This is a genomic window from Streptomyces sp. NPDC089799, assembly GCF_040684755.1.
In the GTDB taxonomy this organism is placed as follows: domain Bacteria; phylum Actinomycetota; class Actinomycetes; order Streptomycetales; family Streptomycetaceae; genus Streptomyces.
Map to the genome: position 1 here is coordinate 1 of NZ_JBFBGR010000048.1, position 51,558 is coordinate 51,558.

Here is a 51,558-nt window from a genome sequence, read left to right on the forward strand (position 1 = left end):
GAGGGGAGGCGGGTGGTCGTCCGCTCGTCGGGCTGCCGACGGCGCGGGTGGGCCGCCCCCCCCCCCCCCCCCCCCCCCCCCCCGCCGCGGGTGCCGCCTAGGCCGAGGGCTCGGCCGGGGCCTTCGGCGCCTCCGGGAGGGCCGCGTCGCCCGGCGCCTGGTCCGGCCCGTTCTCCGGGTGGTGGCAGGCCACCTGGTGACCGGTCTTCAGCGCCAGCAGCGGCGGCTCCTGCGTCTTGCAGATCTGCGTCGCCTTCCAGCACCGCGTGTGGAAGCGGCAGCCGCTGGGCGGGGCGATCGGCGAGGGGACGTCGCCCTTCAGCAGGATCCGGCCGGTCTTCGCACCGCGCCGGCGCGGGTCCGGTACCGGCACCGCCGACAGCAGGGCGTTGGTGTACGGGTGCATCGGGGACTCGTAGAGCGAGTTGCGGTCCGCCAGCTCCACGATCTTGCCCAGGTACATCACCGCGATGCGGTCCGAGACGTGCCGGATGACCGAGAGGTCATGGGCGATGATCACGTAGGTGAGGCCCAGCTCCTCCTGGAGGTCGTCCAGCAGGTTGACCACCTGCGCCTGGATCGACACGTCCAGCGCGGACACCGGCTCGTCGGCGACGACCAGCTTCGGCTTGAGCGCGAGCGCGCGGGCGATGCCGATGCGCTGGCGCTGGCCGCCGGAGAACTCGTGCGGGTAGCGGTTGTAGTGCTCCGGGTTCAGGCCCACCAGTGACAGCAGCCGCTGGACCTCCGCCTTGATCCCGCCCTCCGGGGTGACCCCCTGGAGCTTGAAGGGGGCGGAGACGATCGCACCGACCGTGTGCCGCGGGTTCAGCGAGCCGTACGGGTCCTGGAAGATCATCTGCACGTCGCGGCGGAGCGGGCGCATGCCCGAGACGCCGAGGTGCGTGATGTCCTTGCCCTCGAACTCGATCTTTCCGCTCGTGGGCTCCAGCAGCCGGGTGATCAGCCGGCCCATCGTCGACTTGCCGCAGCCGGACTCGCCGACCACGCCGAGGGTCTCACCGCGGCGCACGTCGAAGTCGATGCCGTCGACGGCCTTGACGGCGCCCACCTGGCGGCGCAGCAGCCCCTTGTTGATGGGGAAGTGCTTGACCAGGCCGGTCACCCTGAGCAGGGGCTCCGGGGAGGCCGCGGACTGCGCGGGAAGCGTCACGGCGGCCGTCTTCCCGTCGCCGGCGCCCGTCTTGCCGTCCTCGGCGCCCGTCTTCTTGATGTCGGTCACAGCTTCGGCGCAATCTCTTCGGTCCAGATCCGGGTCCGCTCCTCCTGCGACATGTGGCAGGCGGACCAGTGCCGCTCGCCGTCCGGGCTCACCAGCTCCGGACGCACCGTCCGGGTCAGGTTGTCCTTGGGCACGTCGGCGTACGGGCAGCGCGGGTTGAAGGCGCAGCCGCTCGGGATGTTGATCAGGCTGGGCGGGGAGCCCTTCACCGGGATCAGCCGCTCGGTCTGGTCGCGGTCGATGCGCGGCATCGAGCCGAGCAGGCCCCAGGTGTAGGGGTGCCGGGGCTCGTGGAACACCTTCTCGGCCGAGCCGCGCTCCACGCACCGGCCGCCGTACATCACCAGGATGTCGTCGGCCATCTCGGCGACCACGCCGAGATCGTGGGTGATCATGATGACGGCGGAGCCGAACTCCTTCTGCAGGTCCCGGATGAGGTCCAGGATCTGCGCCTGGACGGTGACGTCCAGGGCGGTGGTCGGCTCGTCGGCGATGAGCAGCTCCGGGTTGTTGACCAGGGCCATCGCGATCATCGCGCGCTGGCGCATGCCGCCGGAGAACTCGTGCGGGTAGGCGTCGACGCGCTTGCCCGGCTCGGGGATGCCGACCCGGTCGAGCATCTCGACCGCCCGCTTCTTCGCCGTCTTCTTGTCGACGGCGTGGTGTGTCCGGTACGCCTCGACGATCTGGTGGCCGACCGTGTAGTAGGGGTGCATGGCGCTCAGCGGGTCCTGGAAGACCATCGCCATCTTGCGGCCGCGCAGCCGGCGGACCTCGTCGTCGTCGGCGCGGAGCAGCTCCTCGCCGTCGAGCCAGACCTCGCCGCCGATGACGGGGCGGCTGCGCGCGTTGCCGGTGCGGTGCAGGCCCATGACGGCCAGCGAGGTCACCGACTTGCCGGAGCCGGACTCGCCGACGATGCCGAGGGTCTTCCCGCGCTCCAGGTCGAAGGAGAGCCCGTCGACGGACTTGACCAGGCCGTCGTCGGTCGGGAAGTGGACCTTGAGGTCACGGACGGAGAGGAACGCGTCCGTGCGGGGTCCCGCCTGCTCGGGGACCAGGGGGGTGGTGCGGTTCTCGGTCACGTCAGCCTCACGCGCGGGTCGATGACGGCGTACAGCATGTCCACGATCAGGTTCGCCATCACGACGAAGAGCGCCGCGAGCAGGGTGACACCCATGATCACCGGGAGGTCGCCGTCCCTGATCGCGCCGACCGCCGCCGTGCCCAGGCCCTGGAAGTTGAAGGTGGTCTCGGTGAGGACGGCGCCGCCGAGGAGTCCGCCGAAGTCCAGGCCGAACATGGTGACCAGCGGGGTGAGGGTGGAGCGCAGGGCGTGCTTGCGGATGACCACCCGCTCGGTGAGCCCCTTCGCGCGGGCGGTACGGATGTAGTCCTCGCCGAGCACCTCCAGCATGGTGGCGCGGGTGATGCGGGCGTAGGTGGCGGCGAAGAGGAAGGCCAGGGTGATCCAGGGGAGGATCATGCTGTTGAGCCAGGCCGCCGGGTCCTCGGTGATCGGCCGGTAGTTGGAGACGTCCAGCCAGCCCAGGCCGTAGACGAGGATCGCCGGGGCGAGCATGCCGGTGAAGAAGATCGGCAGCGAGACGCCGGCGAGGGCGCCGACCATCACTGTCCGGTCGATGGCTGTCCTGCGTTTGAGTGCCGAGATGACGCCGGTCAGCACACCCGCGAGGACCCAGATCACGGCCGCGCCCAGGGCGAGCGAGACGGTGACGGGGATACGGTCGAGCATCATGTCCCACACCGGCGTCTCGCTCTTGAACGAGTAGCCGAAGCAGGGGGCCGGGCAGTGCGTCGTGTCGACGCCGTTGTCGTAGTCGCGGCCCGCGACGATGCCCTTCACGAAGAGCAAGTACTGCTCGGAAATGGGCTTGTCGAAGCCCATCTTCACGCGGATGCCCGCCAGGGCGGTCTCATTGGTCTCGCGGCCGGCGTACATCAGCGCGGGATCGGACCCGGTGATCTTCGGCACCGCGAAGAAGATGCCGAAGGTGACCACGGAGACCACCAGCAGCGTGGCGACGACGTTGAAGAGTCGCCGGATGAGGTAGACGAGCACTGCAGTCGGCCGCCAGGGCCGGCGGCCGCCGCCCCTTGTGGGGACGGCAGCCGCCGCCTGCGGCCTTCACCTGCCCTTCGGACTAGCGCATGTGCGGTGAAGGCACGTGCCTGACAGTTACTTGACGACGCCCACCGTGGCGAGGTCGATCTTTCCGTACGACTCGTTGAAGAAGACGTTCGTCAGACGCGGGTTGTGGTAGACGAAGGCCTTGTCGAAGTTGATGGGCAGGTACAGGGCCTTCTCCATCACCTTCTTGTTGATGTCCGTGTAGAACGGCGCGGCCTCTTCGGGGGTCTTGGCGGCAGCGGCGTCGTCGAACAGCTTGTTGATCTCCGGGTCGTTGATCTCGGTGTAGTTGTTGTTGCCGTTCGGCAGGATGAAGGAGCCGTCGACCAGCGGCTGCAGGAAGCCCGCGCCGGAGTTGTAGTCGGCGCCCCAGCCCATGACGATGATTCCGTAGCCCTTCTTGGCCACGTTCTCGGGCGAGCCGATCGTGGAGGAGGAGAGCTTGCCGTCGTACTGGTCGATCTTGGCCTTGATGCCGACCTTGTCGAGCGCGGCCTGCAGGGACTCGGCGGTCTTGACCTCGGCGGCACGGTTGTTGCGGACCGCGATGGTGGTCTCGAAGCCGTCCGGCTTGCCGCACGCCTTCAGGGCCTCCTTGGCCTTGTCGGCCTGCGGCTGGCCCTTGGTCAGACCCCACGGGTCGTAGGACTTGTCGGAGCCGGGGATGCCGGGCGGCAGCATGTTGGCGCCGAGGTCACCGGAGGTCGGGCCGCCGCGGGCGGTCTGCAGGGACTTCGGGTCGGCCGCGTAGATGACGGCCTTGCGGCACTCGATGTTGTCGAACGGCGCGACCTTCTGCGCGAAGGCCATGTAGCGGATGTAGCCCGTGAACGGGTTGTCCGCGTGCTCCTTGAGCTTCGCGTCCTTGAGGACCTTGTTCTTGGCCGCGGTGAGCAGGCCGGTGCCGTCGACCGCGAGGTCGATGTCGCCGTTGAGCAGGCGCTGGTCCATGTCCTCGGCGTTGGTGGTCACCGTGAAGGAGACCTTGTCCGGCAGACCCTTGCGGATCGGGTCGGTCTTCGGGTCCCAGTGCTCGTTGCGCACGAAGGTCGCGCCCTTGCCGGCGGTGAAGCTCTCGACCTTGTACGGGCCCGTGGAGACCGGCTGGTTGGTGTACTTGGCGCCGGTGTCCTTGGCCGCCGGGACCGGCGAGGAGCCCGGCATGGCCAGCAGGTAGCTGAAGTCCGAGTTGGCGGCCGCCAGGTTGAAGACGATGGTCTTGTCGTCCGGCGTCTGGACCGACTTCAGACCCATCTTCGCCGGGTCGGCGTCCTTGTACGGGCCGGGGTACTTCTGGCCCTGGTCGAGGACGTCGATCAGGTACGTCGGGCCGCCGGACAGCACGTCCTGCGCGAAGACGCGCTCGATGCCGTACTTGATGTCCTTCGAGGTGATCGGCGAGCCGTCCTCGAACTTCACGCCGTCCTTGAGCTTCAGCGTGTAGGTCTTGCCGTCGTTGCTGATCTCGGGCAGCGACTGCGCGAGGTCCGGGACCAGCTTGGTGCCGTCCTTGCCGGGCTTGGCGTCGTACGCGAGCAGCTGGCGCACGAAGAGGCGCTGCATGTTCCACACGAAGCCGTAGTAGGCACGCGCCGGGTCGAGGTAGTCGACGTCCTGCGGCGACCAGAGCTTGAGCTCGCCGCCCTTCTTGTCGGACGCGTTCACGACACCCTTGGTCGCGGCGTCGAAGGCGGCACCGGAAGCGCCGGCCTTGCCGTCCTTGGCGTCATCGCCGTCGCCACCGCACGCGGCGGTCAGCGACAGAGCGGCGATCACTGCGGTGATCGCGAGTGCCTGCTTTCTGCGGATCACGATGGGTCCAACCTCCATGAGTGGGTGAATCGTTGAAGCGGTTCAGCTGCCCTTGGGGTCGAGTGCGTCACGCAGCCCGTCCCCGAAGAGGTTGAACGCCAGGACGGTGATGAAGATCGCGAGACCGGGGACGACCATGAACATGGGGGCGTCCTGGTAGATGGGGACGGCGTCGGAGAGCATCTTTCCCCAGGAGGCGGTGGGCGGCTTGACGCCGGCGCCGAGGAAGCTGAGGGCCGCCTCCGTCAGGATGTTGGTCGGGATGATCAGCGTGGTGTACACGAGGATCGGCGCGACCAGGTTGGGCAGCAGCTCCTTGATCAGGATGTAGCCGCGTCCGGCGCCGAGGCTGCGGGCCGCCTCGACGTACTCGCGTTCGCGCATCGAGATGGTCTGGCCGCGGACGATGCGTCCGATGTACGGCCAGCCGAAGAAGCCGATGACGATGACCAGGACGCCCATCCGGACGCCGGTGCCCTCGAAGCCCCAGACGGAGTTGGGGACCACGGAGACCAGGGCGATGGTGAACAGCAGCTGCGGGAAGGCCAGCAGCAGGTCCATCACCCGGCTGATCAGTGCGTCGACCCAGCCGCCGAGGAAGCCCGCGAGGGCGCCCAGCAGGCTGCCGATGATCACCGAGACGAAGGCGGCCAGGAAGGCCACGGTCAGGGAGATGCGCGCGCCGAAGACGATCCGGCTGAAGATGTCGCGGCCGTTGGTCGGTTCCACGCCCAGCAGGTAGTCCGAGCTCATGCCACCGAAGGAGCCGATGGGGGTGCCGAACTCGGGGTCGATCATCTCCTCGTGGAACTCGTTGGGCGGGTGGCCCAGCAGGCTCACGATCTGCGGCGCGAAGACCGCCACCAGGACCAGGAAGATCACGACGATGCCGCCGGTCAGTGCGACCTTGTCGCGCTTGAGCCGCATCCAGGCGATCCGGCCCGGTGAGCGGCCTTCGATGGCCTTGGCTGGGACGTCGGCTACGGCAACGGCCGCGGGTGCTTGTTCCGCGTTCGTGTCATGCAGTGGTGCCGTCATCGTGGTGGGGACCCCTCTCGGCCGACGGGTGAGCCGGCCCATGCCCGCCGCTGTGGCGGCGTTGGTGCGGAGTGGCGCTGTGAGTGCGAGTACAGGGAAGTGCGGGTACTGCGAAGTGCGGTGCTGCGCGGTGCGGGTACGGCGAAGTGCGGGTACTGCGAGGTGCGAAGTGCGAGGTGCAGGTGCTGCCGGTGCGGGTGCCGCGTGGTGCAGGTGCCGGTGCCGCGAGGTGCAGGTGCAAGTACGGGTGCAGGTGCAGGTGCTTCGGGTGGTGCTGCGCGTGCCGCGTGCGAACCGCGCGCCGAACCCTCGGTCGGGAGGACTGATCGGCTCTTGGTGGGGGAGTCTTCATCGGGCCGTCGACCAGCCGCCAGACCCGCAGATGAATGGATGCGCAACCGTGATGTGAGGGTCGGGTTCCCGTTATCCGGACTGTGGTGTCAGCTCAGCGGAGCAACACCGTCCGTTCGGTACGGAAGTGGACATCGTGCCCAACTGTCGCCAGCTGTGCGTTATTTGGGCCCTAGGACCGTCCAAATCCGGACAACACAAAGGCCGCACAGAACGATGTGTTCCGTGCGGCCCGATGGTCGCGCGTGCGGTCCTCCCCCAGGGGGGCCGCGGGGAATCTCAGTAGCCGGACGCCTGCGCCTCGCGGTCGTAGAAGGGCCGCGCCTGGGCCCTGAGCCACATCGCGACCGGGTCGTGCTCGTCGCCGAGCGCCACCGTGCAGACCGGTACGCCCTCGGGGACGGCGGTCACCGACTGGCGCATCATCTCGCGCACCGACTCCAGCGCGGCGGGGGAGGCGTCGTACAGGTCGAGCCCGACGGCGAGGTACGGCTGGCCGAGCGCCGGCTGCACCCAGGCGCGGCGGAGCGCGCGGACCACGGGGGTGCGGTGCGCGTGCTGGGTCAGCAGCCCGTAGAACTGCGGGAGCTCCAGCGCGGGTTCCGACAGCCGCAGCGGCCCGGCCGGCATCCGGTCCAGGCCGGTGGCCACCCGGCGCAGGTCGGCCCAGGGGATGCCCAGGCCGCCGCCCGGATCGTGCGGGTTGATCCACAGGCCCCAGCGGTCGGGGTAGAGGGCGCGGGCGATGTCCCGGCCGGTGACCACCTCGTACGCGCGGTTCCAGCCACTCGCGGCGAGCTCCTGCGGGGAGGTCACGCAGGGCGCGTAGCCGAGCCCGTCGACCTCCATGCCGCCGTACTGGGCGTCCGGGGAACCGGGCTGCCCCTGCCAGAGCAGCATCCACAGCCGGCCCTCGCCGAGCGCGTGCAGCAGTGACTCGTAGCTGTCATAACGCCCGGGGGCCACCTGGCGCAGCATGTGCTCGACCCGCCCGGCCGCGGCCGTGCCTGACGCACTCACCCGGTACCCCTCTTCGTCTCTTGTCCGCCCGTCAGCCCGGAAACCGCCACCAGCTTACGGGTGCCTAGGGCAGATAGAACGGGCGCACGCGCTCGCGGATGTGCTCGGCCACCGGATCGTCGGTGACGTCGAGCAGGATCAGGTGGACCGGCCAGGGGGGCTGGACCCGGTTCAGGGCGCGCGCCAGCGCGTCGAGGGGGGCATCGAGAGGGGCGCCGAGGGTGGCGTCCCGCTCCTCGGGCCGTTGTCCCAGCAGGCGGACACCGACCCAGAGCTCGGGGTCCCCGCCCTCGACGCTGGCGAGGCAGCGGTGGGCGGAGGCGACGACGCCGGTGGCACGGAACTCCTCCCCCGCGGCGGTGAGGAAGTCGACGGGCTCCTCCTGCCAGTCCGGCTCGAAGAGCCGGACCCGGCCGCCGCTGGGGCCGTCCTGCGGGGCCAGGCCGCCCCGGCAGAGCTCGGCGACGGCGGGCGGCGGCAGCGGGACGCCGACGGCGCCCTCGGGGTTCACGGCGATGCCGAGCTGCGGGGGCAGGCCGCGGGCGAACTCGACGGCCGGGGCCACGGCGAAGTCCATGCCGGGGCCGACGCAGGCGAGGAACTGCTGCTCGCTGGAGTAGACGGGGACGTAGGCGGCTCCGCCGATGTCCATGGTGGGCAGCCGCAGGCCGACGCTGTCCGGCCCGCCACCGGCCGGCAGCGGCACCCATACGCTGCTGCGGGCGAGCACCTCCAGGAGGCGGGGCCCGGCATCGGGGTCACCCAGCGCGGCCCCCAGCACCTGCTCCAGCTCGTTGGCGGGCCAGCCGCCACCTTGCCCCTCCATGCGTACTCCTCCCGGCTCCCGCGTTCGACGCCGAGGGTAACGGGTCGCCCGTCACCCGGCTCACCTGGCCTGTGGCGCCGGAGCAGCCCCCGCGCCGTCCTTCGACGACGCCCCCTCACCGCACCTCTCGGCAGGTTCGCGGCAGGCGGCCGTGACCGCCGACATCCAGGTGAGCGCCGCCTCCCGCTGCTCCCGGGTCAGCCCCGCCTCAAGCTCGGCCTCCCGTCGCAGGACGGCCGGAAGCGCCTCCTCGAAGCGGGTGCTCCCGCGATCGGTCACGTGCAACTGGTGCGTCCTGCGGTCGGTGGCGTGCGGGGAACGAGTGATCAGGCCGTCGCGCACCAGGGCCGCGAGCATCTCGTTCGCGGCCTGGCGGGTGCTCCCGACCGAGCGGGCCAGCTGTGCCACCGACATCCCCGGGGAGGTCCGGACCATCATCAGGGTCGCGAACTGCGGCACGGTCAACCCAAAACCCTCCAGCTCGGCCCCGATCTCCGCCCGCATGGTGAGCCAGGTGTGGCGGACCAGGAAGCTCAGCACGGGGCCATGGCTCTGCTCGCCCATGGGGCGACCTCCGAAGTCGTGATTGACAGGAACTTGACGAGTGGCCACGATGAAAGCAACCGTCAAGGACCTGACAATCATACGCCGCGGCCGAACCGGCCGAGCCGCACCGAGCCGAGCCGAGCCGAGCCGAGCCGCCCCCGAACCAAAGGCAGTCACGCATGTCATCCGCCGCACGCCCCACGTCCACACCGGCGCCCGCGCCCACGCCCACGCCCACGCCGGTACGGTCCGTGCCGCCACCGGCCCAACGCCGGCTCATCCTCGGCGTCCTCGTCTTCTCCCAGCTCCTCATCTGGCTCGACGGAACGATCCTGTCCACCGCTTTCGAGACGCTCTCCGACCCCGTCCGCGGGTTAGGCGCCACCCCCGGCCAGCTCCAGTGGGCCACGGGCGCCTACACGCTGGCCTTCGCGGGCCTGATGTTCACCGGGGGTGCGCTCGGCGACCGCTTCGGCCACCGCAACACCCTGCTGGCGGGCATGGCCCTCTTCGGCGCGGCCTCCGCCCTCGCCGCCTACGCCGCCACCCCCGCCCAGCTCATCGCCGGCCGCGCCGTGATGGGCGTCGGCGCCGCACTGCTCGTCCCGGCCACCATGGCGGTGGTCAGCTGGACCTTCGAGCCCGCGGAGCGGCCGGCCGCCTTCGGCATGCTGTCGTCCTTCGCCGGCGTCGGCATCGCCGCCGGGCCGATCCTGGCCGGTGCGCTGCTCGCGGCGTTCTGGTGGGGGTCGGTGTTCCTCGTCAACGTACCGGTGGTCGTCATCGGCCTCGGCTTCGTCGCGCGGTACGTGCCCAACTTCCGCAGCCCCCGGGCCCGACGCCTCGACCCGGCGGGTCTGGTCCTGTCGACCGGCGGCCTCGGGCTCCTCGCGTACGGCCTGATCCGCGCCGGCCAGGACGCGTCCTTCAGCCAGCCGCCCGTATGGGGCTGCACCGCCGCGGGCATCGTGCTGATCGCGGCGTTCGTCGTCACGGAGCTGCGGATCGCCCACCCCAGCTTCGATCCCCGGCTGCTGGCGCAGCGCCGCTTCGCTTCCGGGAACGTCACCCTGATGATGGTCTTCCTGGCCCTCACGGCCGGATCCTTCTACCTCGCCTTCTATCTGCAGGGCGCCCGCCAGTACTCGCCGTTCCAGGCATCGCTCCTGGGACTTCCGGGGGCGCTCGGAGTGGTCGTCGGCTCGCCGATCGCCGTCCGGCTGGCCCGCCGGACGTCCGTCCGATTCGTCTCCTCGGTCTCGCTCGCCGTCGCGGCCCTGGCCATGGGGGCCTTCGCCCTGTTCGACGCGACCACACCGATCGCCTGGTACTCGGCGGTCATGGTGGTCCAGGGCACCGCGATCGGCATGGTGATCGCTCCCGTCACGAGCGCGGTGCTGGGCTCCCTGCCACTGGAGCGCTCCGGTGCGGGCAGCGCGGTCAACAGCACCCTTCGCCAGACCGGCAGCGTGCTCGGCATCGCGGTCGGCGGCACGATCACCTCGATCGTCTACCGGCGCTCGATCGACGGCTCGCTCACCGGCCTCCCGGACCAGGCACGGGACCAGGCCCGGGTCTCGGCGGAGCTCGCCCGGCACGTGGCGGCCGCCACGCACGACGCGCGGCTCGCCGAAGCGGCCGACACCGCGTTCCTCCACGCCATGCACGTCGGTGCGCTCTGGACGGCGGGATTCGCCCTGGCCGGCGCGGCGATCCTGGCCATCGGCTTCCGGCCGGACCACCGTACGGGGCCGGCCAAGCGGACGGAGGGCGGCCGGGGAACCCCGGGCGGAGCCGACCGGGCGGCGGCGCGGTCCCGGCGTGATCCGAAGGGGACCCCCTGGTAGGCCGTCTCTTCCGGATCTTGCCTGACCCGCGCCGCCCGGCACCGCACCTCGCCGCCTCGACGGGGCACCACGTACGTCCGGTACAACAGCGCCCCGCCGACGGACTAGTCGCGGAAGGTCAGGTGGGTGAGGCGGATCGCGGCGGCGCGGTCCAGGAGGGTCGCCGAGGCGCAGCCGGCCGGGAGGCGGCCGGCTTCGGCGGCGCGGAGCAGCCGGCCGACCGCGCCGCGGTGCCGGGCGAAGGCGTACGCCGTCACGCCCCGGCCCCGGGCCGCCTGCCCCGACAGCGCCTCCGCCGGGCTGGCGTCCAGCAGGACCAGGTGGAGGGCGCGGCCGCGCCGCCGCGCGGCGCGCGCCAGCAGGCCGCGGACCCATGCCTGGGTGCCGCAGTCGTGCACCACCACGGACCGGCCGGAGCGCAGGACCCGGGCCAGGCCGGCGTAGTGCGCGATCCGGACCAGCGGGCGGTACAGCCCGTAGGGCAGCGCGGCCGGCATGCGGCGCTCCCAGCGCTCGCGGACGTCCTGCGAGTCGATGGCCGCGTCCCCCTCCGCGACCGCCCGCTTGATCAGTGTGCTCTTGCCGCCGCCGGGGAGCCCCGACACGACCACGATGTCGCCCTCGGCGAAGCCCAGGTGCGAGGGTCCGGCAGCGCGGCCCCTCAGGTCGCGTACGGCCGCCGCGGGGGCCGCGCCCTCCGCCGCCCGCGCCGGCACCCCGCGCTGGACCGGCACGCCCGCCGCCGGCGCCGCAGCGGCCGTGGCCGCCGCCGTCGCTGCCGCCGTCAGTCCGAGTCTCCGCACCGCACTCGCCTCCCCCGAATCGGGTCACCGGGATTCACCAGGAGTTCCCAGGACCCTTTCCCACTGAGTGTAAAGAGACGGTAATCCCGCAGGTCCGGTTCCGCCGCCGGCGTCCGGCCTTCGAGACCCGGGACGCGTCCGCCCCGCACACAGTTCCGGGCACAGTTCCGGGCCCGGCCGCCCATACGGCCGTATCCCGTGCAATGATGTGCGCCAACTGGACACCCAACTGCATACCGGCCGCTTGAATCCGCGCGGGAGAGTCCCGGCAGCCCCCCAGGGGGAGCCGGGCGCCGAAGGAGCAAGAACCTCCCTTGAATCTCTCAGGCCCCGTACCGCGTGGATGAGGCAGATCTGAAAAGCGAGCCGCGCTCCGCCGCGGCTCCACCCAAGGTGCAAGCCGAGCCCTGACCCGAGCGCGATCCGGTCCGTGCGTGACCGATGCGATCCCGTAGGTGACAGAGACTCTCGGCGAACCTCTCAGGTTCCGATGACAGATGGGGAGGATCGTCCTCGTCATGTCATGCCGTTGCCCTGGGACCTGGGAGCCGTACCGATGAGCAATGCCCCCCGTCTGACCGCGCTCGATGCGCTGCACCGTGAGCTCGGTGCGACCATGACCGACTTCGCGGGCTGGGACATGCCGCTGCGGTACGCCAGTGAGCGCGACGAGCACAACGCCGTCCGCACCCGGGCCGGCCTGTTCGACCTCTCCCACATGGGCGAGATCACCCTGACCGGCCCGGAGGCCGTCAAGGCCCTGGACCACGCCCTGGTCGGCAACATCTCCACGGTCGGCGTGGGCCGCGCCCGGTACACCCACATCTGCCGGGAGGACGGCGGCATCCTGGACGACCTGATCGTCTACCGCCTGGCCGAGACCGAGTACATGGTCGTCGCCAACGCCTCCAACGCCCAGATCGTGCTCGACGCGCTGACCGAGCGCGCGGCCGGCTTCAACACCGAGGTCCGCGACGACCGCGACGCGTACGCGCTGATCGCCGTCCAGGGCCCGGAGTCCCCCGGCATCCTCAAGAAGGTCACCGACGCCGACCTCGACGGCCTGAAGTACTACGCCGGCCTGCCCGGCACCGTCGCCGGCGTCCCCGCGCTGATCGCGCGCACCGGCTACACCGGCGAGGACGGCTTCGAGCTGTTCGTGAAGCCGGAGCACGCCGTGCAGCTGTGGCAGGCGCTGACCGAGGCGGGCGCCGACGCCGGCCTGGTCCCGTGCGGCCTGTCCTGCCGCGACACGCTCCGCCTGGAGGCGGGCATGCCGCTCTACGGCCACGAGCTGACCACCGCGCTGACCCCGTTCGACGCGGGCCTGGGCCGGGTCGTGAAGTTCGAGAAGGAGGGCGACTTCGTCGGCCGCGCCGCCCTGGAGGCCGCCGCCGAGCGCTCCGCGACCAAGGCCCCGCGCAAGCTCGTCGGCCTGATCGCGGAGGGCCGCCGGGTGCCCCGCGCCGGCTTCTCCGTGGTCGCGGACGGCAAGGTCATCGGCGAGGTCACCTCCGGCGCCCCCTCCCCCACCCTGGGCAAGCCGATCGCGATGGCGTACGTCGACGCGGAGCACGCCGCGCCCGGCACCTCCGGCGTCGGCGTGGACATTCGAGGTACCCATGAGGCGTACGAGGTCGTAGCCCTGCCGTTCTACAAGCGGCAGAAGTGACGATCCTCCCTACCGGGAGCCGTCTCATCCTTCAAGACCAACGTTCATCAGCACTCCCCTCATCCAGGAGAATCAGGTCATGAGCAACCCCCAGCAGCTGCGCTACACCAAGGAACACGAGTGGGTCACGGTGGTGGACGCGGACGGCGTCGCCACCGTCGGCATCACCGAGTACGCGGCCAACGCGCTCGGTGACGTCGTCTACGCCCAGCTCCCCGAGGTGGGTGACACCGTCACCGCCGGCGAGACCTGCGGCGAGCTGGAGTCCACCAAGTCGGTCAGCGACCTGTTCGCCCCGGTGACCGGTGAGGTCACCGAGGCCAACCAGGACGTCGTGGACGACCCGGCGCTCGTGAACACCGCCCCGTTCGAGGGCGGCTGGCTGTTCAAGGTCAGGATCACGGGCGGCGAGGACGACCTGATGACCGCCGACGAGTACACCGCGTTCGCGGGCTGACCTCCCACCACACCAGGGATAGAGATGTCTGTACTGAACACCCCCCTGCACGAGCTCGACCCGGACGTCGCCGCCGCCGTCGACGCCGAGCTGGAGCGCCAGCAGTCGACCCTGGAAATGATCGCGTCGGAGAACTTCGCTCCGGTCGCCGTCATGGAGGCCCAGGGTTCGGTCCTGACCAACAAGTACGCCGAGGGCTACCCGGGCCGCCGCTACTACGGCGGCTGCGAGCACGTCGACGTGATCGAGCAGATCGCCATCGACCGGATCAAGGCGCTGTTCGGCGCCGAGGCCGCGAACGTGCAGCCGCACTCGGGTGCGCAGGCCAACGCGGCCGCGATGTTCGCGCTGCTCAAGCCGGGCGACACGATCATGGGCCTGAACCTGGCCCACGGCGGTCACCTGACCCACGGCATGAAGATCAACTTCTCCGGCAAGCTCTACAACGTGGTCCCGTACCACGTCGGCGAGGACGGCCAGGTCGACATGGCCGAGGTCGAGCGCCTGGCCAAGGAGTCCAAGCCGCAGCTGATCGTGGCCGGCTGGTCCGCGTACCCGCGCCAGCTGGACTTCGCCGCGTTCCGCCGGATCGCGGACGAGGTCGGCGCGTACCTGATGGTCGACATGGCCCACTTCGCGGGCCTGGTCGCCGCGGGTCTGCACCCGAACCCGGTGCCGCACGCCCACGTGGTCACCACCACCACGCACAAGACCCTCGGCGGTCCCCGCGGTGGCGTGATCCTGTCGACGCAGGAGCTGGCCAAGAAGATCAACTCCGCGGTCTTCCCCGGTCAGCAGGGCGGTCCGCTGGAGCACGTGATCGCCGCCAAGGCGGTCTCCTTCAAGGTCGCCGCCTCGGAGGAGTTCAAGGAGCGCCAGCAGCGCACCCTGGAGGGCGCGCGGATCCTCGCCGAGCGCCTGGTCCAGGACGACGCCAAGGCGGTGGGCGTGGACGTGCTCACCGGCGGCACGGACGTGCACCTGGTCCTGGTCGACCTGCGCAACTCCGAGCTGGACGGCCAGCAGGCCGAGGACCGCCTCCACGAGGTCGGCATCACGGTCAACCGGAACGCCGTCCCGAACGACCCGCGGCCGCCGATGGTGACCTCGGGCCTGCGGATCGGCACCCCGGCCCTGGCCACCCGCGGTTTCGGCGCCGAGGACTTCCGCGAGGTCGCCGACATCATCGCCGAGGCCCTCAAGCCGTCGTACGACGTCCAGGCCCTGCGGGCCCGCGTCACCACGCTGGCCGGGAAGTACCCGCTGTACCCGTCGCTGTAACAGGCGCCGGTGGGGGGCCCGGCCGTGTACACACGGGCCGGGCCCTCCCCATACCCCGGAGTCGAGGTCTCGACGTCGAGACCTCGCAAGCCGCCGTACGAACCGGCGTAACCGGGCCGTGCACGAACTGACGTACGCTGATTAACCGGGCAAGGGCGCCCACGAGGTGCCCTTTGCCCGCAATCCCCGCAAAGTCCGCCCCTCCGTCGGCCGCCCCGCTACGCTGCGAGAGCGACTGGACGGTTCCTTCCCCGCCACCGCGGGGGTGATCCGGGAGTCCGCCACCGTGGCCATTTCCGTCTTCGATCTCTTCTCGATCGGCATCGGTCCCTCCAGCTCGCACACCGTCGGGCCGATGCGTGCCGCCCGCATGTTCGTGAACCGCCTCAAGAAGGACGGCCTGCTCGCCCAGACCGTCTCGGTCCGGGCCGAGCTGTTCGGCTCCCTGGGCGCGACCGGGCACGGCCACGGCACCCCCAAGGCCGTCCTGCTGGGCCTGGAGGGCTACTCCCCGCGCACGGTCGACGTCGAGAAGGCCGATGACGAGGTCGAGCGCATCCGGCAGAACAAGAGGCTGCGGCTGCTCGGCGCCGAGATAGGCGATGTGCACGAGATCGACTTCGACGAGCCGAACCAGCTGATCCTGCACCGCCGCCGCTCGCTGCCCTACCACGCCAACGGCATGACCCTCTTCGCGTACGACGAGGCCGGCGCCCCGCTGCTGGAGAAGACGTACTACTCGGTCGGCGGCGGCTTCGTGGTCGACGAGGACGCGGTCGGCGAGGACCGGATCAAGCTCGACGACACCGTGCTGAAGTACCCCTTCCGCACCGGCGACGAGATGCTCCGGCTGACCCGCGAGACCGGGCTGTCGATCTCCTCCCTGATGCTGGAGAACGAGAAGGCCTGGCGCACCGAGGAGGAGATCCGCGAGGGCCTGCTGGAGATCTGGCGGGTCATGCAGGCGTGCGTCTCCCGCGGCATGTCCCGCGAGGGCATCCTGCCGGGCGGCCTGCGGGTCAAGCGGCGCGCCGCCTCCACCGCGCGCCAGCTGCGCACCGAGGGTGACCCGATGCTGCACCGCAGCGAGTGGACGACGATCTACGCGATGGCGGTGAACGAGGAGAACGCGGCCGGCGGCCGGGTCGTGACCGCCCCGACCAACGGCGCCGCGGGCGTGCTCCCGGCGGTCCTGCACTACTACGTGAACTTCGTGCCGGGCGCCGACGAGGACGGCGTGGTCCGCTTCCTCCTCGCCGCGGGCGCGATCGGCATGCTGTTCAAGGAGAACGCGTCGATCTCCGGCGCCGAGGTCGGCTGCCAGGGCGAGGTCGGCTCGGCCTGCTCCATGGCGGCGGGCGCGCTGGCCGAGGTGCTCGGCGGCACCCCGGAGCAGGTGGAGAACGCGGCCGAGATCGGCATGGAGCACAACCTGGGCCTGACCTGCGACCCGGTCGGCGGCCTGGTCCAGATCCCGTGCATCGAGCGCAACGGCATGGCCGCCGTGAAGGCCGTCACCGCCGCGCGGATGGCGATGCGCGGGGACGGCAGCCACAAGGTCTCCCTGGACAAAGTCATCAAGACCATGAAGGAGACCGGCGCCGACATGAAGATCAAGTACAAGGAGACGGCGCGCGGCGGCCTCGCCGTGAACGTCATCGAGTGCTGACGTCCGGCACACGCCGACGCCCGTGGGGCGGGTCCTTCCGGGCCCGCCCCACGGCTCGTCCGGGGGCCCGTCCCACGGCTCGTCCGGACCTCTCGTCCGGGCCTCCGCGTCAGGAGACGGCGTACCACTGGCTGGCCCAGCCGGTGTTGATCGTGCTGACCGACTGCTGGGTGAGGTCCAGGGTGGCGGGCAGCGAGGTCTGCCCGGTCAGCACGGTGCTGTAGCGCAGGTTCGGCGGGGTGAGGCCCGCGTTCACCGAGATGCCGGCCCCGGTGGCCTTCAGGGTCAGCGCGTTGGTGGCCCAGCTGCCGTTCAGGAGCAGCGCGATGAAGTAGGTGCCGGGCTCGGCGGTGAAGGGCTTCTGCAGGGCCAGCGGCTTGGCGATCGCATCGGTCATCAGCTGCGGGGAGACGTCCGCGGTGGCCCCGCGGAGGTTGCCCTTGGCGTCGTACACGCCGAGGTGGCAGTCGGCGAGCTGGGCGCCGGGGTCGATCCCGGCCAGTCCCAGCCAGATGTTCGACCAGGTGATCCGCTCGCGCAGGACGAGCCGTACCAGGGTGACCCGGCCGCCGACCCCGGCCGAGGACTGGGCCGTGACATGGCCGGCGTCGTTGGGGTCGCCGGTCCAGGCGAGCAGGTTCTGGTCCTGCGGACGGGGCTCCGGGTCGAGTGCGGCCGGGCCGGCCGGCGGGGCCTGGGTGACCCCCGCGGACGCACCCTTCTCCGGCTTCGCACCCGGCGAGCTGCAGCCGGCCAGCAGGGCCGCGACGACGGTGCCGGCCACCAGGCCGACGACGGTACGGGTGATGCGCATGGTCCCCCCAGGAACACGAGTTGCTCAGGGGGCCATGGTCACATCCCGGCGCGCCGATCCGAACGCCGCGTTCCGCCCGGCCCGCCCGACGCCCGGTTCCCGTGGCACGGCCGACGCACGATTTCCCGTGGCGCGGCCGGAACCGTACGGCGCCGGCGGATGTCTCCATCGTTGTCAGCCTTGTCCCCTTACATCCGGAGAAACCGGGGGACGTCATGAAGCACACCATCCACCGCATACGCCGCCGGCAGCTCGTGGCCCTGGCCACGGGGGCGCTCCTCACCGCCGGGATCGGGCTCGCCGCGCCCGCCTCGGCGCAGATGCCGGCGGCGCAGCCCGCCGCCACCGCCCGGAGCAGCACCCCGCTCGTGGTCAACGCCCGCTGGGGCGGCCACTGCACGTACGACCGGCTCGTCATCGACCTGAAGGGGTACGTCCCCGACGTCACCGTCCGCAGGGTCGCCAGGCTGTACTACGACGGGTCCGGCAAGCCGGTCCCGCTCCCCGGCAGGTACTTCCTGGAGATCAGGCTCCACCCGGCCGCCGCCCACGACGGCACGGGCAAGTCCGTCTACAAGGGGCCCAAGCTCCAGCGGATATGGCTGCCGAAGCTCAAGGGCATCGCCATGACCGGCGACTACGAGGGGTACGTGACCTTCGGCGCCGCCTTCGACACCCGTCCCGTCTACAACACGTCCAGGCTGCACCACCCGGAACGCTTCGTGCTGGACGTCAAGCACGCCAACGTCTGCTGAGCACGGGCCGGCCGGGTCCCCGGGGTCGTCGCACGCCCCGGGGACCCGGCCCGGCCCGGTCCCGGTCAGCCGCCGACCGGCGCCTTGGAGCGCAGTACGGTCAGGAACTCGCGCATCCACGCCGGGTGGTCGGGCCAGGCGCGGGCGGAGACCAGCGTGCCGTCGACCACCGCCTCCGAGTCCTCGAAGGCCCCGCCGGCACCCCGCACGTCGGGCTCCAGCGCCGGGTAGGCGGTGACCCGCCGCCCGTCCAGTCCCCCGGAGGCCGCGGTGATCAGCGGACCGTGGCAGATCTGCGCGACCGGCTTGTCGGCCCCGGTGAAGGCGGCGGTGATCCGCTTCACCTCGGGGTCGTTGCGCAGGTACTCGGGGGCCCGCCCGCCGGGGATCACCAGGGCCGCGTACTGCCCCGGGTCGACGTCCGCGAAGGCCACGTCGGCGGGCCAGGTGTAGCCGGGCTTCTCGGTGTAGGTGTCGAAACCGTCCTCGAAGTCGTGCACCACGAAGCGGAGTTTCTTCACCGACGGGGCCGCGATGTGCACCTCGTAGCCCTCTTCGATCAGCCGCTGGTACGGGTAGAGGACTTCCAGCGACTCCGCCGCGTCACCGGTGACGATCAGGACCTTCACTGCCATGGGCTGCTCCTGCGATGTGGGGCACGTCCGGACCCCGGCGACCCTGCCCGCCCTGCGGCCGCCCAAACCGGCCGCAGGCCGCCTCTTCCGGATCACGCCGGGCCGGGCCGGGTTGTGGCGCACGACGGGGGACGACTAGGGTCATCTGGCCTTGGTGTACGGGAAACCGGTGGAAAACCGGTGCGGCCCTCGCCACTGTGATCGGGAAGTCCGGCTCCATCCTTGCGGAAGCCACTGGGCCGACGCGGGAGACCGCACGGCCCGGGAAGGCGGAGCCAGGGCATCAGCACCCGTGAGCCAGGAGACCGGCCGGGGTGCGTTGTCCATCCACGAGGTGCTGGAGAGGTCTCCCAACCCATGCATATAGCCGAGGGGTTCCTGCCCCCGCTGCACGCCGTCGCCTGGGGCGTCGCGTCCGCCCCCTTCGTCGTCCACGGTGTCCGCGCACTGACCCGTGAGGTCAAGGAGAACCCGGAGAGCACGCTGCTCCTCGGCGCGTCCGGAGCGTTCACCTTCGTCCTGTCCGCCCTGAAGATCCCCTCGGTGACGGGCAGTTGTTCCCACCCGACGGGGACGGGGCTGGGGGCCATCCTGTTCCGGCCCCCGATCATGGCCGTGCTCGGCACGATCACCCTGCTCTTCCAGGCGCTGCTGCTGGCCCACGGCGGCCTGACCACCCTGGGCGCCAACGTCTTCTCGATGGCGATCGCCGGCCCCTGGGCGGGTTACGCCGTCTACCGCCTGCTGCGGAGGTCCGGGGCGCCGCTGATGGTCACCGTCTTCTTCGGCGCCTTCTTCGCCGACCTGGTGACCTACTGCGTGACCTCGGTCCAGCTGGCGCTGGCCTTCCCCGACCCGGGCAGCGGCTTCCCCGGCGCGCTGGCCAAGTTCGGCGGCATCTTCGCGGTCACCCAGATCCCGCTCGCCGTCAGCGAGGGCCTGCTGACCGTGCTGGTGATGCGGCTGCTGATGCAGTCCAGCAAGTCGGACCTGGTCCGGCTGGGCGTCGCCGGGCTCGCCGGGAAGCAGGAGGCCGCGGTCTGATGGCGAAGGGCATGTCGAAGAACACGAAGGTCAACCTCCTGCTGCTGCTCCTGGTGGCGGCGCTGGCCGTGCTGCCGCTCGCGCTGGGGATGGGCGAGGGCAAGGAGGAGCCGTTCACCGGGGCGGACGCCCAGGCCGAGGCGGCCATCACCGAGCTGAAGCCGGACTACGAGCCGTGGTTCTCCCCGCTCTACGAACCGCCCTCCGGCGAGGTGGAGTCGGCGCTGTTCGCCCTCCAGGCGGCGATCGGCGCGGGCGTGCTCGCGTACTACTTCGGGCTGCGGCGCGGCCGCCGGCAGGGCGCGGCGGCCGCCGCGGCGGCGAGCACGGCCGAGGGGTCCGCCCGGGCCACGGCCGACCGGTCCGACGGGTCCGACGGGTCCGACGGGTCCGATGGGTTCGCCCCGGCCACCACCGCCGGCTCGGCCGCCGGCTCGACCGGCACCTCGACCGGCACGGAGTCCTGAGTCCGTGCTGCCCATCGACGCGGCCGCGCACAGCAGTCGCTGGCGCGGACGCCACCCGCTGGAGAAGGCCCTGCTGGGGCTGGGCCTGACGGTCGCCGCGGTGTGCCTGCCGCCCTGGCCCGGCGGCCCGGTGGTGGCCGCGGCCACCCTGGGCGTGCTGCTGGGCCCGGCCGGGGTGCCCCGGCGGCAGCTGTGGCGGGCCTTCCGGATCCCGCTGGGGTTCTGCTTCACCGGGGCGGTGCCGCTGCTGTTCGCGGTGGGCGGCCCGGACGGCTGGGTCGCGCTCGCCCCGGACGGACCGCGGCACGCCGCCGACCTGCTGCTCCGTACGTCGGCGGCCTCGCTCGGCGTCCTGCTGTTCGCGTTCACCACCCCGGTCTCGGACGTGCTGCCGCGGCTGGTGCGGGCCGGGGTGCCCGCGCCCGTGGTGGACGTGGCCCTGGTGATGTACCGGATCGGCTTCCTGCTGCTGGACTCGCTGGCCCAGGTGCGTACGGCGCAGGCGGCCCGGCTGGGGAACACCGGCCGGGCGGCGGCCTGGCGGTCGGTGGCCGGGCTGGCCGCGACCGCCTTCGTGCGGGCCTTCGACCGGGCCGGCCGGCTCCAGGCGGGGCTGGCGGGCCGCGGCTACGACGGCACCCTGCGCGTGCTGGTGCCGGAGGCGGCCGTGTCGTGGCGCTTCCTGGCGGCTTCCGGCGCCCTGCTGACCGCGGTGGTCTGCGCGACCCTCGCTCTGAAAGGACTTCAAGGACCGTGACCGTGACCGTGACGTCGCTGGTGGAACTGTCGGGCGCGGGGTACGCGTACGAGGACGGGCCGGACGTGCTGTCCGGGGTGGACTTCGGGATCCCCGAGGGCCGTTCGCTGGCCCTGCTCGGCCGCAACGGCAGCGGCAAGACCACCCTGATGCGGCTGCTGAGCGGCGGGCTGCGGCCGGCCGCCGGCCGGCTGCTGCTGGACGGGGAGCCGGTCTCCCACGACCGGGCCGGCCTGACCCGGCTCCGCTCCTCGGTCCAGCTGGTGGTGCAGGACCCCGACGACCAGCTGTTCGCCGCCTCGGTGGAACAGGACGTGTCCTTCGGGCCGCTCAACCTGGGGCTGCCGGACGCGGAGGTGCGCGCCCGGGTGGACGCCGCGCTGGCGGCGCTGGACATCACCGCGCTGCGCGACCGCCCCACGCACCTGCTGTCCTACGGGCAGCGCAAGCGGGCGGCGATCGCGGGGGCGGTGGCGATGCGACCGCGGGTGCTGATCCTGGACGAGCCGACGGCGGGGCTGGACCCGGACGGGCAGGAACGGCTGCTGGACGTCCTGGCGGGGCTCTCCGGCACCACGGTGGTCATGGCCACGCACGACGTGGACCTGGCGGTGCGGTGGGCGGACGATGCGGCGGTCCTGATCCCCGGGGGGATCCGCACCGGCCCGGCGGGCGAGCTGCTGGCCGATCCCGAGCTGCTCGCCGCGGCGGGGCTGCGACAGGCGTGGTCCCCGGCGGTGACCGTCTTCCTGCGCGCCCACGGCCTCCTCCCCCACGGGTCCTCCGGCCCGCGCACCCCGGAGGAACTCTCCGCACTGGCCTGACCGGCCGTCACGCCTCAGCGGCGCCACCCGGCGAGGAGCAGCAGGGCCACGGGGACGATGCCGAGCAGGAAGCCGGACGGGAAGAGCACCCAGGCGGAGACGAGGACCCAGACGGCCAGGATCCAGCCCACCGCGCGGGGCACCTCCTGGCCGGTGCTCGCCATGCGCGACAGCAGGAGGCCGACCACGATCAGCGGCACGGCGAGGCTGCCGAGCAGGGCCCAGAAGTCGCGCTGCGACTCCAGTTCGTCCATCCCCTCGCCCGACGCTCCGTGCAGTGCGCCGCCGATCCAGCCCGCCAGGTGCGACCGGGCCACGACGGTGCCGTAGACGAGGTGCAGGGCGCCGATGCCGACCAGGCCGCGCCCGGCCCAGAGGACGAGCTTCCGGTTCGGGGACGCGACTGCTCCATTTACGAGACCTTCAGTTCCGATACTCATAGTCTCGTATCATTGCCGCATGGAGCCCGCGAAGCAATCCCCCGGCCGCCCCCGCGACAGCCGGGTCGACGACGCCATCCACGAAGCGGTCCGCCGGCTGGTCGCGGAAGCGGGCTACGCCGGGCTCACCATGGACGCGGTCGCCGCGCGGGCCCGGGTGGGCAAGGCCGCGATCTACCGCCGCTACGGCTCCCGCGGCGAACTGGTCTTCGCTTCGCTGGTGCACGGCCGCGCACCGCAGCCGCTGCCGGACACGGGATCGCTGCGGGGGGACCTGACGGCCCTCGCCGAAGTGATCCTCCGGGCGTTCTCCGACCCGGTGTTCGCGGCGGCCGGCCCGAGCCTGGTCGCCGAGATCCGGCAGCACCCCGACATCGCCGCGCGCTTCCAGGCGACGTTCGTCGCGGGCGAGCGCGCCGTGGTGACGGCCCTGCTGGAGCGCGCCGCGGCCCGCGGGGAACTCCCGGCGCCCGCCGACCCCGCCCTGCTCCACGCCACGGTCCTCGGGACGGTGTTCGCGTGGGTCTTCCTGCTGGACCTGCCGGTGACCCCCGGACTGGCCTCCCGTATCGCCGCGATGTCGGCGGCGGCCCTGGAGCACGCGGAGGACCGGTAGCGGGCTCACTACGATGGCCGCATGTCCCTGCCCCATGCCATCCTGACCGCCCTGCTGGAGAAGCCCTCGTCGGGGCTGGAGCTGACCCGGCGGTTCGACCGGTCGATCGGGTACTTCTGGTCGGCGACGCACCAGCAGATCTACCGCGAGCTGGGCAAGCTGGAGGAGGCCGGGCTGATCCGGGCGCTGCCGAGCGTCGTGCCCGCGCGGGGGCAGAAGAAGGAGTTCGAGGTGCTGCCCGCCGGGCGGACGGAACTCGCCCGCTGGGTCGGGGAGAGCCAGGACCCCAAGGCGATCCGGGACCCGCTGCTGCTGCGGATCCGGGCGGCCGCCGTGGTGGGCACCGAGGGCCTGCTCGCGGAGCTGCGCCGCCACCTGGAGCTGCACCGGCAGCAGCTCGCCCTGTACGAGGCCATCGAGGAGCGGGACTTCCCGCCCGGCCGGGACGCCCCCGAGGACCGGCTGCGCCGGCTGGTGCTGCACGGCGGGACCGCCCTGGAGACCTTCTGGCTGCACTGGCTGGAGGAGGCGCTGGCCGAGGTCGAGGCCCTGGAGCCGGGCGGGACTGCGGGCGGGACTGCGGGCGCGGCGGCCGGGGACTGAACCCGGCCCCGGCGCGGGCCCGTGGGGGCCTGCGCCGGGGCCGGCGAAGGGGGTGGCCCTGATCCGGGCCGTTTCCGCTGCGGGTTCGGTACCGCTACTTGTTCAGCGAGTTCCAGAACTCGTCGAAGGACAGGAGCTTGTCGCCGTTCTCGTCCTTGGACTTGATGATCGCCTCGGCCACCGGGCCGGTCACGGCGTAGTCGCCCATCTTCGCCATGGCCGAGCGGTACTCGTCGGCCGTGACGAACCCGTCGCCATCGGTGTCGAAGCTGTTGAACGTAGCCTTGGCGCTCTCGATGTCCGCCACTGGGATCCACCCCTTCTCGGTGCTGTTGTGACCGGCTCAGGGTAGCGGCACCCCCGGCCCCGGCGCAGTCGGGGTCCCGGTCGGACGCTCGGAATTCATTCAATTACCCTTCCGTAAGGCGGAATACAGGCACCCCACGGCAGCGGAACGAATAATTCCAGCAAACAGGTCCCCATTCCCCTTGTCACGCTCCGGGACCGCGGAATAACGTACCGCCATTGCCGCCACACCAGGAGCGCAGGGCTCCCGGGAACACGCGGCGAACAAGGGCGGTCAAAAGTGACGATCACAGCTGACGCATCATTCGAAGTCCTGCCCTTCACCCGTACCTGCCGCCATATCTGGGAAGACGGCGACCATGTGCTGATCGGCGTGAGCCCCGGCAACGGCTACTTCAGCGCCGAGCGCATCGCCGGTCTCACCGCATGGGCCGTGAGCCGCTTCGCCCAGGTGGACTTCGTCTACGCCGACCTCCACGTGGACCGCATGTTCGCCGCCTTCGGGTACACCCCGGAACATGCGGCAAAACGCGCCGCGAAGGAGATCAAGGCGGTCCGGCGGAGGATCCTCAAAGGCATCGGGGATTCAGGATCGGAGAGACCGGAGATACGGGTGCGCGCTCTGTCCGAATTTCAGGTAAACCCCGTCTACCAGCTGCTGCACCGACGGGTGCTGCATTTCCTGGAGACCGATGACGAATTCCGCAAGGGCTGCGAGGAGATGGCCCTGCACTTCGTAGGGTCGAAGCTTCCGGATGGCGAATCGATCACCGACGGGCAGCTCCGGGTGTGCTTCGACTACCTCGCGGCGGAGCTCCCCTTCTTCATCGATACGCCCAGCATTCTCGACGTTCCGTCGTCGGTCGCGGCGTACCACGTGCAGATGCCGATGACCGAGGTGCTGTTCGCCCGCGGCGGAGGCCTGCGGGCCACCCGCAACCAGGCGTACGCCGTCGTACGCCCCGAAACCACCGAAGTCGCCGGAGGGGACCCCCTTGACCAGCGTGCAGCTTGACTTCCCCCTCTCCCGGCGGGGCGACGTGCTCCCGGAGGAGTGCTCCTGGCTGCGCGAGAAGGCCCCGGTGGCCCGGGTGCGCACCCTCACCGGGGACTCCGCCTGGCTGGTGAGCAGCCACGCGCTGGCCAAACAGGTCCTGGAGGACGAGCGGTTCAGCCTCAAGGACACGGCGAACGCCGGAGTGCCGCGCCAGTACGCGCTGACCATCCCGCCCGAGGTCGTGAACAACATGGGCAACATCAACGGCGCGGGGCTCCGCAACGCCGTGATGAAGTCCCTCAACCCGCGCCAGGAGGGCCTCGCCGGGTACCTGCGCACCGCCGCGCACGGGCTGGTGGACGACATCGTGGCCGAGGGCGGACCGGTCGACCTGCGGGCCGCCTTCGCCGACCCGTACTCGGCCGCCCTGCACTGCGAGGTGCTCGGGGTGCCCCTGGCGGACCGGCGCCGGCTGATGTCGGGCCTGGACGTGGCCTTCATGACGGCGCGCGAGCCCTTCGCCGACTCGGCCCTCAACTGGTACAAGGACGTCGGCTATTTCGCGGACCGGTTCCGGGAACAGCTCGCACGGGACGCCGACGCCCGTACGGGGCTGCTGGGCCGGTTCGCCGGACTGCGCGAGGCGGACCCCGAGTCGGCCCATCTGACCGACGAGATGTTCGCCACCGTGGCCGTCTCCCTGTTCGGCGCGGGCGCGGTGTCCACCTCGGCCTTCCTGGTGCTCGCCGTGCTGGCGCTGCTCCGGCACCCGGATCTGGTCGGCGTGCTCCGCGACCGTCCCGGGCTGATGGGGAAGGCCGTCGACGAGCTGCTGCGCTGGAACCTCTCGGTGGGCGACGGGCTGCCGCGCATCGCGCTGGCCGACGTCCGGCTGGGCGACGTGCTGGTCCGCGAGGGGGAGCTGGTGCTGGTGCTGATCGAGGGCGCCAACTTCGACCCGGCGGTGTTCGAGCACCCCGAGCGGCTCGACTTCGAGCGCGAGCACAACCCGCACCTCGCCTTCGGCGGCGGCCGGCACTTCTGCCCGGCCTCCGCGCTCGGCCGGGCCCACGCGGAGATCGCGCTGGAGGTCCTGGTGGAGCGGCTCCCCGGGCTGCGCCTGGCGGTTCCGTCGGAGAACCTCGTCTGGCGCACGGGCTTCATCAAGCGACTGCCGGAACGGCTCCCGGTCGCCTGGTGATGCCGGACGGCGCCCCGGGAGCGGTGTCCCGGGGCGCCGTCGACCACCACGGCCGGCCGCCGCCGGCCGCGGCCGCTCAGCGGAAGATGCCGGTGTGACCGAGTGAGTAGCGGCCGGGCTGCGGGTAGACCGCCAGGCCGTGCGGCCCGCTGCCCACCTTGATCCGGGCCAGCTCCTTGCCGGTCGCGGTGTCGAGCGCGTAGACCTCGCCGTCGTAGCGGCCGGACAGCCACAGCACCTTGCCGTCGGCGGAGACCCCGCCCATGTCGGGGCTGCCGCCGTCCGGCAGCTCCCACTTCTTGGTGAGCTTGTTCTTCGGGAAGTCGAAGACCGAGATCGTCCCCTCGCCGCGGTTGGAGATGTACATCTCCTTGGAGTCCCGGCTGACGTACAGGCCGTGGCATCCCTTGCCGGTGGGCAGCAGCTTGGGCTCGGTGAACTTCTGCCCGTCCAGCACCCACATGCCGTGCGCCATCATGTCGGCGACGTAGAAGGTCCTGCCGTCCGGGGAGATCTTCACGTCCTGCGGCATGGCGCCCTCGAAGGGGATCTTCTGCTGGCCGACGACCTCCATCTTCTCCGTGTCCACCTTGAGGAGTTCGCCGGAGAACTCGCAGGACACGATGAAGTACCGGCCGTCCGCCGAGAAGTCCGCGTGGTTGACCCCGAAGCAGCTGACCGGCACGGTCTTCACCCGGTCCATGGTGTGCGGGTCGCGGAAGACCAGCTCCCGGTCCATCGAGGCCATGACCACCGCGTACTTGCCGTTCGGCGTGAAGTACAGGTTGTACGGGTCGTGCACCTCGACGGGGTCGCCCGCCTCCCCGGTCGCCGGGTTGATCGGGGTCAGGGTGTGCCCGCGGTTGTTGTTGACCCAGAGGGTCTTCAGGTCCCAGGACGGCACCACGTGCTGCGGCTGCACGCCGACCGGGATGGTGTCGATCACCTGGTAGGTGGCCGGGTCGATCACCGAGACCGTGTTGGACCCGGTGTTGGGCACGTACACCCGGGAGGGGAAGTCCTTGACCACCGGGGAGAGCTTCCCCGGCCGGTCCGCCGCGTAGACGTCCTTGGGGTCGAGCAGGGGCGGCATCCCGGGCAGTCCCGGCGGGGCGGCGGGCACCTTGGCCTGCCGGGCGGCGCCGTTGGTGCCGAGTGCCTCGGGACTGCCCTTGCCGTCGGCTCCGCAGCCGGCCAGGGCGGCGAGGGCCAGTCCGGCCAGCAGCACGGTGGCCTTCCGGTGAAGGCGGGGGGTCGTCATGGGGTCAGCAGCTCCGTGGTGGTCACCGCGCGCAGGTCGCGGCGCGCGAGTTCTTCGAGGAGGGAGGGCATCGCGTCGACCGTGTCCGCGTAGCCGAAGTGCAGGCTCACCACCGATCCGGGACGGATCTCCCCGGTGACGTTGCGGATGACGGCCGTGGCGCCGGGCGAGGTGAAGTCGAGGGAGTCCACGTCGTAGGAGAGGACGTGCGGGTAGCCGGCCCGGCGGGCCGCCCTGAGCACCGGGGCGGCGGCGTACTGCGTCCTGGACGGACGGAACCAGGTGCCGATCGATCCGGTGAGCCGCTTCAGCCGCTGGGCGCAGGCGGTGATCTCGGCGTACGCCGCCTCCTCGGTCATGGCGTTGATGTCGATGTGGCGCTGGGTGTGGTTGCCGAGGTCGTGGCCGCCGTCCAGGATCCGGCGGGCGACCTCCGGGTGGGCGTCGAGCCACTCCCCCACGGCCAGTACGGTCACCCGCGCGCCCGCCCTCGTGGCCTCGGCCAGGACCGCGCGGGCGGTGGCGGGGTCACCGCCGCCGTGGAAGGTGAGGGCGACCCGGTTGCGGGTGCGCGGACCGTGGTCGATCTGGTCCGGCTGTCCCCGGAAGGGGCGGGGGGCGGGCGCGGCCGGCGGGGCGGCCGGGCGGGCCGGGGGCGGTGCGCCGGAGGGGGAGCCGGCCGGGCCGGCCGCGCGGGGGGCGCCGCAGGCGGCGGTGAGGGCCCCGGCGGCGACCGCGGCGCCGGTGCGGAGGGCCGTACGGCGGTCCGGGTGGCAGATCACCTGCCCATTTAAGGGCCGCGACGCCCGGAAGGTAATGATTGACCCAATTCGGGCACCTTTGGCGTACCTACCCGGATCGAGACTCGTCCGCTATCCGATCAACGAAGTATGCAGAGCGTTCGATATTTGTTCATCGATTGCCAGGCGAGTGGCCCACCTCACCTAAGATTCAACGATGAACTCTTGGTATATGCACACTTATGTCCGACTCGGGACTTTTGGCGTTTCGGGCGCCCGTCTGCCATAGTCGGAGGCGCGTCTTCCCATTGACCCGAGCGAAGTCGCCATCGCCGAGGATCACACACCCCCTTCGATCCTCGGCGAACCCATGAAGCTCCCGCGACGCCCACCACGGCGGACAGGGAGCTTCCGGTTTTTTCGGCCCCCGAGAGGACGCGCCGGGCGTCAGCGATCGGCGACGCGCATTTCGAACCAGGTGTTCTTGCCCCGGGGCAGCAGGTCCGCGCCCCAGCGGTCGGACAGCTTGTCCACCAGGAAGAGCCCGCGGCCGGTGGTGTCCATGTCGTGGACCGGCATCAGACAGGGCAGCCCGCGCGAGGGGTCGCGCACCTCCACCCTGATCCAGCCGCGGCGGCGCACCAGCTTCAGCCCGAACGAACGGGCCCCGGTGTGCCGGACCGCGTTGCCCACCAGCTCCGACACCAGCAGCACCACGTGCTCGGCCACCTGCGGGGAGAGCCCCCACATCCGGACCACCACGTACTGGGCCAGCCGGCGCGCGGCGCCCGCCGATTCGGGTCGTGACGGCAAGGTCACCTCACCCTCGGCCGGGTTCCCGTACAACTCCAGGGCCTTCAGGCCCTGTTCGTCCTCAAGAGCCGCCGCCGTCCGTAAAGCGGAAGCGCCGCTGCGCTGCCGCGGTTGTTCCACACCCTCCAGGCCCGCCATGCACCCATCATGGAGGGCGCGGGTGCCCCTCCGGGGCGTTCCCAGCGAAAACACCCCCCGGGACCCGTGGGCCCCAGGGGGTGTCACGACATATGCCAGGGGCAGCCGGTGGGCGCAAGGACCACATCTGACCTGCATTGACCCGCTGTTGCAAGGTCATCACGGAGAGTGGATCTTCCGGAGCCCTTAAGGCTGCCTTAAGGCCCGGCTAATCCACCCGCAGGGGCGATCCGCCCTCGGTCAGAGGAACTTGGCCTTGCCGGGGCCCTCCTCGACGAAGCTGCGCATGCCGCGCTCGCGGTCCTCGGTGGCGAACAGGCCCGCGAACCAGTTGCGTTCGATGGCGAGGCCGGTGTCGATGTCGGCCTCCAGGCCCGCGTCCACGCACTCCTTCGCCGCGCGCAGCGCGATGGCCGGGCCCTGCGCCAGCCTGGCGGCCCAGGCGTGCGCCTGCGCGTACACCTCGGCGGCCGGCACCACCCGGTCGACCAGTCCGAGGGTGAGTGCCTCGTCGGCCTTGACCATCCGGCCGGTGAAGATGAGGTCCTTGGCCCGGGAGGGGCCGATCAGCCGGGACAGCCGCTGGGTGCCGCCGGCGCCGGGGATCAGGCCGAGCAGGATCTCGGGCTGCCCGAGCTTGGCGTCGTCCGCGGCGATGCGGTAGTCCGCGCACAGCGCGAGCTCGCAGCCGCCGCCCAGGGCGTAGCCGGTGACGGCCGCGACCACCGGCTTGGGGATCCGGGCCACCGCGGTGAAGGAGTCCTGCAGGCCCCGGGACCGCGCGACCATGGCCGCGTGGTCCATGGCCTGCATCTCCTTGATGTCCGCCCCGGCCGCGAACACCTTCTCGCCGCCGTAGAGGACCACCGCGCGGACGTCGGCGCGGTCGGTGGCCTCCACGGCCAGCTCGCGCAGCCGGTCCTGGGTCGCGATGTCCAGGGCGTTCATGGGCGGCCGGTCCAGGCGGATGGTGCCGACGCCTTCGGAGACTTCGAGAGAGATGGTCATACGGGCACGTTAGTGCCCGTTAACCGGCTTCGGTAGCAGGGGTGACCAGGGTTACCCGGCCGGGCGTCCCGACTACTTGATCCACTCCGACCAGGGCATGTTCCAGCCGTTGAGGCCGTTGTCCGGGGCGATCTGCTTGTCCTTGGAGTTCTGCACGACCACCACGTCGCCGATGATCGAGTTGTCCCAGAACCAGGCGGCCGGGACCTCGGGGTCGCCGGCGCCGCGCACGTCGCGCAGTCCGACGCAGCCGTGGCTGACGTTCTCGGAGCCGAAGGTGCTCGAAGGGGCCCAGTAGTTGCCGTGCACGAAGGTGCCGGAGTTGGACAGGCGCATCGCGTGCGGCACGTCCTTGATGTCGTACTCGCCGCCGAAGCCGACGGTCGCGCCGTTCATCCGGGTCACCTTGAACTTCTCGCTGATGACCATCTGCCCGTTGTAGGTGGTCGTCGACGGGGCGCCGGCGGTGATCGGGAGGTTCTTGTAGACCTGCCCGTCGCGGACGACCTGCATCTGGTGGGTGCTCGCGTCGACCGTGGAGACCTGCGAGCGGCCGATCCTGAACTGCACGGTGCGGGTCTGCTTGCCGTAGACCCCGGGGCGGCCCTCGACACCGTCCAGGTTCAGCTTGACGGTCACCTTGGTGCCCGCCGCCCAGTACTTCTCCGGGCGGAAGTCGAGCCGGTCGTTGCCGAACCAGTGGCCCTCGATCGGCACCGAGGGCTCGGAGGTCACGGTGATCGCCTTCTTCACCGCCTCCGGGTTGGTGATGCCGCGGCTGAAGTTGACCGAGACCGGCATGCCCACGCCGACCTCGGCGCCGTCCTCGGGGGTGTAGTGCCCGATGAAGGTGTTCTTCGGGGTGAGGGTGGTGAAGGTGACGTCCTTCGCCGACTCCCGGCCGGCCGCGTCCTTGGCCACCGCGTGCACCTTGTACTCGGTGGCGGAGCCCAGGTGCCGGGACGGCTCCCAACTGGCGCCGTCGGCCGAGAGCTTGCCCTCGACCTGGTTGCCCTTGGTGTCGGCGACGGCGACGGTCGACAGCTTGCCGCCCGTCGCGGCTATCTTCAGGACCCCGCTGGTGGCGACTTCCTTGGCACCGTCGTCCGGCTTCACGCTGACGACCGCCTGGGAGGCCTCGTTCCCGGGCTTGCCGCTGCCGCCGCCCTTGGCGCCGTCTCCGCCGCTGCCGGTGCTGTTTCCGCCGCTGCACGCCGAGGTGAGCAGCAGGGCCGCCCCCAGCACCAGGGCCGACAGGGCACGTGTCGGCTGCAGGTTCACTGTTCTTCTCCCCATGTCCCCCGCGCGCAGACAGTCGCGCGCAATGGAAACAGGTAATCACACGGGAAGATGACGAAGAGCTACGGATGTGTCACCGTTCCGTCCCAACTGGGACAGCGTCCCCACCGGGCTGACCTCGGGGGACGCTCCCCCGGAGGGCCCGGGGCAGGAGCCCGGGGCAGGAGCCCGGGGACCGGCGTGCGGTCAGCCGTCCGTGCCGGGCTTGGTGCCCCACACGTAGACCGCGTCGCCCTCGGTCAGCAGGTCCCAGAGCCGGGCCGCGTCCGAGGGGTACATGTTGACGCAGCCGGCCGAGCCGCCGTACGCGAAGAGGTCGCCGTACGCCCCGTGGACGGCCTGGCCGCCGTCGAAGAACTGGGCGTAGGGCATGGGGGTGCCGTACAGGGTGGAGACGTGGTCCTTGTTCCGCCAGTAGATCTCGTGCCAGCCGGGCCGGGTCTCCTGGTCGTCCCGGCCGCTGCGGATCGGCACGGGCGCGAAGACCACCTTGGACCCGCGCTGCACCCACAGCAGCTGACGGTCCATGTCGATGCAGGTCACCCGGTGGTTCCGGACCGGGCACTTGCCGGCCTTGTTCGGGTTGGGGCGGGCCTGTACGACGAGCATGGTGCGGTAGGTCGCGATGTCCGGGTAGCCGTCGGCGGGGGTGAGTCCGTTGGCCTTCTGGAACTCCCGTACGGCCGCGCAGTCCCCCGGGGACTGCACCCCGTCGACCTTGCGGCCGAGATGGGCCTCCAGCTCCCGCTGGTAGGGCCCGGTGCGCGCGGTGCAGGGGTCCGCGGCGGCGGCCGGCGGGGCCGCGGCCAGGGCCTGCGGTCCCGTCACCCCTGCCAGTCCGGTCAGGGCGAGCGTCAGGGCCAGGGTGAGACCCGCCGCCGGGCGGCCGGCGCGCTGTCGGTGCGTCATGGACCCAGCGAACCCCGCCGGGATGGCCGGGGCGCGCCCGGGTGCTCCGATGCGGTGAGCGGGTCATCACATCGGAGCACCCGGGGCGGGGCCGGGCGGGCGGGTCAGTCCTCCGTGGAGGACGACGGGTCCTTGCCGTGGTCGTCCCGCTTGTTGAACACCGTGACCTCGACGCGGTGGCCCGGGGTGGAGGCGTCCAGGGTGAGCGGCCCGTGCACGTCCTTGTCGGGGACCACGTACGCCTCGGGGACGTCGGTCTCCCACAGGTAGTACCGGCCGGCGGAGAGCGGGCCGAACTCGCACACCCCGGCGGAGTCGGTGGCGCAGCCCTCGCCGATGCGGCGGTCGGGGTTGATGCCGAGGGTCTGGAGGCCCGCGGTGCCGTTGGTCTCCCGCCACACCTCGAAGACCGCGCCGCGCAGCGGCCGCTTGGTCTTGGCGTCCTTCTTCAGCACGCGGATCGAGCCCTCGTACTCCTCCTCGCGCGTGTTGCGGACGGTCGTGGTGACGCCCTGGGCGGCGTTGTCGGCGGTGAGGACGACCGCCTCGCTGACCGGGGAGGCGGGGGGCTCGTACCCGTCGGGGGCCTGGGTCTCGCGCCAGTAGTAGGTGCCCGGGGGCACGGTGGCGCCGCAGCGGCCGTCGTCGGCGGTGACGCATTCGGCGGAGACCACCTCGTCGGGGGTGGCGCCGTCGGTCTGCAGGCCGGCGGTGCCGTTGGTCTCCCGCCACAGCTGGAAGCGGGCGCCGGCCAGCGCGGCCCCGGACTCCTCGTCGGTCTTGGCGACCCACAGCGAGCCCTCGACCGGCTCGGGCGGCTCGGTCCCGCAGTCGGGCAGGCTGCCGGTGAAGGGGTAGGCGTGGAACTCCTGGCCGAACCCGCCGGTCGTGCTCGGCCCGGTGTGGGTGAGGTCGCCCGCGGTGAAGAAGCGGCCGTTGACGCCGGGCAGCTGGACGGAGGTCTCGGAGGACGGCTCGGCGACCAGGGTGGAACCTTCGAGCGTGCCGGAGCCGTGCAGCCGTACGGTGCCGGCGTCGGGGAAGTTCCACAGCAGCCGGTGGCGCAGCCCGGCCGGGTAGCTGCCGTTGCTGAACGAGACGAGGGGGTCGTCGCCCAGCACGTTGACCAGCACGGTGGCGCCGTCCGGGATGCCGGTGAACCGGGCGAACACCTGCCCGCCGGCGGCGGTGGCCAGGTTGGTTCCGGCGGGGACGTTGAACACCTGGAGCGGGGAGCTGCCGTCTCCGGTGAACAGGGCCTCGGTGGGGCTGACCGCGACGGTGCCGGTGGCCGGCCGGGGCTGCCCGTCGACGCGCGCGTAGCACTTGCCGGCCGCGGTGAGCCGGGCGCGGATCCCGGCGTAGGGGAGGGCGGCGCCGGGGTCCTGGGTGAGGGCGCCGGTGACCGTGCCGGTGAGGGTGCCCGCGTAGCGGACCACCCCGCCGTCGGCGAGCAGGCGCTGGCCCGTGGCGACCCGGATGCTGCCGCCGACCGTGAGGAAGTCGGTGCCGTTCTCCGGCGGTACGCGGGAGCCGACGCCGGCGATGCCGATGTTGTAGACGTCGCTGGTGGTCGGGGAGCCCAGCTTCTCCATGTCGAAGTCGCCGAGCACGACGACCCGGCCCTCGGCCTCGGCCGCGCCCCGGCGCACGTTGAAGTCGTCCCCGACGAAGACGTTGACGGCGTTGTCCCGGCCGGTGTACGGGAGGTTGTTCGGCTCCGGCCAGAACGGCGGGCAGGAGCCCGGCACGCAGGGGCCCAGTCCGTCGGGCAGCGGGGCCCGCAGCGCCGCCGGCGCGGCCTGCGGGGCGGCGGCCCGGGCGGCGGTGGCGGCCGGGCCGGGGCCGTCGGCCGTGCCGACCGGGGCCGCCGCGAGGGCGGGGGCCGCCGCGGCGAGCACCGCGGTGAGCGCGAGGCCGAGCGGCCACGCCCTGGAGGGTGTCGTGCGACGTCCCCCGGCTGTCCTGACTGTCATGACACTCCGTCCGTTTCCCGCCGTCGGTGGCGCCCTGACAGGCTGGGCACACCGGGGCGCGGGACGGGAGCGGACACTCCCCCGTTACGGCAAACCGGTCACACCAATCACCCTCATGTCACCCTCGCCCGACCCTCGCCCGACCCTCGTCCCGCCCTCGTCCCGCCCTCAGGCGATCGCGGAGCCGGCGATCCAGTGCACCCAGGACATGTTCCAGCCGCCCAGCCCGTTGTCCGGAGCGACGGTCTTGTCCTCGGAGTTGACGACCTCGACCACGTCCCCGACGAGGGTCCGGTCGAAGAACCAGCCGGCCGGGGTGTCGGAGCCGCCGCCCTTGTCGTCGCGCAGGCCCACGCAGCCGTGGCTTGTGTTGGCGGAGCCGAAGGTGCTGGGGTGGGCCCAGTAGTTGCCGTGCAGGAAGGTGCCGGAGCTGGTGAGCCGTACGGCGTGCGGCACGTCGGGGATGTCGTACTCGCCCTTGCCGTCCTCGGCCGTGAAGCCGACGGTCGCCCCGTTCATGCGGGTGACGTCGAACATCTCTGTGACCACCATCTTGCCGTTGTAGGTGGGGGACTTCGGGGAGCCGGCGGTGACCGGGAGGGTGGAGAGGACCTCGCCGTCCCGCCGGACGGTCATGGTGTGCTCCTCGGCGTCCACCGTGGAGACCTGGTGCCGGCCCACGGTGAAGCGGACGGTCTTGTCCTGGATCCCGTACGAGCCGGGGGCGCCCTCGACGTCGCGCAGCCTGATGGCGACGGTGACCTCGGTCCCGGGCTTCCAGTACTCCTTGGGCCGGAAGTCCAGGCGGTCGCCGCCGAACCAGTGGCCGGAGACCTCCACCGCCGGCTTGGCGGTGACCGAGACGGCGCGTTCGACGTCGGCGCGGTTCTTGATGGACTTGCTGAACCGGAAGGAGACGATCATCCCGGTGCCGACGGTGGAGCGGTTCTCCGGCTTGAAGTAGCCGATGAAGCGCTCCTCGGGCACGTAGGTGGTGAAGGTGGTGTGCCGGGCCTGGCGGCGGTCGTGCCCGTCGACGGCCACCGCGTCCACGGTGTACTTGGCGGCCAGCGCGAGCTTCCCGTGCTCCGCGTCGGGGCTCCAGCTGAGGCCGTCGGGGGCGATCGTCCCGGGGACCTTCTCCTCCTGGGCATCCTCCACCTTGGTCACCACCACGCGTTCCAGTCTGCCCTCGGGGACGGACACGCTCAGCGGGCCGTCGGCCGGGACGGCCTTCGCGTTGTCCTCCGGAGTGATCCGGATGGCTTCCTCCGGGGACCGGGGTTTGCCCGGGAGCGCCACCTCCACCGGGGATCCGCCGTCCGCGGTGCAGCCGGAAAGTCCCCCCAGCAGCCCCGCCCACACCACCACGCCGGCCACGGCCGCCGCTGCCCGCCTCGCCCGCCCGGACGTCACAAGTCTCACGATCCTCCCAACGACGGGGGCCCGCCGGGGGAAACGTGGGCGTGGCCCACGTTCCTGGCAGCGCGGTCCGGGCAGAACAGTGGGGAGGACCAGATGGGGGCGGGCCCCGACCGGGACGCCGGGGCCGCACACCCTCCCCCGCCCGGCCTCCGACAGCCGTGGAGGCGGGCAGGTGTCCAGCGCAGCAGAAAAAGAGGTGGTGGAGGGCGGTCACATGGCGCCCGCACCCCGGGTGAACGGATCCGTACGGGCGTCCGCGCGCCCGGGGCCGCCGGTGTGGCCGGGGTCCTCGCATCCGCTGGGGGCGCGGTACCGGGCGGGCCCGGACGGGGTCGCGGGCACGAACTTCGCCCTGTGGGCGCAGGGCGCCGAGGCGGTGGAGCTGTGCCTGTTCGACGACCGGGGCGGCGAGACCCGGTGCGCGCTGACCGAGCTGACCCACGAGATCTGGCACGGCTTCGTGCCGGGGGTGCTGCCGGGCCGGCGGTACGGGTTCCGGGTGCACGGCCGCTGGGACCCGTGGACGGGCGCCCGGTACAACCCGGCGAAGCTGCTGCTGGACCCGTACGCGCGGGCCGTGGACGGGGACTTCACGCTGCCGCCGGAGGTCTACGGGCACGTCCGGGACTGGCCCCAGCAGTACATCGCGGACACCGTCCGGGACGACCGGGACTCCGCGCCGTTCGTGCCGAAGGGGGTGGTGGTCCACGATGACGACGACTGGGCGGACGACGTGCGGCCGAAGACCCCCTGGGCGGACTCGGTCATCTACGAGCTGCACGTGCGCGGGTTCACCATGCGGCACCCGGAGGTGCCGCCGGAGCTGCGCGGCACCTACGCGGGGCTGGCGCACCCGGCGGCGGTCGAGCACCTGACGCGGCTCGGGGTGACGGCGGTGGAGCTGCTGCCGGTGCACCAGTTCGCGCACGAGGACCACCTGCTGCGGCGGGGCCTGCGCAACTACTGGGGCTACAACTCGATCGGCTACTTCGCCCCGCACGCCGGGTACTCCTCCAGCGGGACGGCCGGGCAGCAGGTCGGCGAGTTCAAGCGGATGGTGCGGGCGCTGCACGCGGCCGGGATCGAGGTGATCCTGGACGTGGTCTACAACCACACCGCGGAGGCCGGCGAGCTCGGGCCCACGCTGTCGCTGCGCGGCGTCGACAACCGCGGCTACTACCGGCTCCAGCACGACCAGCGGCGGTACGCCGACTACACGGGCTGCGGGAACACCCTGCACGCGGGCCGGCCGCACGTGCTCCGGCTGATCACGGACTCGCTGCGGTACTGGGTGACGGAGATGGGGGTGGACGGCTTCCGCTTCGACCTGGCGGCGGCCCTGGCCCGCTCCATGCACGACGTGGACATGCTCTCGCCGTTCCTGGCCGTCATCGCCCAGGACCCGGTGCTGCGCCGGGTGAAGCTGATCGCCGAGCCGTGGGACGTGGGCTCGGGCGGCTACCAGGTGGGCGCGTTCCCGCCGCTGTGGACGGAATGGAACGACCGCTACCGGGACGCGGTGCGGGACTTCTGGCGTGGTGCACTGCCCGACGTACGGGACCTGGGGTACCGGCTGTCGGGGTCCAGCGACCTGTACGCGTGGGGCGGCAGGCGGCCGTACGCCTCGGTGAACTTCGTGACCGCCCACGACGGGTTCACCCTGCGGGACCTGGTGTCGTACGAGCGGAAGCACAACGAGGGCAACGGGGAGGGCAACCGGGACGGGACGAACGACAACCGGTCGTGGAACTGCGGGGCGGAGGGCGAGACGGACGACGTCCGGATCGCGGCGCTGCGCCGGCGGCAGCTGCGGAACCTGGTGACGACGCTGCTGCTGTCCACCGGGGTGCCGATGCTGGTGGCGGGGGACGAGTTCGGGCGCACCCAGGGCGGCAACAACAACGCGTACTGCCAGGACAACGAGACCGGCTGGGTGGACTGGTCGCTGCTGTCGGACCCGGGCTGGCAGAACCTGTTCGCGCTGACGCGGCGGGTGCTGGCGCTGCGGCGGAGGCATCCGGTGCTGCGGCGGCGGGCGTTCTTCTCGGGCCGGCCGCAGGGTGCGGACGGGCTGCGGGACCTGGCCTGGTTCACCCCGGCGGGGGCGGAGATGACGGAGCGGGACTGGTACGCGCCGGCGGCCTCGCTGGGGCTGTACCTGTCGGGGCGGGACATTCCGGGGCGGGACGAGCGGGGCCGGCAGGTGACGGACGACAGCTTCCTGGCGCTGCTGCACGCCGGCGACCGGCCGGTGTCCTGGGTCCTCCCGGGCCCGCCGTGGGCTTCCGCGTACGAGGTGGTGCTGGACACGTCCCGCGAGGAGCAGGCGACGGCGCCGGAGGCGGACTGCCGGGGCGGGCAGACCATCACCGTCCCGGCGCGCGCGGTCCTCCTGCTGCGGGTGGCCGGCTGAGGCCGCGCCGCCGTGCGGGCCCGGCATGATCCGAAAGACACGGCCTATGTCTCGACGTGGAGGAGCATCCGCTTCAGGAGGGCTGCGAGGGCGGCGGTCTCGGCGGGGGCGAAGGGTTCGAGCATGGCGACTTCGGCGAGGCCGCGCAGCCGCATCGCGGCGAGCCACCGCGCGCGGCCCTCCTCCGTCAGTTCGACGTCCACCCGCCGGCGGTCGTCGGCCGCCCTGAGCCGGCGGACCAGCCCGGAGTTCTCCAGGGTGTCCAGGCGGCCGGTCACCCCCGCCGGGGACAGCAGCAGTTCGGCGGCGAGCTCGGAGGGCGCGGCCCGCCAGGGTGCGCCGCGCGAGGCGAGCCGGTGCAGGGTCTCGAACTCGAAGGGCTGGAGCCCGGTCTCGGACAGGGCGCGCTCCTTGGCCCGCTGCACGTGCTTGGCCAGCAGCTGGATGCGGGTGATGACCTCCTCCGTGGGCACGTCGAACGGCACCTTGCCGCGCCATCGCGCGATGTGCCGGTCGACGGAGTCCTCGGTCCCGGTCCCGCTGCCTTGCTCGCTCATCCCGGCATTATCGCGTCACCCCAAGATATTTCGTTGACGAATGATTCGTCAGCGAAATATCTTCGCCCGGTGACACCGACCTCCCACCTGTGGCGGCTGCTCGCCGGCCGTACCTTCGCCGCCTTCGCCACCGCCCTCATCCCCACCACGCTCACCCTCGCCGTGGTCGGCACCGGCTCGGCCGGAGACCTCGGCCTCGTCCTGGCCTGCGAGATGGTCCCGATGCTGGTGCTGCTGCCGGTGGCCGGTGTGGCCGCCGACCGCTTCTCCGCCCGGCGGGTGGTGCTCGCCGCCGACCTCGTCCGGGCCGCCGCCCAACTCGCCATCGGCGCACTCCTGCTGACCGGGCCGGTCCGCGTGCCCGCGCTGGCCGCGCTGTCCGCCGTGACCGGCGCCGCGGTGGCCTTCGGCACCCCCGCGGCCCGGACGCTGGTGGCCGCCGTGGTCGCCGGACCCGAACGGCTGCGGGCCAACTCCCGGCTGATGGTGGCCCAGGGGCTGGCCTCGGTCGCCGGGCCGGGAGCCGCGGGCGCGCTGATGATGGGCATCGGGGCCGGCTGGTCCTCGCTGCTGACCGGAGCGCTGTTCGTCTGCTCCGCCGTCACCCTCGGCGGCCTGCGCACCCCGCGCCCGGCGCCGGCGCCCGGCGGCCGCCCCGGCTTCGCCGCCGAGCTGCGCGAGGGCTGGGCCGAGACCCGGCGGCACCCCTGGTTCCTCGCGAACGTGCTGGGCCACGGCGTCTGGCACCTGGCGGCCGGCCTGCTGCTCACCCTCGGCCCGCTGATCGCCGTGGAGTCCCTGGGCGGCGAGGCCGCCTGGGTGGTCGTGGCCCAGGCCGGAACCGTGGGCATGCTCGCCGGGGCCTGGGCGGCCGGACGACTGCCGGTGCGGCGGCCGCTGGTCTGGGTGGCCGTCACCTCGGCCGCCTTCGGCCTCCCGCTCGCCGCGCTCGGACTGCGCCTGCCGACCCCGGTGGTGGCGGCCGCGTACTTCCTGGGCCTGGGCGGAGTGGGACTCCTCAGCCCGCTCTGGGAGACCGTCATCCAGCAGCGGGTGCCCGCCGGGGCGCTCGGCCGGGTCGGCTCCTTCGACACCCTCATCTCCTTCGCCGCACGGCCGCTGGGGCTCGCCGCGGCGGCCCCGCTCGCCGCCGTCGCCGGGACCACCGGCCCGCTGCTGGTGGCCGCGGTGCTGGTGGCCGCCGCCAATCTGGGCGTGCTGCTGCTTCCGGACGTGCGGGAACATCCGGCACGGGAGCACACATTCGCCCTGCGATGATGTGTGCGACCGGGGAACGTGGCGGGGACGAGAAGTGCAAGGGGTGTGACCGGATGGCGAGTGTGGGGACCGCGCTGCGGGAACTGCGCGGGGCGCAGAAGTCGGCGAAGGGGGTGTCGCTCTACTCCCGGTTCGTCAACCGGCCGGCCGGGCGGTACCTGGCCGCCGGCTCGTACGCCCTGGGACTCACGCCGAACCAGGTGACGCTGGTCAGCGCCGCCTTCAGCTTCGCCGCGGTGGCCGCGGTCGCGCTGGCCGCGCCCTCCTGGGCGCTGGGCGCGGCGGTATGGGCCGCGCTGGCCGTCGGCTTCGCCTTCGACTCGGCGGACGGGCAGCTGGCCCGGCTGCGCGGCGGGGGCAGCGCGGCGGGCGAGTGGCTCGACCACGTGGTGGACGCCGCCAAGCTGACCGCGCTGCACACCTGTGTGCTGATCGCCTTCTACCGCTTCCCCGACGCGTACGGGACGGAGGCCGACGGCTGGCTCCTGGTGCCGCTCGGCTTCCAGTTCGCGGCCGTGGTCACCTTCTTCGGCGGACTGCTGACCGAGAAGCTGAAGCCGAAGCCCGCGCCGGGGGATCCCGCCGCCGCTCCCTCGACGCTGCGCGCGGTGGCACTGCTGCCGGTGGACTACGGCGTGTTCTGCCTGGTGTTCCTGCTGCTCGGCGGCGGGGAGCTGTTCGCCCTGGCCTACGCGGTACTGGGCGCGGTGGCGGCGCTGTTCCTGCTGGCGTTCCTGGCGAAGTGGTTCCGGGAGCTCAGCGCCGTTCGGCGGTGAGGGTCTCCGGGAGCGGCTCGGCGAGCGCGTCCAGTGCCCGGCGCAGCTGGGTGCTGGACGTGTGCACGGTGTAGGGGAAGTAGACGACGTCCACGCCGACGGCGGCGAAGTCGGCCTCCAGCTTGTCGCCCTTGGGCGTGCCCCGCCAGTCGTCGCCCTTGAAGATGACGTCGAAGCGGACCTGCTTCCAGGTCTCGACCTTGTCAGGCACCGTCTCGACGAAGGCGGCGTCGACGTACTTGACGCTGCGGACGATCTCCAGCCGCTCGACCAGCGGGATCATCGGGCGGCGGCCCTTGGCCAGTTCGGCCATCTCGTCGGAGACCACTCCGGCCACCAGGTAGTCGCACTGACTCCGGGCATGGCGGAGGATGTTGAGGTGTCCGATGTGGAACAGATCGTAGGCACCCGGCGCGTACCCCACGCGATAGGGCCTGCGCGCGGGCGCGCCAAGTTCGGACATGTCCTGCTCCGTCATCTGTTACCCCCCAGCGACCGCACCCCCCGGTGCGGTGGATTAGCAGACAATAGCGTGCACGTTCCGCCTCGTGCGGATGAACGATTAGGGTGGCGTGCGCATCGATCAGGGGGAAGGGGACTGTCAGTGTCCGCATCCGGTCACCGGCGCCTGCTGCTGGTTTCCACCAATTACGCTCCCGAGCACGCGGGCATCGGTCCGTACGCCACGCAAATCGCCGAACACTGGGCGAATTCAGGCCATGAGACGCACGTGTTGGCGGGCATGCCGCACTACCCCTCCTGGTCGCTGGAGCCGGAGTACAAGGGGGCGCTCCGGCGCACGGAACAGCGCGCTGGGGTCACCGTGCACCGGCGTGCGCACACCGTCCCGGCGCGGCAGACCGCGGTGAAGCGGGCCATGTTCGAAGGATCGATCCTGCTGCACGGGGCCGTGGCCCCGCCGCGGATCCCGAGGCCCGACGCGATCCTCGCCCAGATGCCCAGCCTGGCCGGCGGGGTGCTGGCCGCCCGGATGGCCGCGCGCTGGAAGGTCCCGTACGTCCCGGTGGTCCAGGACCTGATGGGCGCGGCCGCGGCGCAGAGCGGCATCAGCGGCGGCGACAAGGCCGCGGCGATCGCCGGGCGCGCGGAGGCGTACGCGCTGAAGCGGGCCACCCTGGTCGGCGTGATCCACGAGACCTTCGTCGACCGGGTGGTCGGCATGGGCGTGGACCCGGCGAGGATCCGCCTGGTGCCGAACTGGTCGCACGTCCCCTCCCCCACCAAACCGCGCGGCGAGACCCGCCGCCACCTGGGCTGGGCGCCCGGCCAGACGGTCGTCCTGCACTCGGGGAACATGGGGCTGAAGCAGGGACTGGAGGTCCTGGTGAACGCCGCCCGCCTCGACCCCGCCGTCCGGTACGTCCTGATGGGCGACGGGAGCCAGCGGGCCGCACTCGCACGGATGTCGGCCGACGTTCCGAACCTCGACATCATCCCCCCTGCGGGAGACGCGGACTTCCCCGATATCCTCGCGGCGGCGGACGTGCTCGCGGTCACGCAGCACGCGGCTGTGCTGGACATGAGCGTGCCGTCGAAACTCACCTCCTACTTCGCGGCCGGCCGGCCGGTCGTCGCCTCCGTGGCGGCCGAGGGCGGCACCGCGCAGGAGGTGGAGCGTTCGGGTGCCGGCGTGCTCGTACCGCCGGAGGACCCGAACGCGCTGCTGAAGGCCGTACGGTCGCTGGCCGAGGACCCGGAGGGCGCGGACGCGCTGGGTTCGGCCGGCCCCCGCCACGTGGCGGCGCACCTGAGCCGTGAGGCGGGCCTGGCCCGCATCGACGCACTGATCGACGAAGCACTGGGGGGAACCCGGCCGTGAACGACAAACACCGCCCGGTGGCGATAGCGGCCGAAGACGAGCCGGACCTCCTGCGGGACCAGTTCAAGCAGCTGCTGCGCTACCGCAGGCTGCTGGGCGCCGGAGTCGGCATCGGCCTGCTGGGCGGTGTCTACCTCGGCGTGTCCTCGGCCGACACCTATGTGGCGACCGCGGACGTGGTGCTCCGCACGCCGACCGACGACCCGTTCAACCCGTCCATCGCGGCGGACAAGACGGTGAACATCGGCTCGGAGCGGCAGACGGCGCTCAGCCGCTCCATCGCCGAGGAGGCGGCGAAGAAGCTGGGCATCGCGGACTCCGCGATCCCGGCGCTGCGCACCGGGCTGCAGGTGACCAACCCGCCGCAGTCCATGGTGCTGCGCTTCACCTACACCTCCGACAACCCGCGGGAAGCCGCCAAGCGCGCCAACGCGATGACGGAGGCGTACCTGTCGAGGCGCCAGGAGTCGCTGGACGCCACCCGCGACAAGATGGTCAAGAGCTACGAGAAGCAGCGCGACCCGATCGCCAAGCAGCTCGACGAGCTGGCCAGGGACATCGCCAGGATGCCGGCCGGTGCCGCCCGCGATGCCGCCGCCTCCCAGAAGACCGACCTGCAGAGCAAGGTCGGCCAGTTCAACGGGCAGATCTCCAAGCTGGACGCCCTGGACATGACCCCGGGCCGGATCACCACCAAGGCCACCCCGCCGTCCTCCTCCGACGGCCCCGGCCTGCCCATGTCGCTGGCCCTGGGCGCGGCCGTGGGCCTGGCGCTCGGCCTGCTCGCGGCCTGGGTGCGGCTGGTCTTCGACCCGGCGCCGCGCTCCGACGGCGACGTCTCGCGGGCCCTGCGGGCACCCGTCCTGGGCTCGCTGCCGCGGGACAAGAGCGCCGGCGGGCCGCTGCTGGCGGCCGGTGAGGAAGACCCGCGGCTGGCGGAGGAGTTCCGCTCGGTGGCCTTCCGCCTCGCCTACGACTCCCGCTTCGCCGACCGGCGCCGCCTGCTCGTGGTGGCCCCGCGCGGCAGCAGCGAGATCGCCGCCGCGGTCGCCGTGAACCTGGCCGCCTCCTTCGCGGAGACCGGCAAGGACGTCCTGCTGATCGAGGCCGACCTGCGCACGCCGGTGCTGGCCAGCCAGCTGCCCACCGACGCGGGCGGCCGTACCCGGTGGAGCCAGATGCCGGGCGGGCCGGGCCAGAACGCGGCCGGGCAGGGCGAGTCGGACTGGCCGGAAGGCCGCCAGCTGGTCGTGGACGCCGGCGAGTCCGGTTCCTTCGACCTGATCCCCGGCGACCGGGTCCGCAACGTGGCCCGCGCGCTCACCTCCGCGCGCGCCTCCCGCCTGATCTCCGAGGCCGACTCCCCCAACTCCACGGTGGTCGTGCTCGCCCCGCCGGTCCTCTCGTACGCGGACGCCCTCGCGCTCGTCGACCGGGTGGACGGCGTCCTGGTGGTCGCCGACCCGCGGGCGGTGCACCGCACCGACCTGGCCCGGATCCGCGAGCTCATCACCGGCGCGGGCGGCACCGTCCTGGGCGCGGTGCTGCACGGTCCGCAGCCGGGCGAGAAGAAGAGCGGCGGCGGTACCCGCCGCGGCAAGCGGACTCCCGGCAACGCCCCCGCGGCCACTCCTGCCCCGGCACCGGCCCCGGCTCCGCGTCCGCGGCAGACCCTGCCCCCCGAGCAGCACATCCCGGGTGACGGCACCGACACGGTGGCGCTGCGGACGGTCCGCACGGGCCGGCGGTGAGCGGACGTCGCGGTATCGCGGCCCTCGCCTCGGTCCTGGACCAGGCGGCGTCCAGCGCCACCAACATCCTGGTGCTGGTGCTGGCGGCCCGCCTGTCCTCGGCGTCGGGCTTCGCCGCCTTCTCGATGGTCTACGTCACCTTCACCGTCCTGCTGGGCCTGAACATGGCGTACGTCGGCCAGACGGTCGTCCTGGAGAAGGCGGAGGAGCGCCTCGGCACGGTCTGCCGCTCGGCGGTCGCGTTCAGCGCCCTCGCGTCGTTCGCGGCCGGCATCGCCCTGGCCTGCGCCGGCGCGCTGCTCCCCGGTGCGACGGGCGGGGCCTTCGAGGCCCTCGGCATGGTCCTCCCCCTGGTCCTGCTCCAGGACGGCCTCCGCTACTGCTTCTCGGCCCTGCGCACCCCGCAGCGGGCCCTCGCGGCGGACACCCTCCGCCTGGCCTGCGTGGTCGCGGCCCTGCTGTCCCTCCCGTCCGGGACCTCGGCCGCGGAACTGGTCCGGGTCTGGGGCCTGTCGGCGGTCCCCGCGCTCCTCCTCGGCCTGGTCCTGCTGCGGCCGTACGTACGGGGGGCGCGCACGGACCTGGCCCCCTACCTGCGCCGGGGGCACCTCGGGCAGCGCTTCGTCGTGGAGTACGCGGTGGGCCAGGGCTCCAGCCAGGTGGCCGTCCTCGGTCTGGGTGCCTTCGCCACCCCCCTCGCGGTGGGTGCCCTGCGCGGCGCGACCACCCTCTTCGGCCCGCTGAACGTCCTGTTCAACTCGGCGAACGCCTTCGCCCCGCCCTTCCTGAACCGCCTCGCGGGCAAGCGGGCCGTCGTACGGGCGACCCTGACGCTGGGCCTGGCCCTGGCGGCGCTGGCGGCCACGGTGGCCGCGGGCCTCTATGCCCTCCCCGACTCCTGGGGCCGCGAACTCCTGGGCGAGACCTGGCCGGCGGCCGCCGCCCTGCTCCCCGCCACCGGCACCCAGTACGCGGTGATGGCCCTGGGTACCTGCGCCCTGCTGACCCTGCGCGTCCTGGACCCCAAGGCCACCCTCTCGGTGCAGGTCGTGTTCTCGCTGCTCTCGGTGGCCTTCCTGCTGGCGGGCTACGCCGCCTGGGGCGCCCAGGGCGCCGCCTGGGGCCTGGCCCTGGGCTCGGCCCTGAAGGCCACGGCCGCCTGGTGGCGCGTCAGCCGCCTCTCACCCGCTCCGGCCGAGGCCGGGAGGGCCCTGCCGGACCCGGTGTGAGGTGCCCGCCCCACGGGGTCAGCGGAGCGTCTTGTTCTTGTCCGTGCGGTACGTCGCCACCAGGGCGAGGCACAGGGCGGCGATGGCGACGCGGCCCGAGGCCTGGAGGAGGGGTCCGCGCAGCAGGATGAAGGAGTAGCCCGCGACCAGGGGGACGACCACCGAGATCAGCGAGCCCGACGGGGTGCTGCGTCTGGCGCGTTTCGCGTAGCGGCGGTCCACCCGGGCGGCGGCGTAGCCCATGGCCGTCAGGCCGGCGGTCATGCCGAAACCGCCGAAGTCGATCCACAGCTCCGCCCAGATCGGGGAGGAGAGGTTGGTGTTGACCGTGCCCATCCACTGGCCGACCATCACGCCGGTGTCCCGCGGCTTGTCCGGCCAGACCGAGCGCGGCACCGCGAAGAAGACGGAGCCCGCGAGCTGGCGGCCGTAGAGGTGGCCGGGGCCGGAGTCGACGTAGGTGATGGTGTTGGCGAACATGCCGATCTGGTCGTAGTCCTTCAGGGCCATCGGCTCCAGGAAGGACGTCGTCTCGACCGGCTTGTAGTTCTTCTCGTCGTACCGGAAGCGGTCCGCGAACGGGAAGACGAGGAGGGCGATCACCACGGCCATGGAGAGTGCCACCCGGTACATCGCCGCGCTCACCGGGAAGACGGTGAAGAGCATCGCGAACATGACCGTCAGGAACCAGTAGCGGGGGTTCGAGATGGGGTTGTTGACGATCAGGTTGAGCATGCACAGCGCCGCCCAGGTGGCGATGATCACCGGCTTGCGGCGGGCGTAGACGGAGGTGACCAGCCACCGGGTGTAGAGCAGCCAGGCGAGCAGCGCCGGGACGGTGCCGAAGCCGCGCAGGAACGCCTGCCCGGCCTGGCTGTCGCCGTTGGAGACGCCCGCCTCCTCGATGCCCGCGATGATCTCCTGGCGGCTGCTGAAGAAGACGGCCGGGCCGCCCAGCTTCATGATGAACACGCCGCTGCACAGGAAGGCCAGGACGGTGAGCAGCTGGAGGCGGCGGCGGTGCGCCATCACCGGCCGCGGTTCCCTGCGCGTGCCGAACACCCCGCCGGCCGGCCGGTGCCGGGCCAGCAGCACGCCCACGTCGAAGGCGATGCAGCCGATCAGCACCAGGGCGACGGCCCACGCGAGGTCGGAACGCGGGCCGACCACGGGGGTCGGGACCTGCCCGAGCACCGCCTGGGCCAGCGGGGCCACGCCCATCGCCATGTAGACGAACAGCCAGAAGGAGCCCTGCAGCAGCTTGCGGCGGCTGGTGAGGACCATCGCGGAGAGCCGGCCGCCCGCGTACATGGTGAGCGCGAGCTGCAGCCAGAACGCGGCGTCGTCGAGGCCGGCGCCGGGCTGCACGGCCACGAACAGCGGCAGGAAGACGGTGAAGCCCAGGGCGAGCGGCACCGACAGCGCGCGGGAGAGCAGGGTGCGCGGGGTGGTGGGCGGGCCCCACTGGGAGGGGTCCTCCTGCGGCACCGGCACCGGGGCGCGCGGCGGCGGCGGCTTGCGTATGTCCGTTGCCACCGTGCCTGCCCCCACCCCTGTGCGATGTCCGGGCGCAGTCTAGTCTGAGCGGGCGGCGCCCGGGGAGGCGCCGCCCGGGGGCCGAGCTCGAAGGGGGGCCAGTGCCGCGCGATCTGACGGCCTTCACGCTGGCCGGTTACGACAAGGGACGCGGGTTCGTCACGCAGGCGCTGTGGTTCGCCGTGATGAACACGGTCTTCATGGCCTGGTTCTGCCCGGCCCGGCTGCGCGTCGCCCTGCTGCGCGCCTTCGGGGCGAAGATCGGCGAGGGCGTGTTCATCCGCCACAAGGTGCGCGTGCTGTGGCCGTGGAAGCTGACGGTCGGCGACCACAGCTGGATCGGCGAGGGCGCCTGGCTGCTGAACCTGGAGCCGGTGACCATAGGCGCCCACGTGTGCGTCTCGCAGGAGGCCGTGCTCTGCGCCGGCTCGCACGACCACCGCGCCGCCGACTTCCGCTACCGCAACGGCCCGGTCACCGTCGAGGACGGTGCCTGGGTGGCCGTACGGGCGACCGTGCTGGCCGGGGTGACGATCGGCCGGCACGCGGTCGCGGGCGCCGGGGCCGTCGTCCACAAGGACCTGCCCGAGCTGACCCTGCAGACCGCGGACGGCTCCCGCCGGCCGGTGGAGGAGCCCAAGTGAGAGTGCTGCACGCGGTCACCCTGCACTCGCCGCAGAATGCTTTCGGCGGCCCGGTGCGGGTGGCTCTGAACCTGTCCAAGGGGCTGCGCGAACGCGGCCACGAGGCCCGCCTGCTGGCGCTCGGCGAAGGCTTCGGCGACCCCTGGCCCACCGATGTGGAGGGTGTCCCGGCCACGCTGTTCCCGGCCCGCCGGCTGCTGCCGCTGGGCTTCTCCGGGATGACCTCCCCCGCGCTGCTGGCGAGGGCGGGGCGGCTGGTGCGGGACGCGGACGTGGTGCACGTGCACCTGGCCCGCGACCTGGTGACCCTTCCGGTGGCACTGGCGGCCCTGCGGGCAGGGCGGCCGCTGGTACTGCAGACCCACGGCATGGTGGACCCGAGCGGCAAGGCCCTGGCGAAGGTGCTGGACGCGCTGGCGGTCCGCCGGCTGCTGCGCGGGGCGGGCGCGGTGCTGTACCTGACCGGGCACGAGAAGCAGGGGCTGGAGGCCGTGGTCGGCGGGGCGCTGCCGCAGGCGGTCCGGCTGGTCAACGGCACCCCCGCGCAGGAGGAGCGGCCGCCGCCGGCGGGTCCGCCGCGGATCCTGTACGCGGCGCGGCTGCAGGCCCGCAAGCGGCCGGTGGACTTCGTGGACGCGGTGCCGGAGATCCTCCGCGCGCACCCGGACGCCGAGTTCACGGTGGCCGGCCCGGACGAGGGCGAGCAGGCCGCCGTCCTGCGCAGGATCGCGGAACTGGGCGTGGCGGACCGGGTGTCCGTACCGGGGCCGCTGAGCGGGCGGAACGTGCTGCGGGAGCTGCGCCGGGCGCACGTGTACGTGCTGCCGTCGGTGGACGAGCCGTTCCCGATGTCGGTGCTGGAGGCGCTGTCGGTGGGCGTGCCCGCGGTGGTGACCCACTCCAACGGCCTGGCCCGGGACATCGCGGAGGCGGGCGCCGGTCACGCCGTCACCCCGGGACCCGAGGGGGTCGCCGGGGCGGTCCTGGACCTGCTGGACCCGGAGGCGAACCGGGCGGCGTCGCTGGCCGCGCGGAAGCTGGCGGCCGAGTCGTTCTCGATGGACGCGGTGCTGGACACGCTGCTGTCCGTGTACGGGGGGCTGGGGCGGGGCGGGAACGCCTGATCGGGGCCGACTTGTCGGGCACCCTGGTCGGGGCCGACTGATCGGGACCGCCTGCATCTGACGGCCCGGCCTCGGCCGACGACGGGTCAGGCGGCCCGTCAGACGCGGCGGGTCAGGCGCGGCGGGTCAGGCGCGGCGGGTCAGGCGCGGCGGATGAGGATGTCGCCGTAGCCGCTGCGGATCCGGATCTCCGCGGTCTCGTCGGTGGCGGCGGGACCGGCGGTGGCACCCAGGTCGTTGTGCAGGGCCCCGAAGTCGGTGTGGGCGTCGAGCCAGGCCGCGGTGGCCCGGCGGATGCCGACCTCCACCTCGCCGACGCCGGTCTCCAGGACCACCCGGCCGCGCGCGACCTCCCCGATCCGGATCGCGCCGTTGGAGGAGCGGGCCTCGACGCCCGCCCCGGCGGTGCCGACGGTGATCGGGCCGTTGGAGGACTTGGCGCGCAGCTCTCCGTCGACGGCGCCGAGCAGGGTCTCGCCGTTCCCGTTGCCGACGAGGGCGCGGCCGGCGATGCTCGCGACCTCGGTCCGGCCCGAGCCGGTGATGTCGGCGTCGCCGCCGACCTCGCCGACGCGGATGTCGCCGTGCTCGTTGCGGAGGTTGACGTGGTGGGCCGCCTCGACCCGGAGGTCGCCGGAGGCGGTCTTCAGCCGGCAGTCGCCGAGCGGGCCGGCGGTGACGATGTCGCCGACGGCGGTCACCGCGTCGACGTGGGAGCCGGCGGGCAGTTCGACGGCCACCTCCAGGGAGGGCGAGCGGCCGAACAGGACGCGCTTGCCGGGACCGCGGACGGTGAGGACTCCCCCGGCGAACGAGACCCGGGTGGCCTCGGCGGCGCGTACGTCGGCGTCGCTGCCGGGCCTGCCGGGGTTCACCGTGACCACGGTCTCCGGGCGCTTGCCCGCGGTGATCCGGATCGAGCCGACCTCGATGTCGACGGTGGCGGTGATGGCGTCGGGCGTGGCGAAAGAAGGCATGGCCGTGCCGTCCTTTGGGCTCGGTGGGGTGGGCAGTGGGCGGCGGCCGCAGCTGCGGGGTGCGCTCGCGGGTGCTTCTGCGGCCGGGCCGCCGGTGTCACGCGTGCGCCGCCGCGGGCGCCGGGCCGGCCCCGCAGGTCAGCGGACCCAGCCGGTGAAGCCCTGTTCGCCCCGGCGGAAGCGGGCGGGTGCGGCCGGGGCCGCGGGCTGCAGGGCGGTGGCGGCGGCCCGTACCAGCCAGGCGTTGACGGAGAGGCCTTCCGCGGCGGCGGCCTCCTCGACCCGGGCCTTGAGGTGGGCGGGGAGCCGGAAGTTGATGCGGGCGGTGGTGCCGTCCTCGGCGTCGGCGGGTACGACCGGCACCGGCGGCGGGGCCGGCGCGGCGGGCGGGGCGCTCTCGGCCCCCGTGCCGGGCGGCGGGGCGGTGACGACGAACTCGGGGTCCAGGCCCCGCAGCCGTACGTCGACCGAGCCTGGCGCCAGTTCCCGGGTGACCTCGACCATGGCGGCCGAGAGGGCGTTCAGGAGGGTGAGCCGGGCGGCGGACTCCAGCGGGGCGGTGAGCCGCTCCGCGAGGGCCCGGGCTTCGTCCCCGCCGGCGTTCGCGGCGACGGCGAGCTCCTGGCGGAGGTGGTCGACGTAGGGGGTGAGGTCCATGAGCCATGATGGCACGGGAGTGGCGCCATATGCAAGCCTTGCTGGCGCCACGCTGGCGCCGCAGTGGCACCTCGATATGGCGCCGTTGACGAGTGCGGGTCCGCTGGTGCTTTCCGCGCTCCGCACGGGACCCGGGTGCGCGGACGCCGAAGCCCCCCGGCCCGGTGGGGCGGGGGGCTTCGGTGTGGTCAGGTCAGGCCGGGAGCCAGGCGTAGCAGCCGGCCGAGACGAACTCGGCGGTGCCCGCCGGGATCTTCGCCGTGACCGGGGCGCCCGGCTTGGCACCCGTGTCGGGGCCGGAGGCCAGGACCGCGCCGTTCGCCGACTTCGCCTGCCAGGAGCACGACGCGGTCGGGGTCGCCGCACGGTAGGTGCCGGCCGCCGGGGACTTGCGGGTGCCGTCCCCGAAGCCCTTCTCCGCCGCCGCCAGCACCGGCTTCTGCTCCGGGCAGAGGTAGGTGACCGCGTCCTTGGCACCCACGATCTCGCCCGAGACGATCGCCGCCACCGCGGCGTTCCTGTCGCGCTTCGCCGTGCGCTCGATGCGCTGGCACGAATCCTGCCCGGTCTGCAGCACCGCCGCCGGGTCCGTCTTCTCCGGCACCCGGCCGCTCAGGTACTTCTTCTCGTTGTCCTTGAAGGAACCCGTGGCCGGCGTCAGCTTCGCGTCCGGCAGCACCGGACCGGTCGGCTTCGCCGCCGGCGGGGTCGGCACCGCCGGGGCGGCGGAGGAGTCCGCCGGGTCCGGGACGGAGGAGGCGGCCGGAGGCTTCGGCTTCGCCTCCGCGGCCGGCTCGTCCCCGCCCGAGCTGCAGGCGGTGAGGGACAGGGACAGGACGGTGGCCAGCAGAACAGCAGCCGCTGCCGGGCGTCGGTACATCACAGGGCTCCCGTGTTACTGGTGGGGCGGGGTGGGGCAGGTGTGGCGAGGTGTGCCGAGAGGCTGAGCATCCGCGTACGGAGACGGGACCACCGCCGTGGTCGCCGCCGCCGGAACCATGACGCGGCGCCAGGTCGAAGCGATGGGCCAC

At 72.4% G+C, this 51,558-nt stretch carries 49 protein-coding genes and 2 riboswitches; of the genes, 22 read left to right on the plus strand and 27 right to left on the minus strand.

From position 1 onward, the window contains the following. Positions 1-97: 97 nt before the first annotated feature. From AB0O36_RS33805 to AB0O36_RS33840, 8 genes are all read right to left on the minus strand, one after another. Positions 98-1,174, minus strand: a complete 1,077-nt coding sequence (locus tag AB0O36_RS33805; RefSeq protein WP_365117110.1) for a dipeptide ABC transporter ATP-binding protein — start codon at positions 1,172-1,174, stop codon at positions 98-100. 65 nt (positions 1,175-1,239) lie between these two features. Continuing rightward, on the minus strand, positions 1,240-2,328 hold the full coding sequence (locus AB0O36_RS33810) for an ABC transporter ATP-binding protein (RefSeq protein ID WP_365117013.1): 1,089 nt from the start codon (positions 2,326-2,328) through the stop codon (positions 1,240-1,242). After that, complete coding sequence (locus tag AB0O36_RS33815; RefSeq protein ID WP_365117016.1) at positions 2,325-3,326, minus strand: ABC transporter permease; 1,002 nt, start codon at positions 3,324-3,326, stop codon at positions 2,325-2,327. Before AB0O36_RS33815 ends, AB0O36_RS33810 begins: the two co-directional genes overlap by 4 nt. Positions 3,327-3,443: 117 nt before the next feature. Then, positions 3,444-5,225, minus strand: coding sequence for an ABC transporter substrate-binding protein (locus AB0O36_RS33820; RefSeq protein ID WP_365117019.1), 1,782 nt, complete (start codon positions 5,223-5,225; stop codon positions 3,444-3,446). 24 nt (positions 5,226-5,249) lie between these two features. Beyond that, positions 5,250-6,245, minus strand: a complete 996-nt coding sequence (locus AB0O36_RS33825) for an ABC transporter permease (protein ID WP_365117022.1) — start codon at positions 6,243-6,245, stop codon at positions 5,250-5,252. A gap of 630 nt (positions 6,246-6,875) precedes the next feature. Then, positions 6,876-7,616 carry an enhanced serine sensitivity protein SseB C-terminal domain-containing protein gene (locus tag AB0O36_RS33830; RefSeq protein ID WP_365117025.1) on the minus strand — a complete coding sequence of 247 codons (741 nt, stop codon included), beginning with the start codon at positions 7,614-7,616 and terminating at the stop codon, positions 6,876-6,878. Positions 7,617-7,680: 64 nt separating this feature from the next. Continuing rightward, on the minus strand, positions 7,681-8,442 hold the full coding sequence (locus tag AB0O36_RS33835; RefSeq protein WP_365117028.1) for an enhanced serine sensitivity protein SseB: 762 nt from the start codon (positions 8,440-8,442) through the stop codon (positions 7,681-7,683). A gap of 60 nt (positions 8,443-8,502) precedes the next feature. Next, a complete protein-coding gene (locus AB0O36_RS33840; protein ID WP_365117030.1) occupies positions 8,503-9,006 on the minus strand; it encodes a MarR family transcriptional regulator in 504 nt (167 codons plus the stop codon). Positions 9,007-9,167: 161 nt separating this feature from the next. On the opposite strand from AB0O36_RS33840, the gene AB0O36_RS33845 reads away from it, so the two are divergent. Beyond that, positions 9,168-10,835 carry an MFS transporter gene (locus AB0O36_RS33845; RefSeq protein WP_365117031.1) on the plus strand — a complete coding sequence of 556 codons (1,668 nt, stop codon included), beginning with the start codon at positions 9,168-9,170 and terminating at the stop codon, positions 10,833-10,835. A gap of 104 nt (positions 10,836-10,939) precedes the next feature. On the opposite strand, the gene AB0O36_RS33850 is transcribed toward AB0O36_RS33845, so the two are convergent. Next, positions 10,940-11,569, minus strand: coding sequence for an AAA family ATPase (locus tag AB0O36_RS33850; protein WP_365117112.1), 630 nt, complete (start codon positions 11,567-11,569; stop codon positions 10,940-10,942). 314 nt (positions 11,570-11,883) lie between these two features. Continuing rightward, positions 11,884-11,986: riboswitch (glycine riboswitch) on the plus strand. Between the two features lie 208 nt (positions 11,987-12,194). On the opposite strand from AB0O36_RS33850, the gene gcvT reads away from it, so the two are divergent. The 4 genes from gcvT (at position 12,195) to AB0O36_RS33870 (ending at position 16,717) form a co-directional block, all read left to right on the plus strand. Next, positions 12,195-13,310 carry a glycine cleavage system aminomethyltransferase GcvT gene (gene gcvT / locus AB0O36_RS33855; protein WP_365117034.1) on the plus strand — a complete coding sequence of 372 codons (1,116 nt, stop codon included), beginning with the start codon at positions 12,195-12,197 and terminating at the stop codon, positions 13,308-13,310. Between the two features lie 79 nt (positions 13,311-13,389). Further along, entirely contained in the window at positions 13,390-13,767 is a 378-nt protein-coding gene (gene gcvH / locus AB0O36_RS33860) for a glycine cleavage system protein GcvH (RefSeq protein WP_365117037.1), read from the plus strand. A gap of 24 nt (positions 13,768-13,791) precedes the next feature. Beyond that, complete coding sequence (gene glyA, locus AB0O36_RS33865) at positions 13,792-15,048, plus strand: serine hydroxymethyltransferase (RefSeq protein WP_365117038.1); 1,257 nt, start codon at positions 13,792-13,794, stop codon at positions 15,046-15,048. Between the two features lie 286 nt (positions 15,049-15,334). After that, positions 15,335-16,717, plus strand: a complete 1,383-nt coding sequence (locus tag AB0O36_RS33870) for an L-serine ammonia-lyase (protein ID WP_365117041.1) — start codon at positions 15,335-15,337, stop codon at positions 16,715-16,717. A 109-nt stretch (positions 16,718-16,826) separates the two neighbouring features. Here the strand turns inward: AB0O36_RS33870 and AB0O36_RS33875 are convergent, their stop codons facing one another. Further along, on the minus strand, positions 16,827-17,531 hold the full coding sequence (locus AB0O36_RS33875) for a hypothetical protein (RefSeq protein WP_365117042.1): 705 nt from the start codon (positions 17,529-17,531) through the stop codon (positions 16,827-16,829). Between the two features lie 215 nt (positions 17,532-17,746). Here AB0O36_RS33875 and AB0O36_RS33880 point away from each other — a divergent pair, with 215 nt between their 5' ends. Next, the gene (locus tag AB0O36_RS33880; RefSeq protein ID WP_365117044.1) at positions 17,747-18,286 is read left to right on the plus strand and encodes a hypothetical protein; all 540 of its coding nucleotides are present in this window, start codon (positions 17,747-17,749) and stop codon (positions 18,284-18,286) included. A gap of 65 nt (positions 18,287-18,351) precedes the next feature. On the opposite strand, the gene AB0O36_RS33885 is transcribed toward AB0O36_RS33880, so the two are convergent. Continuing rightward, complete coding sequence (locus AB0O36_RS33885; protein ID WP_365117047.1) at positions 18,352-18,921, minus strand: DJ-1/PfpI family protein; 570 nt, start codon at positions 18,919-18,921, stop codon at positions 18,352-18,354. A gap of 135 nt (positions 18,922-19,056) precedes the next feature. After that, positions 19,057-19,250: riboswitch (cobalamin riboswitch) on the plus strand. A 28-nt stretch (positions 19,251-19,278) separates the two neighbouring features. On the opposite strand from AB0O36_RS33885, the gene AB0O36_RS33890 reads away from it, so the two are divergent. The 4 genes from AB0O36_RS33890 to AB0O36_RS33905 are packed head-to-tail and all read left to right on the plus strand — an operon-like array spanning position 19,279 to position 22,013. Beyond that, a complete protein-coding gene (locus tag AB0O36_RS33890; protein WP_365117049.1) occupies positions 19,279-19,965 on the plus strand; it encodes an energy-coupling factor ABC transporter permease in 687 nt (228 codons plus the stop codon). Between the two features lie 11 nt (positions 19,966-19,976). Continuing rightward, positions 19,977-20,432, plus strand: coding sequence for an energy-coupling factor ABC transporter substrate-binding protein (locus AB0O36_RS33895; RefSeq protein WP_365117051.1), 456 nt, complete (start codon positions 19,977-19,979; stop codon positions 20,430-20,432). Between the two features lie 4 nt (positions 20,433-20,436). Beyond that, positions 20,437-21,189: a cobalt ECF transporter T component CbiQ gene (gene cbiQ, locus AB0O36_RS33900; RefSeq protein ID WP_365117053.1), complete on the plus strand. Its 753-nt coding sequence runs from the start codon at positions 20,437-20,439 to the stop codon at positions 21,187-21,189. A gap of 2 nt (positions 21,190-21,191) precedes the next feature. After that, complete coding sequence (locus AB0O36_RS33905) at positions 21,192-22,013, plus strand: ATP-binding cassette domain-containing protein (protein WP_365117056.1); 822 nt, start codon at positions 21,192-21,194, stop codon at positions 22,011-22,013. 14 nt (positions 22,014-22,027) lie between these two features. On the opposite strand, the gene AB0O36_RS33910 is transcribed toward AB0O36_RS33905, so the two are convergent. Continuing rightward, on the minus strand, positions 22,028-22,453 hold the full coding sequence (locus tag AB0O36_RS33910) for a DUF6463 family protein (protein ID WP_365117058.1): 426 nt from the start codon (positions 22,451-22,453) through the stop codon (positions 22,028-22,030). Positions 22,454-22,472: 19 nt separating this feature from the next. Between AB0O36_RS33910 and AB0O36_RS33915 the strand changes: the two genes are divergently transcribed. Both AB0O36_RS33915 and AB0O36_RS33920 read left to right on the plus strand, forming a co-directional pair. Continuing rightward, positions 22,473-23,069 (plus strand): TetR/AcrR family transcriptional regulator, encoded by a 597-nt coding sequence (locus AB0O36_RS33915; protein WP_365117061.1) that lies wholly within the window; start codon positions 22,473-22,475, stop codon positions 23,067-23,069. A 21-nt stretch (positions 23,070-23,090) separates the two neighbouring features. Beyond that, positions 23,091-23,672, plus strand: coding sequence for a PadR family transcriptional regulator (locus AB0O36_RS33920; protein WP_365117064.1), 582 nt, complete (start codon positions 23,091-23,093; stop codon positions 23,670-23,672). 94 nt (positions 23,673-23,766) lie between these two features. Here the strand turns inward: AB0O36_RS33920 and AB0O36_RS33925 are convergent, their stop codons facing one another. Continuing rightward, positions 23,767-23,979, minus strand: coding sequence for an EF-hand domain-containing protein (locus tag AB0O36_RS33925; RefSeq protein WP_365117066.1), 213 nt, complete (start codon positions 23,977-23,979; stop codon positions 23,767-23,769). A 279-nt stretch (positions 23,980-24,258) separates the two neighbouring features. Here AB0O36_RS33925 and AB0O36_RS33930 point away from each other — a divergent pair, with 279 nt between their 5' ends. Both AB0O36_RS33930 and AB0O36_RS33935 read left to right on the plus strand, forming a co-directional pair. Beyond that, positions 24,259-24,993, plus strand: coding sequence for a tRNA-dependent cyclodipeptide synthase (locus tag AB0O36_RS33930; protein ID WP_365117069.1), 735 nt, complete (start codon positions 24,259-24,261; stop codon positions 24,991-24,993). After that, a complete protein-coding gene (locus AB0O36_RS33935) occupies positions 24,983-26,176 on the plus strand; it encodes a cytochrome P450 (RefSeq protein WP_365117115.1) in 1,194 nt (397 codons plus the stop codon). Before AB0O36_RS33930 ends, AB0O36_RS33935 begins: the two co-directional genes overlap by 11 nt. A 76-nt stretch (positions 26,177-26,252) precedes the next feature. Here AB0O36_RS33935 and AB0O36_RS33940 read toward each other — a convergent pair whose 3' ends face one another. From AB0O36_RS33940 to AB0O36_RS33975, 8 genes are all read right to left on the minus strand, one after another. Continuing rightward, the gene (locus AB0O36_RS33940; protein ID WP_365117071.1) at positions 26,253-27,437 is read right to left on the minus strand and encodes a PQQ-binding-like beta-propeller repeat protein; all 1,185 of its coding nucleotides are present in this window, start codon (positions 27,435-27,437) and stop codon (positions 26,253-26,255) included. Beyond that, positions 27,434-28,216, minus strand: coding sequence for a polysaccharide deacetylase family protein (locus tag AB0O36_RS33945; protein WP_365117117.1), 783 nt, complete (start codon positions 28,214-28,216; stop codon positions 27,434-27,436). Before AB0O36_RS33945 ends, AB0O36_RS33940 begins: the two co-directional genes overlap by 4 nt. Before the next feature lie 408 nt (positions 28,217-28,624). Continuing rightward, entirely contained in the window at positions 28,625-29,128 is a 504-nt protein-coding gene (locus AB0O36_RS33950; RefSeq protein ID WP_365117072.1) for an ATP-binding protein, read from the minus strand. Positions 29,129-29,368: 240 nt separating this feature from the next. Continuing rightward, the gene (locus AB0O36_RS33955) at positions 29,369-30,136 is read right to left on the minus strand and encodes an enoyl-CoA hydratase-related protein (RefSeq protein WP_365117074.1); all 768 of its coding nucleotides are present in this window, start codon (positions 30,134-30,136) and stop codon (positions 29,369-29,371) included. 72 nt (positions 30,137-30,208) lie between these two features. Further along, the gene (locus tag AB0O36_RS33960; RefSeq protein WP_365117076.1) at positions 30,209-31,417 is read right to left on the minus strand and encodes an Ig-like domain-containing protein; all 1,209 of its coding nucleotides are present in this window, start codon (positions 31,415-31,417) and stop codon (positions 30,209-30,211) included. A 204-nt stretch (positions 31,418-31,621) separates the two neighbouring features. Further along, complete coding sequence (locus AB0O36_RS33965) at positions 31,622-32,344, minus strand: L,D-transpeptidase family protein (RefSeq protein ID WP_365117078.1); 723 nt, start codon at positions 32,342-32,344, stop codon at positions 31,622-31,624. A 104-nt stretch (positions 32,345-32,448) separates the two neighbouring features. After that, on the minus strand, positions 32,449-34,320 hold the full coding sequence (locus AB0O36_RS33970) for a choice-of-anchor A family protein (protein ID WP_365117081.1): 1,872 nt from the start codon (positions 34,318-34,320) through the stop codon (positions 32,449-32,451). A gap of 168 nt (positions 34,321-34,488) precedes the next feature. Then, on the minus strand, positions 34,489-35,745 hold the full coding sequence (locus AB0O36_RS33975; RefSeq protein ID WP_365117083.1) for an Ig-like domain-containing protein: 1,257 nt from the start codon (positions 35,743-35,745) through the stop codon (positions 34,489-34,491). A 172-nt stretch (positions 35,746-35,917) separates the two neighbouring features. On the opposite strand from AB0O36_RS33975, the gene glgX reads away from it, so the two are divergent. Next, positions 35,918-38,158, plus strand: a complete 2,241-nt coding sequence (glgX, locus tag AB0O36_RS33980) for a glycogen debranching protein GlgX (protein WP_365117085.1) — start codon at positions 35,918-35,920, stop codon at positions 38,156-38,158. A 44-nt stretch (positions 38,159-38,202) separates the two neighbouring features. Here glgX and AB0O36_RS33985 read toward each other — a convergent pair whose 3' ends face one another. After that, the gene (locus tag AB0O36_RS33985) at positions 38,203-38,715 is read right to left on the minus strand and encodes a MarR family transcriptional regulator (protein ID WP_365117087.1); all 513 of its coding nucleotides are present in this window, start codon (positions 38,713-38,715) and stop codon (positions 38,203-38,205) included. 69 nt (positions 38,716-38,784) lie between these two features. Between AB0O36_RS33985 and AB0O36_RS33990 the strand changes: the two genes are divergently transcribed. Both AB0O36_RS33990 and AB0O36_RS33995 read left to right on the plus strand, forming a co-directional pair. Continuing rightward, positions 38,785-39,993, plus strand: a complete 1,209-nt coding sequence (locus tag AB0O36_RS33990; RefSeq protein WP_365117090.1) for an MFS transporter — start codon at positions 38,785-38,787, stop codon at positions 39,991-39,993. A gap of 53 nt (positions 39,994-40,046) precedes the next feature. Then, positions 40,047-40,769, plus strand: a complete 723-nt coding sequence (locus AB0O36_RS33995) for a CDP-alcohol phosphatidyltransferase family protein (protein ID WP_365117092.1) — start codon at positions 40,047-40,049, stop codon at positions 40,767-40,769. Here AB0O36_RS33995 and AB0O36_RS34000 read toward each other — a convergent pair. Then, complete coding sequence (locus AB0O36_RS34000) at positions 40,750-41,232, minus strand: adenylyltransferase/cytidyltransferase family protein (protein WP_365117093.1); 483 nt, start codon at positions 41,230-41,232, stop codon at positions 40,750-40,752. The genes AB0O36_RS33995 and AB0O36_RS34000 overlap by 20 nt on opposite strands. A gap of 171 nt (positions 41,233-41,403) precedes the next feature. Here AB0O36_RS34000 and AB0O36_RS34005 point away from each other — a divergent pair, with 171 nt between their 5' ends. From AB0O36_RS34005 to AB0O36_RS34015, 3 genes are read left to right on the plus strand one after another with little or no spacing between them, the layout of a single operon-like run. Continuing rightward, positions 41,404-42,609 (plus strand): glycosyltransferase family 4 protein, encoded by a 1,206-nt coding sequence (locus tag AB0O36_RS34005; protein WP_365117119.1) that lies wholly within the window; start codon positions 41,404-41,406, stop codon positions 42,607-42,609. Next, a complete protein-coding gene (locus AB0O36_RS34010; RefSeq protein ID WP_365117096.1) occupies positions 42,606-44,360 on the plus strand; it encodes a lipopolysaccharide biosynthesis protein in 1,755 nt (584 codons plus the stop codon). The genes AB0O36_RS34005 and AB0O36_RS34010 overlap by 4 nt, the downstream gene beginning before the upstream one ends. After that, a complete protein-coding gene (locus tag AB0O36_RS34015) occupies positions 44,357-45,589 on the plus strand; it encodes a hypothetical protein (protein ID WP_365117098.1) in 1,233 nt (410 codons plus the stop codon). The genes AB0O36_RS34010 and AB0O36_RS34015 overlap by 4 nt, the downstream gene beginning before the upstream one ends. Positions 45,590-45,607: 18 nt before the next feature. Here the strand turns inward: AB0O36_RS34015 and AB0O36_RS34020 are convergent, their stop codons facing one another. Next, positions 45,608-47,083 (minus strand): hypothetical protein, encoded by a 1,476-nt coding sequence (locus AB0O36_RS34020; RefSeq protein WP_365117122.1) that lies wholly within the window; start codon positions 47,081-47,083, stop codon positions 45,608-45,610. 143 nt (positions 47,084-47,226) lie between these two features. On the opposite strand from AB0O36_RS34020, the gene AB0O36_RS34025 reads away from it, so the two are divergent. Together AB0O36_RS34025 and AB0O36_RS34030 are read left to right on the plus strand one after the other, a co-directional pair. After that, the gene (locus AB0O36_RS34025) at positions 47,227-47,769 is read left to right on the plus strand and encodes a WcaF family extracellular polysaccharide biosynthesis acetyltransferase (protein ID WP_365117100.1); all 543 of its coding nucleotides are present in this window, start codon (positions 47,227-47,229) and stop codon (positions 47,767-47,769) included. Further along, a complete protein-coding gene (locus AB0O36_RS34030) occupies positions 47,766-48,893 on the plus strand; it encodes a glycosyltransferase (protein WP_365117103.1) in 1,128 nt (375 codons plus the stop codon). Before AB0O36_RS34025 ends, AB0O36_RS34030 begins: the two co-directional genes overlap by 4 nt. Before the next feature lie 140 nt (positions 48,894-49,033). On the opposite strand, the gene AB0O36_RS34035 is transcribed toward AB0O36_RS34030, so the two are convergent. The 3 genes from AB0O36_RS34035 to AB0O36_RS34045 all read right to left on the minus strand — a co-directional run bounded on the left by AB0O36_RS34035 (position 49,034) and on the right by AB0O36_RS34045 (position 51,407). Then, a complete protein-coding gene (locus AB0O36_RS34035) occupies positions 49,034-49,870 on the minus strand; it encodes a hypothetical protein (RefSeq protein ID WP_365117105.1) in 837 nt (278 codons plus the stop codon). 138 nt (positions 49,871-50,008) lie between these two features. Next, complete coding sequence (locus AB0O36_RS34040) at positions 50,009-50,527, minus strand: toxin-antitoxin system HicB family antitoxin (RefSeq protein WP_365117107.1); 519 nt, start codon at positions 50,525-50,527, stop codon at positions 50,009-50,011. Between the two features lie 193 nt (positions 50,528-50,720). Then, positions 50,721-51,407 (minus strand): hypothetical protein, encoded by a 687-nt coding sequence (locus AB0O36_RS34045; RefSeq protein ID WP_365117108.1) that lies wholly within the window; start codon positions 51,405-51,407, stop codon positions 50,721-50,723. Positions 51,408-51,558: the final 151 nt, after the last annotated feature.

What these genes read in the sequence shown, in the direction of transcription:
- AB0O36_RS33820 (WP_365117019.1), bottom strand. Translation starts at nt 5,225, where the DNA reads ATGGAGGTTGGACCCATCGTGATCCGCAGAAAGCAGGCACTCGCGATC.
- AB0O36_RS33825 (WP_365117022.1), bottom strand. Translation starts at nt 6,245, where the DNA reads ATGACGGCACCACTGCATGACACGAACGCGGAACAAGCACCCGCGGCC.
- AB0O36_RS33835 (WP_365117028.1), bottom strand. Translation starts at nt 8,442, where the DNA reads ATGGAGGGGCAAGGTGGCGGCTGGCCCGCCAACGAGCTGGAGCAGGTG.
- AB0O36_RS33840 (WP_365117030.1), bottom strand. Translation starts at nt 9,006, where the DNA reads ATGGGCGAGCAGAGCCATGGCCCCGTGCTGAGCTTCCTGGTCCGCCAC.
- AB0O36_RS33845 (WP_365117031.1), top strand. Translation starts at nt 9,168, where the DNA reads ATGTCATCCGCCGCACGCCCCACGTCCACACCGGCGCCCGCGCCCACG.
- gcvT (WP_365117034.1), top strand. Translation starts at nt 12,195, where the DNA reads ATGAGCAATGCCCCCCGTCTGACCGCGCTCGATGCGCTGCACCGTGAG.
- gcvH (WP_365117037.1), top strand. Translation starts at nt 13,390, where the DNA reads ATGAGCAACCCCCAGCAGCTGCGCTACACCAAGGAACACGAGTGGGTC.
- glyA (WP_365117038.1), top strand. Translation starts at nt 13,792, where the DNA reads ATGTCTGTACTGAACACCCCCCTGCACGAGCTCGACCCGGACGTCGCC.
- AB0O36_RS33875 (WP_365117042.1), bottom strand. Translation starts at nt 17,531, where the DNA reads ATGCGCATCACCCGTACCGTCGTCGGCCTGGTGGCCGGCACCGTCGTC.
- AB0O36_RS33880 (WP_365117044.1), top strand. Translation starts at nt 17,747, where the DNA reads ATGAAGCACACCATCCACCGCATACGCCGCCGGCAGCTCGTGGCCCTG.
- AB0O36_RS33885 (WP_365117047.1), bottom strand. Translation starts at nt 18,921, where the DNA reads ATGGCAGTGAAGGTCCTGATCGTCACCGGTGACGCGGCGGAGTCGCTG.
- AB0O36_RS33890 (WP_365117049.1), top strand. Translation starts at nt 19,279, where the DNA reads ATGCATATAGCCGAGGGGTTCCTGCCCCCGCTGCACGCCGTCGCCTGG.
- AB0O36_RS33895 (WP_365117051.1), top strand. Translation starts at nt 19,977, where the DNA reads ATGTCGAAGAACACGAAGGTCAACCTCCTGCTGCTGCTCCTGGTGGCG.
- AB0O36_RS33910 (WP_365117058.1), bottom strand. Translation starts at nt 22,453, where the DNA reads ATGAGTATCGGAACTGAAGGTCTCGTAAATGGAGCAGTCGCGTCCCCG.
- AB0O36_RS33915 (WP_365117061.1), top strand. Translation starts at nt 22,473, where the DNA reads ATGGAGCCCGCGAAGCAATCCCCCGGCCGCCCCCGCGACAGCCGGGTC.
- AB0O36_RS33920 (WP_365117064.1), top strand. Translation starts at nt 23,091, where the DNA reads ATGTCCCTGCCCCATGCCATCCTGACCGCCCTGCTGGAGAAGCCCTCG.
- AB0O36_RS33940 (WP_365117071.1), bottom strand. Translation starts at nt 27,437, where the DNA reads ATGACGACCCCCCGCCTTCACCGGAAGGCCACCGTGCTGCTGGCCGGA.
- AB0O36_RS33950 (WP_365117072.1), bottom strand. Translation starts at nt 29,128, where the DNA reads ATGGCGGGCCTGGAGGGTGTGGAACAACCGCGGCAGCGCAGCGGCGCT.
- AB0O36_RS33955 (WP_365117074.1), bottom strand. Translation starts at nt 30,136, where the DNA reads ATGACCATCTCTCTCGAAGTCTCCGAAGGCGTCGGCACCATCCGCCTG.
- AB0O36_RS33965 (WP_365117078.1), bottom strand. Translation starts at nt 32,344, where the DNA reads ATGACGCACCGACAGCGCGCCGGCCGCCCGGCGGCGGGTCTCACCCTG.
- AB0O36_RS33970 (WP_365117081.1), bottom strand. Translation starts at nt 34,320, where the DNA reads ATGACAGTCAGGACAGCCGGGGGACGTCGCACGACACCCTCCAGGGCG.
- AB0O36_RS33985 (WP_365117087.1), bottom strand. Translation starts at nt 38,715, where the DNA reads ATGAGCGAGCAAGGCAGCGGGACCGGGACCGAGGACTCCGTCGACCGG.
- AB0O36_RS33995 (WP_365117092.1), top strand. Translation starts at nt 40,047, where the DNA reads ATGGCGAGTGTGGGGACCGCGCTGCGGGAACTGCGCGGGGCGCAGAAG.
- AB0O36_RS34000 (WP_365117093.1), bottom strand. Translation starts at nt 41,232, where the DNA reads ATGTCCGAACTTGGCGCGCCCGCGCGCAGGCCCTATCGCGTGGGGTAC.
- AB0O36_RS34035 (WP_365117105.1), bottom strand. Translation starts at nt 49,870, where the DNA reads ATGCCTTCTTTCGCCACGCCCGACGCCATCACCGCCACCGTCGACATC.
- AB0O36_RS34040 (WP_365117107.1), bottom strand. Translation starts at nt 50,527, where the DNA reads ATGGACCTCACCCCCTACGTCGACCACCTCCGCCAGGAGCTCGCCGTC.
- AB0O36_RS34045 (WP_365117108.1), bottom strand. Translation starts at nt 51,407, where the DNA reads ATGTACCGACGCCCGGCAGCGGCTGCTGTTCTGCTGGCCACCGTCCTG.